The 57,671-nt window shown below is 66.9% G+C and carries 49 protein-coding genes and 1 pseudogene (1 of these 50 running past the window's edge); 34 read left to right on the top strand and 16 right to left on the bottom strand.

Annotated features, from left to right (window positions below):
* The 4 genes from A5780_RS20570 to A5780_RS20555 form a co-directional block, all read left to right on the top strand.
* Positions 1–206, top strand: partial view of an acyl-CoA dehydrogenase family protein gene (locus A5780_RS20570; RefSeq protein WP_064909300.1) — the end only. 1,099 nt of this gene lie to the left of the window's left edge; only the last 206 of its 1,305 coding nucleotides appear in the window; its start codon lies off the left edge, out of view; the stop codon is at positions 204–206.
* Positions 203–946: an SDR family NAD(P)-dependent oxidoreductase gene (locus A5780_RS20565; RefSeq protein WP_064909299.1), complete on the top strand. Its 744-nt coding sequence runs from the start codon at positions 203–205 to the stop codon at positions 944–946. Before A5780_RS20570 ends, A5780_RS20565 begins: the two co-directional genes overlap by 4 nt.
* Positions 947–994: 48 nt before the next feature.
* Positions 995–1,438, top strand: coding sequence for a nuclear transport factor 2 family protein (locus tag A5780_RS20560; RefSeq protein WP_064909298.1), 444 nt, complete (start codon positions 995–997; stop codon positions 1,436–1,438).
* Between the two features lie 173 nt (positions 1,439–1,611).
* Positions 1,612–2,508 carry an NAD-dependent epimerase/dehydratase family protein gene (locus tag A5780_RS20555; protein WP_064909297.1) on the top strand — a complete coding sequence of 299 codons (897 nt, stop codon included), beginning with the start codon at positions 1,612–1,614 and terminating at the stop codon, positions 2,506–2,508.
* A 12-nt stretch (positions 2,509–2,520) separates the two neighbouring features.
* On the opposite strand, the gene A5780_RS20550 is transcribed toward A5780_RS20555, so the two are convergent.
* The 3 genes from A5780_RS20550 to A5780_RS20540 all read right to left on the bottom strand — a co-directional run bounded on the left by A5780_RS20550 (position 2,521) and on the right by A5780_RS20540 (position 5,245).
* Positions 2,521–3,507 (bottom strand): NADPH:quinone oxidoreductase family protein, encoded by a 987-nt coding sequence (locus A5780_RS20550; RefSeq protein ID WP_064909296.1) that lies wholly within the window; start codon positions 3,505–3,507, stop codon positions 2,521–2,523.
* A 177-nt stretch (positions 3,508–3,684) separates the two neighbouring features.
* Positions 3,685–4,515, bottom strand: coding sequence for a mycofactocin-coupled SDR family oxidoreductase (locus A5780_RS20545; protein ID WP_064909295.1), 831 nt, complete (start codon positions 4,513–4,515; stop codon positions 3,685–3,687).
* Positions 4,516–4,633: 118 nt separating this feature from the next.
* A complete protein-coding gene (locus A5780_RS20540) occupies positions 4,634–5,245 on the bottom strand; it encodes a TetR/AcrR family transcriptional regulator (RefSeq protein ID WP_063009549.1) in 612 nt (203 codons plus the stop codon).
* A 202-nt stretch (positions 5,246–5,447) separates the two neighbouring features.
* Here A5780_RS20540 and A5780_RS20535 point away from each other — a divergent pair, with 202 nt between their 5' ends.
* From A5780_RS20535 to A5780_RS20525, 3 genes are all read left to right on the top strand, one after another.
* On the top strand, positions 5,448–6,911 hold the full coding sequence (locus A5780_RS20535) for an aldehyde dehydrogenase (RefSeq protein ID WP_064909294.1): 1,464 nt from the start codon (positions 5,448–5,450) through the stop codon (positions 6,909–6,911).
* 72 nt (positions 6,912–6,983) lie between these two features.
* Positions 6,984–9,470, top strand: a complete 2,487-nt coding sequence (locus A5780_RS20530; RefSeq protein ID WP_231983027.1) for a CaiB/BaiF CoA-transferase family protein — start codon at positions 6,984–6,986, stop codon at positions 9,468–9,470.
* A 118-nt stretch (positions 9,471–9,588) separates the two neighbouring features.
* Positions 9,589–11,121 carry an AMP-binding protein gene (locus A5780_RS20525; protein ID WP_064909292.1) on the top strand — a complete coding sequence of 511 codons (1,533 nt, stop codon included), beginning with the start codon at positions 9,589–9,591 and terminating at the stop codon, positions 11,119–11,121.
* A gap of 310 nt (positions 11,122–11,431) precedes the next feature.
* Here A5780_RS20525 and A5780_RS20515 read toward each other — a convergent pair whose 3' ends face one another.
* Both A5780_RS20515 and A5780_RS20510 read right to left on the bottom strand, forming a co-directional pair.
* Positions 11,432–12,319 carry a 3-keto-5-aminohexanoate cleavage protein gene (locus A5780_RS20515; protein ID WP_064909290.1) on the bottom strand — a complete coding sequence of 296 codons (888 nt, stop codon included), beginning with the start codon at positions 12,317–12,319 and terminating at the stop codon, positions 11,432–11,434.
* A 22-nt stretch (positions 12,320–12,341) separates the two neighbouring features.
* A complete protein-coding gene (locus tag A5780_RS20510) occupies positions 12,342–12,935 on the bottom strand; it encodes a TetR family transcriptional regulator (RefSeq protein WP_197521816.1) in 594 nt (197 codons plus the stop codon).
* 286 nt (positions 12,936–13,221) lie between these two features.
* Here A5780_RS20510 and A5780_RS20505 point away from each other — a divergent pair, with 286 nt between their 5' ends.
* Together A5780_RS20505 and A5780_RS20500 are read left to right on the top strand one after the other, a co-directional pair.
* On the top strand, positions 13,222–14,007 hold the full coding sequence (locus A5780_RS20505) for an enoyl-CoA hydratase/isomerase family protein (protein ID WP_104363342.1): 786 nt from the start codon (positions 13,222–13,224) through the stop codon (positions 14,005–14,007).
* A 42-nt stretch (positions 14,008–14,049) separates the two neighbouring features.
* Positions 14,050–15,237, top strand: a complete 1,188-nt coding sequence (locus A5780_RS20500; protein WP_064909288.1) for an acyl-CoA dehydrogenase family protein — start codon at positions 14,050–14,052, stop codon at positions 15,235–15,237.
* Positions 15,238–15,389: 152 nt separating this feature from the next.
* Here the strand turns inward: A5780_RS20500 and A5780_RS20495 are convergent, their stop codons facing one another.
* Together A5780_RS20495 and A5780_RS20490 are read right to left on the bottom strand one after the other, a co-directional pair.
* Positions 15,390–15,593, bottom strand: coding sequence for a hypothetical protein (locus tag A5780_RS20495; protein ID WP_064909287.1), 204 nt, complete (start codon positions 15,591–15,593; stop codon positions 15,390–15,392).
* A 35-nt stretch (positions 15,594–15,628) separates the two neighbouring features.
* Positions 15,629–16,783, bottom strand: coding sequence for an amidohydrolase family protein (locus A5780_RS20490; protein WP_063009532.1), 1,155 nt, complete (start codon positions 16,781–16,783; stop codon positions 15,629–15,631).
* 217 nt (positions 16,784–17,000) lie between these two features.
* Between A5780_RS20490 and A5780_RS20485 the strand changes: the two genes are divergently transcribed.
* Positions 17,001–17,648 carry a TetR/AcrR family transcriptional regulator gene (locus A5780_RS20485; protein WP_064909286.1) on the top strand — a complete coding sequence of 216 codons (648 nt, stop codon included), beginning with the start codon at positions 17,001–17,003 and terminating at the stop codon, positions 17,646–17,648.
* Between the two features lie 71 nt (positions 17,649–17,719).
* Here the strand turns inward: A5780_RS20485 and A5780_RS20480 are convergent, their stop codons facing one another.
* Entirely contained in the window at positions 17,720–18,790 is a 1,071-nt protein-coding gene (locus A5780_RS20480; RefSeq protein ID WP_064909285.1) for an acyl-CoA dehydrogenase family protein, read from the bottom strand.
* Between the two features lie 181 nt (positions 18,791–18,971).
* On the opposite strand from A5780_RS20480, the gene A5780_RS20475 reads away from it, so the two are divergent.
* The 5 genes from A5780_RS20475 (at position 18,972) to A5780_RS20455 (ending at position 27,411) form a co-directional block, all read left to right on the top strand.
* Positions 18,972–20,516 (top strand): class I adenylate-forming enzyme family protein, encoded by a 1,545-nt coding sequence (locus tag A5780_RS20475; protein WP_064909284.1) that lies wholly within the window; start codon positions 18,972–18,974, stop codon positions 20,514–20,516.
* Between the two features lie 6 nt (positions 20,517–20,522).
* Entirely contained in the window at positions 20,523–21,671 is a 1,149-nt protein-coding gene (locus tag A5780_RS20470; RefSeq protein WP_064909283.1) for an acyl-CoA dehydrogenase family protein, read from the top strand.
* Positions 21,672–21,684: 13 nt separating this feature from the next.
* The gene (locus A5780_RS20465; protein ID WP_063009523.1) at positions 21,685–22,830 is read left to right on the top strand and encodes a thiolase family protein; all 1,146 of its coding nucleotides are present in this window, start codon (positions 21,685–21,687) and stop codon (positions 22,828–22,830) included.
* The gene (locus tag A5780_RS20460) at positions 22,830–23,627 is read left to right on the top strand and encodes a crotonase/enoyl-CoA hydratase family protein (RefSeq protein WP_064909282.1); all 798 of its coding nucleotides are present in this window, start codon (positions 22,830–22,832) and stop codon (positions 23,625–23,627) included. The genes A5780_RS20465 and A5780_RS20460 overlap by 1 nt, the downstream gene beginning before the upstream one ends.
* 454 nt (positions 23,628–24,081) lie before the next feature.
* Positions 24,082–27,411 carry a serine/threonine-protein kinase gene (locus A5780_RS20455; protein ID WP_064909281.1) on the top strand — a complete coding sequence of 1,110 codons (3,330 nt, stop codon included), beginning with the start codon at positions 24,082–24,084 and terminating at the stop codon, positions 27,409–27,411.
* Positions 27,412–27,493: 82 nt separating this feature from the next.
* Here the strand turns inward: A5780_RS20455 and A5780_RS20450 are convergent, their stop codons facing one another.
* Positions 27,494–28,105 (bottom strand): TetR-like C-terminal domain-containing protein, encoded by a 612-nt coding sequence (locus A5780_RS20450; RefSeq protein WP_064909280.1) that lies wholly within the window; start codon positions 28,103–28,105, stop codon positions 27,494–27,496.
* Between the two features lie 64 nt (positions 28,106–28,169).
* Between A5780_RS20450 and A5780_RS20445 the strand changes: the two genes are divergently transcribed.
* The 4 genes from A5780_RS20445 (at position 28,170) to A5780_RS20430 (ending at position 32,750) form a co-directional block, all read left to right on the top strand.
* Entirely contained in the window at positions 28,170–28,706 is a 537-nt protein-coding gene (locus tag A5780_RS20445) for a glutathione peroxidase (RefSeq protein ID WP_064909279.1), read from the top strand.
* A 522-nt stretch (positions 28,707–29,228) separates the two neighbouring features.
* On the top strand, positions 29,229–29,897 hold the full coding sequence (locus A5780_RS20440; protein WP_231983026.1) for a hotdog domain-containing protein: 669 nt from the start codon (positions 29,229–29,231) through the stop codon (positions 29,895–29,897).
* Positions 29,898–30,151: 254 nt separating this feature from the next.
* Complete coding sequence (locus tag A5780_RS20435) at positions 30,152–31,264, top strand: Zn-dependent alcohol dehydrogenase (RefSeq protein ID WP_064909278.1); 1,113 nt, start codon at positions 30,152–30,154, stop codon at positions 31,262–31,264.
* A gap of 55 nt (positions 31,265–31,319) precedes the next feature.
* Positions 31,320–32,750 carry an aldehyde dehydrogenase gene (locus A5780_RS20430; RefSeq protein WP_064909277.1) on the top strand — a complete coding sequence of 477 codons (1,431 nt, stop codon included), beginning with the start codon at positions 31,320–31,322 and terminating at the stop codon, positions 32,748–32,750.
* Between the two features lie 132 nt (positions 32,751–32,882).
* On the opposite strand, the gene A5780_RS20425 is transcribed toward A5780_RS20430, so the two are convergent.
* Genes A5780_RS20425 through A5780_RS20415 form a run of 3 tightly spaced genes read right to left on the bottom strand, consistent with a single transcriptional unit; the run spans position 32,883 to position 37,651 of the window.
* Positions 32,883–33,608, bottom strand: coding sequence for an ABC transporter ATP-binding protein (locus A5780_RS20425; RefSeq protein WP_064909276.1), 726 nt, complete (start codon positions 33,606–33,608; stop codon positions 32,883–32,885).
* Complete coding sequence (locus tag A5780_RS20420; protein WP_064909275.1) at positions 33,605–36,364, bottom strand: branched-chain amino acid ABC transporter permease/ATP-binding protein; 2,760 nt, start codon at positions 36,362–36,364, stop codon at positions 33,605–33,607. The genes A5780_RS20425 and A5780_RS20420 overlap by 4 nt, the downstream gene beginning before the upstream one ends.
* A 42-nt stretch (positions 36,365–36,406) precedes the next feature.
* A complete protein-coding gene (locus A5780_RS20415) occupies positions 36,407–37,651 on the bottom strand; it encodes an ABC transporter substrate-binding protein (protein WP_082976600.1) in 1,245 nt (414 codons plus the stop codon).
* Between the two features lie 374 nt (positions 37,652–38,025).
* On the opposite strand from A5780_RS20415, the gene A5780_RS20410 reads away from it, so the two are divergent.
* The 13 genes and pseudogenes from A5780_RS20410 (at position 38,026) to A5780_RS20350 (ending at position 51,228) form a co-directional block, all read left to right on the top strand.
* Positions 38,026–38,820 carry an enoyl-CoA hydratase/isomerase family protein gene (locus A5780_RS20410; RefSeq protein WP_231983024.1) on the top strand — a complete coding sequence of 265 codons (795 nt, stop codon included), beginning with the start codon at positions 38,026–38,028 and terminating at the stop codon, positions 38,818–38,820.
* A gap of 9 nt (positions 38,821–38,829) precedes the next feature.
* Positions 38,830–39,816: a nitronate monooxygenase family protein gene (locus tag A5780_RS20405; RefSeq protein ID WP_064909274.1), complete on the top strand. Its 987-nt coding sequence runs from the start codon at positions 38,830–38,832 to the stop codon at positions 39,814–39,816.
* Between the two features lie 354 nt (positions 39,817–40,170).
* Positions 40,171–40,335: pseudogene (locus A5780_RS43170) on the top strand (alpha/beta fold hydrolase); the annotation flags it as partial.
* A 17-nt stretch (positions 40,336–40,352) separates the two neighbouring features.
* Entirely contained in the window at positions 40,353–41,132 is a 780-nt protein-coding gene (locus A5780_RS20395; protein WP_082976599.1) for an enoyl-CoA hydratase-related protein, read from the top strand.
* Entirely contained in the window at positions 41,125–41,958 is an 834-nt protein-coding gene (locus tag A5780_RS20390) for an acyl-CoA thioesterase II (protein ID WP_064909272.1), read from the top strand. Before A5780_RS20395 ends, A5780_RS20390 begins: the two co-directional genes overlap by 8 nt.
* Complete coding sequence (locus tag A5780_RS20385) at positions 41,955–42,626, top strand: PaaI family thioesterase (RefSeq protein ID WP_082976598.1); 672 nt, start codon at positions 41,955–41,957, stop codon at positions 42,624–42,626. Before A5780_RS20390 ends, A5780_RS20385 begins: the two co-directional genes overlap by 4 nt.
* The gene (locus tag A5780_RS20380; RefSeq protein ID WP_064909271.1) at positions 42,623–43,054 is read left to right on the top strand and encodes a thioesterase family protein; all 432 of its coding nucleotides are present in this window, start codon (positions 42,623–42,625) and stop codon (positions 43,052–43,054) included. Before A5780_RS20385 ends, A5780_RS20380 begins: the two co-directional genes overlap by 4 nt.
* Before the next feature lie 144 nt (positions 43,055–43,198).
* Positions 43,199–45,496 (top strand): acyl-CoA dehydrogenase family protein, encoded by a 2,298-nt coding sequence (locus tag A5780_RS20375; RefSeq protein ID WP_197521815.1) that lies wholly within the window; start codon positions 43,199–43,201, stop codon positions 45,494–45,496.
* Positions 45,497–45,509: 13 nt separating this feature from the next.
* The gene (locus A5780_RS20370; protein ID WP_064909269.1) at positions 45,510–46,025 is read left to right on the top strand and encodes a DoxX family protein; all 516 of its coding nucleotides are present in this window, start codon (positions 45,510–45,512) and stop codon (positions 46,023–46,025) included.
* A gap of 31 nt (positions 46,026–46,056) precedes the next feature.
* Complete coding sequence (locus A5780_RS20365; RefSeq protein WP_064909268.1) at positions 46,057–47,106, top strand: aldo/keto reductase; 1,050 nt, start codon at positions 46,057–46,059, stop codon at positions 47,104–47,106.
* Positions 47,103–48,722 carry an AMP-binding protein gene (locus tag A5780_RS20360; RefSeq protein ID WP_064909267.1) on the top strand — a complete coding sequence of 540 codons (1,620 nt, stop codon included), beginning with the start codon at positions 47,103–47,105 and terminating at the stop codon, positions 48,720–48,722. Before A5780_RS20365 ends, A5780_RS20360 begins: the two co-directional genes overlap by 4 nt.
* Positions 48,719–49,690 (top strand): nitronate monooxygenase family protein, encoded by a 972-nt coding sequence (locus A5780_RS20355; protein WP_064909266.1) that lies wholly within the window; start codon positions 48,719–48,721, stop codon positions 49,688–49,690. Before A5780_RS20360 ends, A5780_RS20355 begins: the two co-directional genes overlap by 4 nt.
* Before the next feature lie 47 nt (positions 49,691–49,737).
* Entirely contained in the window at positions 49,738–51,228 is a 1,491-nt protein-coding gene (locus A5780_RS20350; protein ID WP_231983029.1) for an acyl-CoA synthetase, read from the top strand.
* Positions 51,229–51,404: 176 nt separating this feature from the next.
* On the opposite strand, the gene A5780_RS20345 is transcribed toward A5780_RS20350, so the two are convergent.
* Complete coding sequence (locus A5780_RS20345) at positions 51,405–52,166, bottom strand: 3-hydroxyacyl-CoA dehydrogenase (RefSeq protein ID WP_064909264.1); 762 nt, start codon at positions 52,164–52,166, stop codon at positions 51,405–51,407.
* A 137-nt stretch (positions 52,167–52,303) separates the two neighbouring features.
* Here A5780_RS20345 and A5780_RS20340 point away from each other — a divergent pair, with 137 nt between their 5' ends.
* The gene (locus A5780_RS20340) at positions 52,304–53,362 is read left to right on the top strand and encodes an enoyl-CoA hydratase/isomerase family protein (RefSeq protein ID WP_231983023.1); all 1,059 of its coding nucleotides are present in this window, start codon (positions 52,304–52,306) and stop codon (positions 53,360–53,362) included.
* Positions 53,363–53,417: 55 nt separating this feature from the next.
* Here the strand turns inward: A5780_RS20340 and A5780_RS20335 are convergent, their stop codons facing one another.
* On the bottom strand, positions 53,418–54,818 hold the full coding sequence (locus tag A5780_RS20335) for an amidohydrolase family protein (RefSeq protein ID WP_064909263.1): 1,401 nt from the start codon (positions 54,816–54,818) through the stop codon (positions 53,418–53,420).
* On the bottom strand, positions 54,815–56,296 hold the full coding sequence (locus A5780_RS20330; RefSeq protein WP_156769582.1) for a CoA transferase: 1,482 nt from the start codon (positions 56,294–56,296) through the stop codon (positions 54,815–54,817). The genes A5780_RS20335 and A5780_RS20330 overlap by 4 nt, the downstream gene beginning before the upstream one ends.
* Positions 56,297–56,374: 78 nt before the next feature.
* On the opposite strand from A5780_RS20330, the gene A5780_RS41995 reads away from it, so the two are divergent.
* Positions 56,375–56,713 (top strand): DUF6283 family protein, encoded by a 339-nt coding sequence (locus tag A5780_RS41995; RefSeq protein ID WP_369829538.1) that lies wholly within the window; start codon positions 56,375–56,377, stop codon positions 56,711–56,713.
* A 354-nt stretch (positions 56,714–57,067) separates the two neighbouring features.
* On the opposite strand, the gene A5780_RS20325 is transcribed toward A5780_RS41995, so the two are convergent.
* Positions 57,068–57,671, bottom strand: a 604-nt coding sequence (locus A5780_RS20325; protein ID WP_156769581.1) for a hypothetical protein, incomplete at its 5' end; no start/stop codon positions are given.

The following is a 57,671-nucleotide window of genomic DNA, read 5'->3' as shown; positions in this document are numbered from 1 at the left end:
TGCCGCTCTACGAGTGGTGGACCAGCGTGCCCTCGCTGGCGTTGGCCGACGGTCCCACCGAGGTGCACAAGGCGACTGTGGCCAAACAGGTGCTCAAAGGCTACAGGCCGGCCGCGGGACTGTTTCCCTCCGAACACATTCCGACGCGACGCGAGGCCGCCCGCGCGCGGTACGCCGACATTCTGAAGGAGCACGGACTCGCATGACGGATCTGTTTTCACTCGCGGGTAAGGTCGCGCTCGTCACCGGGGGCAGCCGAGGACTGGGCAGACAGATGGTGCTGGCTTTCGCCGCGGCCGGCGCCGATGTCGTGATCACCAGCCGCAAGGCCGAGGCGTGCGAGGCGGTGGCGAAAGAGGTTGCGGCACTGGGACGCCGAGCGCTTGCGGTGAGCTGCCACGTCGGCAAGTGGGATCGGATCGATGCCCTGGTCGAGGCCGCCTACGCGGAGTTCGGAAAGGTCGACGTGCTGGTCAACAATGCCGGGATGTCGCCGCTGGCCCCGTCGTCCGCGCAGACCGGCGAGGAGCTGTTCGACAAGATCGTCGACGTCAACTTCAAGGGCCCGTTCCGGTTGTGTGCTCTGGTGGGGGAGCGGATGGCGGCGGGCGAGGGCGGCTCGATCATCAACGTGTCCTCGTCCGGTGCCCTCATGCCGCAGCCGGGATTCGGTCCGTACTCCGGCGCGAAGGCCGGACTGAACGCGCTGACACAGGTCTTCGCGCGCGAGTACGCACCGAAGGTCCGGGTCAACACCATCTCGGCGGGCCCGTTCCTCACCGATATCTCCAAGGCATGGTCCGGACAGGCGCGGCGGTTCACTCCCAGCGCTGTCGGACGTCCCGGTGATCCGGCCGAAATCGTCACCACCGCATTGTATTTGGCGAGTCCCGCGTCGAGCTACACCACGGCCTCGCTGATCCGGGTAGACGGTGGTCTGTATTGACATCGACGGAGAGGACACGACGCGACCGCCGGGAGCCGGGAGGACTGCATGGATCACGCTGAACTGGTCGCCCGGGAGCAGGTGCGCGACCTTGTCGCGACCTATGCGCACAGCGGGGACCGGATGCGGCTCGCGACGCTGGCCGGATGTTTCACCGAGGACGGAATACTCGAGGTCAAGGGCCGTCCGGCGGCGGTCGGCCGTGCCGCGATCATCGAGATGCTCACGCCGAATCCCGGATCCGAGTCGCCGGCGCCACGGTTCATTCGGCACCTCGTGACCAATCTCCGGTTCGCCTCGATCGCGCCGGGCCGGATCGAGGCGTCCTCGTACTTCGTGGTGCTGACCGCCGACGGACCCGATCACTGGGGCCGCTACCGCGACGTGGTGATCGAGACGGGGGAGGGATGGCTGTTCGCGCACCGATTGGTGGCCGTCGACGCGGCAGCGCCCGGCAGCTGGTTCGCAGGCCGTCAACCGGTGCGGCCCTGACCCTTTCGACGGGCCCGGAGGGGCAAGGGTGGCTGACGGCCTGGGCTCGGGACAGCCCGATCCGAAGTATGCCGTGATCCGCGAGACCGCGGATTGCGCCGACCCCGTTCAGGCGCGGCCATAACGGCAGCCGCGCAGACTACTTCCACTACAACGACATTGGAGATCGCGCGATGCGAGTTCTGATTCTCGGCGCAGGCGGTTACCTGGGTTCGGCGTTCGTGCGTTGCTTCGTCGGTGCGGGCCACGCGGTGACCGGACTGGTGCGTAACGCCGCCGCGGCCGAGCAGGTGAAAGCGTCGGGCGCCGAGCCGGTGTCCGGTGACCTCACGGACCTGCCGGGGACCCTGGCACTGCTCGACGACGCGGAGGTGATCCTTTTCGCGGCGCAACTACTTCTGGAGCCCGAATGGCAGACCGTCGAGGCGCTGCTCGACGCGCTCGCGGGCACCGGAAAGACGTTCGTCTTCACCTCGGGGACCGGGGTTTTGTCCCAACGTACGGACGGGGAATGGAGTGAGGACACCTTCGCTGAAGACGACGACTTCGTCGCGTCGAAGTACATCGGCAGACGCCGTGACACCGAGGACCTCGTCCGGGCGGCTGCCGGGCGTGGGGTCCGCGCGATGGTGGTGCGCCCGGCGGTGATCTGGGGTCACGGCAAGTGCCCGATGATCGAGGGGTTCTACCGGTCCGCCGCCCGGACCGGCCAGGTCTGCTATGTCGGCCGCGGCCTGAACCTGTATCCCAATGTGCATGTCGACGATGTGGCGCAGGTGTATCGCCTCGCCGTCAACAAAGGAACGGCCGGCGCGCTGTACTATGCGGTCTCGGGTGAGACCAATTTCCGCACCCTGGCCGAGGCGGTAGCGCGTGAGCTCGGAATACCCACGCGCAGTGTAGATCTCGCCGAAGCGGTGACGATCTGGGACACGTTCACCGCGCTCATCGCCTTCGGCGTATGCAGTCCTTCGCGCGCCCCCCGCTCGCGGATGGAACTCGGCTGGACGCCGCATCCGGATCATCTCGACATTCTCGACGAGGTGTCCCACCCGGCGTATCGGCGCTGAGCCGGTACTCGCTCATCGTGGCCGCATCGTGGGGTCGAGGACGATCTTCCCGCGGGCTCCGCGCTCCCGCATCAGGGTGAGCGCGCGCGGCGCATCCTCGAGTGCGAACACCTCGGAGACGTACGGCCGCATGCCCTCGGAGATCATGCGTGCGATCGCCGTCGTCCCCTCGGATACGGCGTCGGGCCGGTGTTCGGCGAGGGTTCTGATCTCGAAGCCGCGCAGGATCGCTCCTTTCAGCAGCACGAGATTCATCGGTATGCGCGGAATCTCGCCGTTCGCGAAGCCGACACACACGTAACGTCCGCCCCAGCCGGTGGCGCGGATCGACTGTTCGGCATAGGCGCCGCCGACGGGATCGATAACCACGTCGGCGCCGCGACCGCCGGTGGTCGCCTTGATGCGGTCCTTCAGGTTCTCGTACTCGTAGGCGATACCCGCGACCGCGCCGAGGCGGCGGCACAATTCGACCCGCTTGTGCGACGACGCTGCCGCGATCACCCGGCCCCCGAGCCGGGTCGCGATATCGACACACGCGGTGCCCACTCCGCCCGCGGCGCCCAGGACGACCACCCAGTCACCGGGCCGCATCTCGCCGATGGTGACCAGCGAGTGATACGCCGTCCGATACGTGACGCCGAACGCCGCGGCATGAATCATGCTCAACCCGTCCGGAATCGGCGACAGGGCACCTTCGGGTACCGCGATCTGCTCGGCGAAGGCGCCGGTGAACGCCACGCCCATGACCGGATCCCCGGGTGCGACGGCTCGTACTCCCGAGCCCACCGCCAGTGCGGTGCCCGCGAACTCGCTTCCTACGGTGAATGGTGTCGGAACACTGATTTGGTACCGGTCGGCGGCAACCAGTACATCGGGGTAATTGACGGCGGCGGCCGCTACTTGGACGACCACCTGTCCGGGACCCGCCTCGGGGGCCGGAATGTCTGTGACAGTAAGGGATTCGGGCCCACCGTAGGTCTCACACCGAACCGCGCGCACGTGTCGTCTCCTCGTCGTTCGGCTCTCCCCGGAAAGGGCGGCGTCATGCCAATTTCAGAATCATATTTCAGAATGGCGTTCTGGATTGGTATGCCGGCTGGTGGACCCGGCTTCGTGAGGATGTGAGCACCCCCTCCGGTGGACGGCGGCCGCTGTGACCGCCGTCCGAAGCTGGACTCAGCGGACGGAGAAGCCCGCGTCGACCGGCAGGGAGACGCCGGTGATCCACTTCGCCTGATCGGAGACCAGGAAGGCGATGGCGTCGGAGATATCGCTCGGCTGCAGGATCTCGATCGGCATCGCGTTCTGCATCTGCGAGATGGAGTTGTCGCCGCCCGCCGCCGCCTCCTGGGCGAGCCGGGCCATGGCCTCGTTCATCGTCATGCCGGATGCCACGCCGGTCGGATGCACGATGTTGACTCGAATCGAATGTTCGGCCAGCGATGCGGCGTACTGCTTGCAGATGCCGACCAGGCCCCATTTGGACGCGGTGTAGGCCAGCGCGGCGGTGTTCAGGCTCGCGGTGGGGCGCACGCCCGCCGTCGATCCGGTGAAGACGATCGAACCGCCTCGTCCGCCGGAAACGATATGCGGCACAGCGGCATCAACCACGTGGAAGCCGCCGCTCAGATTTGTCGACACCACGTCCTGCCACGCCTGCGCGTAATTGTCGGGCCCATCGCTGAGCCGGACGATGCCGGCATTGGACAGCACGATGTCGATCCGCCCGAAGGTTTCGTGACCGCGGTCGACCGCGGTGCGGGTCGCGGCGGCGTCGCGGACATCGGTCTCGATCGCGACGATGCGGCGGCCGAGCGCCTCGACTTGGGCGGCCGTTTCCTTCAGGTCCTCGGGGGTGGCGTTGGGGTAGTCCATCGTGTCGATATCAGCGCAGATATCGAGGGCGATGATGTCGGCGCCTTCGCTCGCCAGGCGCACCGCGTGTGAGCGGCCCTGTCCGCGTGCGGCTCCGGTGATCAGGGCGACTTTGCCTTCGAGTCCGGGCATGGGGGTCCTCCGTCGGTTCGACACGGGTTCGCCGCGCAGGAGGCCCCCGTGTACGGGGTATGGAACATGCGGTGCATGTGAACCTAAGGTAACCAACGAAGTTATCTATGTGCAATTACTATTTCGGTGGTCGCACCGAACGAGCGATGACATCGACGAGCGGTCCGACGTGCTCGGCGGGGTGGGCGCGGGCGTGGGCGCGACCCTCCTGGGTGCGCGAGAGTGTGTGCATCAGTACCGCGCCGAACAGGGATTCGATCAGCGGTTCGTGGGCGATGTCCGCGGCCATCTCGCCGCGCTCGACGGCGCGGGTGAAGGCTCCGTCGGCGAAGGCGCGCAACGAGTTCACGATGCGCTGCTGGAAGGGTTGCAGATCGGTGAACTCGGCGGTGACATCGATCGTGATCCGCAGGGTCGCCCAGCCGATGGGGTCCAGGAAATGTTCCAGCAGTGCGGTCGCGAGCACGGTCAGATCGCCGGTCAGCGAGCCGGTGTCCATATTGACCCGTAGAGTCAGCGCTACCGATTCGATGCTGTCGAGTAGGAGCTGTTCTTTGTTCGCCCAGCGCAGATAGAGGGCGGACTTTCCGACGCCCGCGCGTCGGGCCACGCCCTGCATGGTGAAGGCGCCCCAGCCCAGTTCGGCGTATTCGAGTAACGCCGCCGTCATGAGCTTCTCGTCCAGTTCGGGGTCGCGCGGACGTCCGAGTGGTGTGGCTTGCCGACCCATGGAGTGCCTCTCTTCGTGCGAGCTGTCCGTGCGTTCGCCTCGAATCAAACCAACCACAGTCGGACGGCTGAGCTGTCCGGTGGTAGTCATATGGTGCTACTTGCGGACTTTTGCTGTCCGTAATACTGTGTGGGCTGCGCAACATCGTTAACTAAGATGGCGTTGTCAAAATTCGATCGCAATGAAGCGCGGTGACTCATCCATGACCAGTCAGACAATCGACACGACCAGGCCCGCGGTGCACCTTCGGATCGGCGCCGAGCGGATCACCAGTGGATCGGGCGGAGCGCATCAGCACATCAACCCCGTCGACGGCAGGGTGGACGCGACGATTCCGCTGGCGGGCCGGGCCGAGGTCGACCTGGCGGCACGCACCGCGCACGAGGCCTTCGCCGACTGGCGCCGCACCCGGCCCTCGGAGCGTCGCCGGCTGCTGCTCCAGCTCGCCGACCTCATCGAAGCCAACGCCGACGAGTTCGCTCGCTTGGGTGCCATCGACAATGGCACGCCCATTCCGGTCGCGGCCGGTCTGGTCGCCTCCTCGATCGAGTGGACCCGCTACTACGCGGGCTGGGCGGACAAGCTCACTTCGGAGGTCACCGGATCGTTCGGCCCGGACGGCGAGTTCTCCTACTCCCTCGGGCAGCCCTATGGCGTGATCGGCGTGATCATCACCTGGAACGGACCGCTGATCTCGCTGGCGATGAAGATTCCGGCCGCGCTGGCGGCCGGGAATACCGTCGTGGTCAAGCCGTCCGAGCTGACCCCGTTCACCGCAGAACTCTTCGCCGACCTCGTCGATCAGGCCGGCATTCCGGCCGGCGTGGTCAATATCCTGCCCGGTGCGCCCGAGGCGGGGGCCGCGCTCGTGGAGCATCCGCTGGTCAAGAAGGTGACCTTCACCGGCGGTCCGGACACCGCACGCAAGATCCTGCACAGCTGTGCTGATCTGATGAAGCCGTCGGTGCTGGAACTCGGTGGCAAATCGGCCAATATCGTGTTCGCGGACGCCGATCTCGACCAGGCGTGCTCGCACGGCACGATGATGTCCATCGGCGCGCTCAGCGGTCAGGGCTGTGCGCTACCCACCCGAATGTTGGTGCAGGACAGCATCTATGAGGAGATGATCGGCCGGGTCAAGGCGTTCGCCGAATTCATCACCGTCGGCGATCCGCTGGCCGAGGGGACCGTATCGGGCCCGGTCGTCAACGAGGCGGCGCTGCACCGAATCCTCGGCATGATCGAGCGCGCTCGAGCAGACGGCGCACGGCTGGTCACCGGCGGTCGCCGGGTCGAAGGGGCGCTGGCCGACGGATTCTTCCTCGAGCCGACCGTCTTCGCCGACGTCGACCCGCAGTCCGAACTCGCACAGAAAGAGGTGTTCGGCCCGGTGCTGGCCATCACCCCGTTCGCGACCGAGCAGGAGGCGATCGAGATCGCCAACAACAGCGAATACGGCCTGTCCGGCTACATCCAGACCAACGATCTGCGCCGCGCGCACCGAGTCGCGGAGGAACTGATCACTGGAGAGGTGCTGATCAACGGCGCCATGAACCTGGGCGTGAACCGGGCGTTCGGCGGCATCGGGCTCAGCGGCCTGGGCAAGGAAGGCGGCCGGCAGGGCATCGAGGAGTTCCTGCGGTTCAAGAACATCGCCATCGCTTGATCTTTCGCCGCCCGGCCACGGGCCGGGCATGGCACCGCGGTGCCGAGCGGATTCGCACGAAAGGAACTCACCGTGACGACAGGACCGGACCAGAGAAGCTCGGGTCCCCTCGCGGACTTGGTGGTCATCGACCTCTCGACCACATTGCCGGGCGCGCAGGCGAGCCAGTTTCTGGCCGACTGCGGCGCGGACGTCATCATGGTCGACCCGCCCGGCGGCAGCGACCTGCGCGACCTCCCCGGCTGGCCAGGTCTGTTGCGCGGCAAACGCAGCGTCACGCTGGACGTTCGTGCCGGCGAGGATCTCGCCACGCTCAGGGCGCTGCTGAGCACCGCGGACGTCGTTATCACGACGATGCGGCCGGCCTCGGCCACCAGGATCGGGCTGACGCCGGAATCGTTGGCCGAGAAGTACCCGCGGCTGGTCTGGGCCTCGATCACCGGGTGGGGCAGTTCCGGCCCGTGGAAGGACTACAAGGGCTGGGAAGGTCTGGTGATGGCCAAGACCGGTGTCATGTTCGAGAAGCGTCAGCTGACCATCCGTCCGGGACCGGCCTTCGTCGCCGCTCCCTATGCCTCCTTCGGCGCATCGCAGGCCGCCGTCCACGGCATCCTGGCCGCGCTGATCGAGCGTATGTCGAGTGGCCGAGGGCAGGCCGTCGAATCCAACCTGGTGACCGGGATGGGCGCGATGGATCCGTACAACTGGTTCTACGAGATGGTCCTCGAGCGCTACCCCGACGCGTTCAGCCCGATGGATGTGGCCTACGATGATGCGGGACGCCCACAGGCGTACCTGATCTACGCGCTGCTGATCGCGGCCACCAAGGACGGTCGCTGGCTGCAGTTCGCGCAGACCGCGCCACGGTTGATGCAGGCATGGCTCGCCGAACTCGATCTGGTGAAGGAACTGGCCGATCCGAAATGGACCGGCTTCCCGATGTTGCCGACCCCCGGCCTCCGCACGGAGTTCTGGGAGATGATGCTCGACCGTGTCGGCGCGCGCACCTTCGAGGAATGGCAGCACGTCTTCGAAACCAATCACGACATCAGCGCCGAGGCCTTCCGCACGCCCGAGGAGGCCTTGGACCATCCGCAGGTCGTGGCGGAGGGACGAGTCATCACGGTCGACAACCCCGCGGTCGGGCCGGTGCGCCAGCCCTCCACTCTCATCCATACCGAAGGTAAGCCGTTGACCGTGCCGGGTCCGGCACCGCTGGCGGGCCAGCACGATGACGAGGTGCGGGCCGCCATCGCCGCACCCGCGGTGAATCGAGCTGTGGCAGTGTCGAATTCGTCCGAGGAGAGTGCCGCGCCGCAGGAATTGCCGTTGCACGGCGTGACGGTCCTCGAATTCGGCACCATGTTCGCCGGACCCTACGGTGCGACCCTGCTCGCCGACCTCGGCGCCAGGGTGATCAAGGTCGAACCGATCGGCGGCGACAATATCCGCAATCTGGTGGCCTTCCCCGAGGCTGGTGGGGCAAAGGTGTTGCAGGGTAAGGAAAGTGTCGCGGTAGATCTCACGACGCCCGACGGACTGGAGCTCGTCTACCAGCTGGTCCGGCGCAGTGACATTGTGCTGCAATGCTTCCGGGGCGCGGCCGCCGAGCGGGCACAGATCGACGAGACGACACTCAAGGCGATCAACCCGGACATTGTGTATCTGAGCACCCCCGGCTATGGCGTCGAGGGTCCGTACGCGGCCCGGCCCGCTTACGCGCCCTCGATCGGCGCGGCCACCGGACTGTCGGCATTGGACGGTCGCGACGCTGTGAACCCGCCCCGCGACCGAGACGCTCTGCGAGCCGGAGCGCGCACGCTGCATGCGGCCGGTGCGGTGCCGGCCGTGCAATCCGACGGCATCGCCGCATTGGGCGTCGCCTCGGCGATGTTGGTGGGCCTGTATGCCAAACGCAATGGCGTAGAACTGTCGAACATGGTGACCACCATGCTCGGCACCGTGCACCAAGCGCTGATCTCGTACAACACCAGCTATGCGGGGCGGCCGGAGATCGACGTTCCCGACGCGCAGTTCTACGGGCTGGGCGCGCTCTACCGGATGTACCAGGCCGCCGACGGCTGGGTCTTCCTGGCCGCGCCGCTGTCGAGCGAATGGGAGGCGCTGGTCAAGGCGCTGTCGCCCTATGCCGATCTGGCCTCGGATTCCCGCTTTTCCACCGTGCAGGATCGCCACACCAACGACGCCGCCCTCGCGGACGTGCTCGCGGACGTGTTCGCGGGCAAGGAAAAACAGCAGTGGGAGGACGAACTCACCGCCCTCGACGTCGGGTGTGTCGCGATCCTCGAGCGCAACTCCGAGTCGGCACTGCAGTCCGATCCGTTCTTCGAGGCCGGATACAGTGTCGAAGCGATCAGCCCGATCTTCGACGAACACCGTCGGCTGGCCCCGCTCACCCGTTTCTCGCGTTCGCGGACCAAGGCCGATGCGGGTTGCACCGTCGGCCAGCACACCCGGCCGGTGCTGCGTGAGATCGGGATCGGGGAGGAGCGGATCGACGAGTTGGTCGAGCTCGGAATCATCGCCTGCGACAACTGAATCGGTGAGGGCACACGGGCGCTCGCCGGCGCCCGCGGCTCACCACTGTGCCGGCTCCCGCGCGAATCACCCGCCCGGTGCCGGTCGGCTACCGAAGTACGACGAGGAGAGACTCCGATTGTCCGCCGCATCGACGCTCGCATCCAAGGTCACCGATCCGGCGTCGGTGCTGCCGGCCCAATTGCGTTCTCGCGCTGCATCGGAACCGAATCGGCCGTTTCTGCAGGAGGTGTCCGGCGCCCGTGCCACCTACGGCGAGACGTGGGAAGGGGTGCGCAACTGGGCCGAGTATCTGCGTGATCTCGGTGTGCGGCCCGGCGCCCGGGTGGCGACTCTGCTGCCGCCATCGATCGACGCGGCGATGATCTGGCTGGCGCTCGGTTGCCTGCGCGCGGTGGAGGTCCCGGTCAATCCCGAACTGAAGGGCGCCTTCCTCGAACATGTCCTCGACGACGCCGCGCCGATCCTGTGCCTGGCCCGGCCGGAATTCGTCGACCACCTCCGAAATGCCCGGCCGGCCTTGGTGGTTCGCGCGGTCGAGCGTGGTGCGTGGCAGACGCTGAGCACCGCCACCATGTCATTCGATGCACTGCCGATGCCGGCCGATATCGCGTGCGTGATCTACACCTCCGGTAGTACGGGACCCGCCAAGGGCGTGATGCTCGATTGGGCCCAGTTCGCCACCATGGCCGATCGAATCCCTCTGGGCCCGGACGACGTGACCTACAACTGCCATCCGATGTTCCATGTCACCGGGCGCAGCCCCCTGGTGTCGATGTGCGCGACCGGCGGCCGGGTCGTCTTCCGGGAACGGTTCTCGGCCAAGGCCGCCATGGACGACATCCGCGAATTCGGGTGCACCACAGCCACTCTGATCGCCTCACTCCTGCTCGCGCGGCCACCGCGCGCGGACGACGCCGGCAACCCGCTGCGGTCGGTGTTCGCGGGCCACAACGTCGCGCTCGCCGCGGAATTCGCGCAACGATTCGGCGTGAAATGCTATGACCTCTACGGCTCCACCGAGGTCGGTTTCCCCTTGGTGCTGAGCGAGCCACCCGATCTCGCGCACACGTGGTGCGGGCGGGTACGCGAGGGCTATCGGGCTCGAGTCGTCGACGAAAACGGACGAGCCGTAGCCGACGGCAAGCCCGGAGAGCTCTGGATTCGCCCCGACAACCGGCTCATGATCATGGTGGGTTATCTGAACCAACCGGAGGCGACCGAGCGCGCACTGGCGGGCGGCTGGTACCACACGGGCGACATCGTCATCAAGCACGTCGACGGCACCTTCGAATTTCTGCACCGGGCCGGTGACACCATTCGCCGGCTGGGCGAAAACATCTCGGCCACCGCCATCGAGGCGGTGATAGACGAGCATCCGGAAGTTGTCGCCAGCGCGGTACTCGGTGTACCTGATTCCGTTGCGGGACACGAGGTTCTGGTCGCCGCCGAGGTCGTGGAAAGTTCCGCTCTGAACGAACCGGCACTCTACGAGTGGATGACGAGCCGCCTACCCAAACACGCGCTGCCGAAATACCTCACCCTGACCGATGCTCTACGGCGCACGCCGACGAACAAGATTCTCAAGGCCGGCCTGCTCGACAGCATCGAGTTGAACTCCATATGGAGCCCGCCGGGACGACGAAGCTGACAGATCACACAGCCTGAATTTCATGGAAGGAGTGACCCGACACCGCTTCACCGTGCCGGAACGAACCCGCCGCGCATGCAGGTAGGGGCCTGCTGATGGGAGGCGGTCAGGTTGAACCGAATCCATTCGGAGACATCTTGGTTCGGCGCCGATACACGTTCCCGCGCCTGCCGAGCACCTGGTAGTACTCCCAGGTGTTTTTCGGCATCGGGTGCGGTGCAGGCGGCGATGCTCGGATCGCGGGCATCGGTCACGAACACGTGACGGGCCGACATCGATGCCCGTTTTCCGGCCGGGACTTCTGTGGACCTCAGGAAGACAGCACGTCCAGCGCGTTCTGGTACGTGGCGATCGGCCGGCCGACCTCGTCGGCGAGCGCGATGGCTTGCTTGATCATGTCCGTGTTGGTGTGGCCGACGGTGCGCAGCGGGTCTTCGAGGCCTATCCGCAGGTTCCCGCCGCGTTCGACCGCGTAGCGCGCGAGGTCCGTCTCGAGCAGCTCACCACCCATCAATGATACGGTCCAGGGCAGGTTTGCGCCCTCGAGCAGGCCGAGGTAGATGTCGAGTGCTTCCTTGGTCGGCGGCAAACCGAAGGTCGGGCCGGATTCCTTCGCGCCCCAGGCGGACCCACCGGCGAAGTAGAATTTCACAACTGTTCCGGGAACGAAACGCCCTGCCGCACCGAGGGATCGGACCCAATGGATGGCGCCGGGGTTGAAGATCCCCAGCGAACAGGGAACTCCGAATTCGTGTGAGAGTTCGGTCATCGCCGTGGCCTGGGCGAAGGTGGTGCCGCTGACGATCGAGCCGGTCATCAGGCCCGAATCGTCCGCCCGGCCGTGCTCGGTCACGCCGGGGTCGAAGGCGAACATCGTCATCCGGCCGGATTCCGCGAGCGGACGCAGATGCAGCATCTGTTCCTCGACCTTGTGTCCCGGCATATAAGCGGGGTACACCAGCGCCCCGGGATACTCGGCGAGGATCCCGCGGTTGACGTCGATGATCTGGGCGATCGCGTCGTCGATGGGCAACGAGAAGTCATGATGGCAATGCACGATGCCCGCGCCGGCGGACAGGCAGTTCCGGGCCTCTTCGACGATGCTGCTGGTGCTCAGTTCCTCGCCTCCGGCATTGGCGACGACGGGGGACATGGCGACCTCGATGACGAGGGGGCGCCCGGTGACATCGGTGGACATGATTCCTTCCTTCCCCGGACATTCAGTCCGGCGGTGCGGTGCGGCCTCCGAGAAGGTGGCCGCACCAGTGGTTGTGCTGACGGATCGCGACCATCGGATCGAGATCCGGTTGCTCCGACCATGCCTCCCACGACAGCCGGAAGGCGGCGACCACCGCGGCGCCGGCCATCCTGGCCGTCGCGGACCGTGCGCCGACACCGAGTGTGGCTGCGAGTGCCGACGCCCAGCGTTCCTCGCTGTGCAGCGTCTCCTGAAGCAGAACGGCATGCAGCGATTCGGAACCGGCAAGCACCACGTGCAGCCGGGCTGCCTCGCGGGGGTATTTGACCGGCCAGGACTGGGCCCACGCGTCTTCCACTGCCTGCTGGAGAGGGAGTCCGGGCTCGGCCGACGTGAAGATGTCGATAACGCGTTCCAGACCGCCGCGCAGGAACGGTCGTACCGCGTCCTCCTTGCGCGGGAAGTAGCGGTGGAACGTCCGCTCCGAGACGCCCGCGTTCGCCGCGAGTTCCGCCACTGAGAACGCGCTCGAACCCGACTCGATGAAGAGTTCGACGGTCGCCCGCGACGCGTCGGCCAAGCCGAGACCCTGTCGCCTCCCGTGCTGCACATCCATCGACGCCATTTCAACCCCGAATCTGCGTGAACTTGCGTGGCGTTGTCCGGGACCGAAGTCCGGAGTCGTTGTGTCTTACTATGCCACAATTGGCAGATTGTGACAATGCTGCCGCATGATCATCCGGCCGGTGATCGTCCGACCGGGGTCTCGCAGCGGTGGCGGGGGGCGAACTTTGCGACCCCGGTGGCCTCCTGGCCTCTACTCTTCGGATGCGCAACCCGACTACTGACATATGAAGGATAACTTAGTAAGCTTTGTCGATATCGGCGCGACTGCAGGAGGAATGGTGGATCTGAACGGTTTGACCACGGTCATCGCGGAGCTGAAGGAGCACGTGCTGACCATCACGCTCAACCGGCCGGATCGGTTGAACTCGTTCACCGACGCGATGCGCGCGGAGTTCAAGGCACTGTGGCGGTTCGCCGCCAACGAGGACGACGTGCACGCGATCGTGCTGCAGGCCAACGGTGATCGCGCATTCTGCACCGGTGTCGATGTGAAGGAAGGGACCTTCCTCGCCGACAACCCCTTCAGCCGGGAGGATCCCGGTGTCGATCTCTCACCCAAGCAGAATGGGTGCTGGAAGCCGCTGATCTGCGCGGTGCACGGCATGGTCGCCGGGGGAGCCCTGTATTGGCTCAACGAAGCCGACATCATCATTGCCGCCGACGATGCCGAGTTCTTCGACCCGCACGTCTCCTATGGCATGGTGGCGGCCCTCGAGCCGATCGGTCTCGCCCATCGAATCCCGATCGGGGAGGTGCTGCGCATGGTCCTGCTCGGACTCGACGAACGAATGTCGGCCCAGCGTGCGCTCGAGATCGGTTTCGTCACCGAGGTGCTGCCCCGGGGGCAGCTGCGCGATCGGGCGCAGGACCTCGCCGCGCGGATCGCCGCCAAGCCGCCGGCGGCGGTGCAGGGCAGCGTCCGGGCGATCTGGGAGTCTCGCGACACCGGCCGCTCGCACGCCCTCGCCACCGCCATGTCGTACACGATTATCGGCAATCCGATCGGGCAGGAGCAGGTCGTGCGTTCCGAGGTGCCTACCCGGAAGTACGAGGTTCGCTGACCACGGGGTCGCCCAGGCGCGTCCGCAGAAGGAGTAGCTGAGATGGACTATGGAATGAGCCCGGAGCTGGAACGGTTCCGGCTGGAGGTGCGGGAATTCGTCGAGGCCAACGCGCCCGCGATCCCGCCGAAGGCCGGTGTGCGCAGTGCCGAGAATCGGGCCGAGCACGCGCTGATCACCGAGTGGATCGGCAAGCTCTACGCTGCGGGGTACATGGGCGAGGACTGGCCGGAACAATATGGGGGACAAGGTAGTTCGTACTCGGCCGAGCGTGATGTGGTGGTGGGCGAGGAAATCGCCCGCGCGCAGGCTCCGCATTTCGCGGGTGCGGGCACGCTGGTCTCGTATGCTTTGATCGACTTCGGGACCGAGGAACAGCGTCAGCGCTATCTGCCCGGCATTCGCTCCGGCGCCGACACCTGGTGCCAGCTGTTCAGCGAACCCAGCTCCGGCAGTGACCTGGCGTCGTTGCGCACCAAGGCCGTTCGCACCGAGGGCGGTGGCTTCCGGGTCACCGGTCAGAAGGTGTGGACCACCAACGGCCACTGGGCCGACTACGGCTATCTGCTGGCCCGCACAGATCCGGGCGCGCCCAAGCACCAGGGCATCAGCGCCTTCATCGTCGATATGAGCCTGCCCGGCGTCGATGTGCGGCCGCTGCGCGAAATGACCGGGACATCGGACTTCAACGAGGTGTTCCTCGACAACGTCGAACTGCCTGCCGACGCCCTGATCGGTGAGCTCAATGCCGGTTGGGCCATTGCCAATTCGAGCCTTGGACACGAACGCAGTGGCGTCGCGACCAGCGTGGTGCGGTTGCGTGGGAATGTGGACGCGCTGGAAGATCTCGCGAAGCGAATCAACCGGGATGGGCGACCTGGCATTCAAGATGGGGCGGTCCAGGAGACACTCGGCAAATTCCGAGCCGAGGTCGAGGCGCTGTCGGCACTGGTCTACGCCAACATCAGCCGATGGTCGCGCGGCACCGAGCGGGTGCAGGATGCGCCCATGGCCAAGCTGATGTTCAGCGAACTGGGCGTGGACATTTCACGGTTCGCACTGGAACTGTGCGGCGAGGCGGGCATCCTGGTCGAAGGTGACCCGGCCGCCGTCGACCGCGGCCGCTGGCAGGACGAGTTCCTCTACGCCCGTGCGTACACGATCGCGGGCGGCAGTTCGGAAATCATGCGCAACATCATCGCCGAGCGCGGACTGAAATTGCCGCGCTGAGGCCGGATAGACACCGCTGTCGAGTGAAACCAGCCCCGGAGCGCATGCGCTCCGGGGCTGGTTTCCTGTGATTCGCGCCAGTTGGGGCTCGGCGAACGAGGCATCCGCACCGGCCGGTGGGGCGCGATGCGGATGTCTCGTATTCGATCGTGCTACTGGGTATCCGCGGTGTGGGCGCGGGCCAGGGCCAAACCCTCGTCGCGACTGGGGGCCTCGACGTCCCAGCGGCCACATGTGCAGTGGCACAGATACCTGCCGTCGGCGGGGAGGATGGACTGTGCGTCGCAGTAGCCCGAGGCGGCGGCCATGTCGGCGAAGAACTCCGTCGGCAGGTCGTAGAGAACGCTGTCTTCCATGAGGTGTTCTCGATTCTTTCGGAGGCGGCGGGCCGTCAGGCAGTCGCCGCGGCCGGCGCTACGGTGCCCGGGGCGGGCGGCAGCGGGGCGTCGGGGAACAGTTCCTGGAACGCGCCGAAGGTGATGCGGTCCCGCGTCTTCTGGTCGACGTTGTCGAACAGGTGGTGCAGGGTCTTCTGCGTGTGCCCGTAGGTGCCTTCCATGTGCGGGTAGTCGCTGCCCCACATGACGTTGTTGTAGCCCATCGCGGTCATCGCGTGGACGGCCGATTCGTCGTGCTGGAACGACGCGTACACCTGCGAGTAGATGATCTCCTTCGGCGAGCGGTTGAGCTTCGGGCGCACCACCTGCGAGTGCTGGCGATAGCCCTCCTCCATCCGGTCGGCGATGAACGGCACCCAGGTGGCACCGCCTTCGGAGACAAGGACTTTCAGGTTCGGATGCCGGTCGAGCGCACCGGAGGCGACCAGTTTCATCACCGCGCGCTGGCCGCCGAAGGTGGTCTCGGTGTAGTTCAGCACCGCGCCGCCGGGGCCCCGGTACATGACGCCGGCCGCGCCGCCGCTGGCCATATCGATCGGTTCGGTGCCGATGTGGAACGAGATGACCATGCCGATGTCCTCGGCGAGCGCCCAGAACGGCTCCCACGCGTCGTGGTTGTAGTCCTTCTGCTGAGGGTGGGGCGCCACGGTCAGGAATACGGCCTTGAATCCCATCTCGCCGCAGCGCTTCAACTCGGCACACGCGTCCTCGATGGACAGCGTCGAGACCTGCGCGGTGGGGAGCAGGCGCGGCGAGTAGTCCATGATGACCTCTTTGGCCCAGTCGTTGGAGGCCCGGGTCGCCTCCCGCAACACCTCGGGGGTGCGGAACGACGATGCCCACATGCCCAGCGACGGGAAAACCAGCTCCGACCAGATGCCCTCCTCGTCCAGGTCGGGCAGCCGCTTGGTCACGTCGCCGGAGCCGGGCGCACGGTGGCTCGCGGCGAAGAACTCCTCCTGCGAGATGGTGGGGAGCCGGCGGCGGAAGGCCTGGCCGTCGACGAATACCGTCTCCCACTTGCCATCCGGATCCTTCTCCGATCGGGGGACGAGCTCGGCGAGCCGCTTCGGCAGCCGGGTGCGCCACAGGTCCTCGGGCTCGAGGAAGTGCGAGTCCGCCGAGTTCGCCCACAGCTTGATTGTCATGTGATGCCTCCTGATCGCTCACCGTGAGGGTGAGACGGATTGTGCTGCCGATGCCGGGCGGGGTGGTCCCCGCGGGCCGGCCGCTGTGCTCCGGTGCCGGGAACGGCCAGACGAGCAGAATTAGTTTCTAGAATGACATTTTAAAATGTAAGGTGATTATCACCACCGAGGGTGGGAGAAGTCAAGGCGCAGATCTCGGGCTACGGAGGATCGATCGATGACGGAGACGAAGGGCCGCACCCGCGGCTGGACGAGTTCACCGGAAACCAAGGATCGGGTTCTCGACGCCGCCGCGGAGATCTTCGGCGAGCGCGGATTCACCGCCGTGACGATGGCGGATATCGTCGACAAGTCGGGAGTCAGCGTCGGCAGCATCTATCACCACTTCGGTGGCAAGGCTGAGGTGTTCCTGGCGATCTGGGCCGATCTGATCGAGCGGATCGACGGGCGGGTGCGCGAGGCGGTCGACAAAGCCCGCGCGGACGGCATCGACGATCCGATGCGACTGTACGGGGTGAGCACCCGAGCGTATCTGGAGCTGTTGTGGGAGAACCAATCTCGCGCGCGAGTCGTGGCCATGGGTGATACGCCGCCGGGCTTCGACGCGATCCGCCGGGGGCAGGCCCGCCGGGGCAGCGATCACGACATCGCGCTGCTGCGGCTGGGGTCGACGCGACGGGAGAAACTACTTCGCGATTTTCTGCTGGCGATGCGTGCGGAGTCGGCGCGCGTCGTGCTCAAGTGCCGCACCCGTGCCGAACTGAACGAGGCGATAGACACCGCGCTCGATTACATCGGGTGCCTGGATCCGGCGAAGTTCGGACTGGGTCCGGCGCGGGACCGGGCCCGGCCCGGGAGCTCATGAGTCGCCGCCGGAAAGCTGTCTGCCCGCATCGAATGACGCTGCGGGAGAGCTGAACCGGGCCCAGTGCGAGCTCAGGCGCCGACGAGTCGCCTGCGGTGCCAGCTGACCGAACCGTTCAGCAACTCGTCCACTTTGATCCGGCGGGTCAGCAGGTGCAGGTCGTGTTCCCAGGTGAAGCCGATCCCACCGTGCACCTGCAGTGCGAGAGAGGCGACGGTACTGGTCGCCTCGCCGGCGTAGGCTGCGGCAGCGGACACCGCGGTGGCGCGGCGAGCGGCGTCGGCCCCGTCGAGGGCGGCGGCGGCGGCCCACAGTGACGCCCGCGCCGCCTCGGTCCGCAGTGCCATATCGGCGCAGTGATGTTTGACGGCCTGGAACGAGCCGATCGGCTGGCCGAACTGGGTGCGCTGACCGGCGTACTCAACGGTCTGTTCCACCAGACGTTCGGCGGCGCCCAGCGCATCCATCTTCCGGTAGAAGGCGAGCGCGTCCGCCAGCGCGGGCACGGTGCCGGCCGGCACGGTTGTCCAGCGCTGTCCCGGAACTGTCACGTCGAGCTCGATGACTGACCAGGATCTGGTGAGGTCGAGCGTTTCCAGGGTGCGTACACCGGCGCCTGCGCTGTTCGCCGGCAGGTGGACGAGAACCTCCCTGCCGTCGGAAGTCGGTGCGGCAACCAGGAATCCGGTGGCATCGAGCAGTGCTGTCGCCGGCGCTGTGGTGCCGGTGATCCGCAGTTCCGTGCCGCTGATCTCCACGGTGAGCGGGGCTCCGTCGACCGAGGCCAGGGCCAGGGGGACCGACTCCTTCCCATCGGCATTCGCGGTGGCGAGAGTATGCAGCGGATGGTCGAGCGTGTCGAGTGCGGCGGTGGCCAGCGCCAGTTCGGCGAGCGGCACGGCGCTGGCGGCCCGTCCGTGCTCTTCGACCAGGACTGCCAGGTCGACGTGGGTCCCACCCGTCTCGGCGGTGAGCAGGCCGACCAGTCCCGACTCCACGACGTGTCGCGCGGCGAGATCGGGAACTCGCGCCGGACCGTCATCGATGCTCGGCCGCCGCGCGGCGATGGGGTCGTTCTTGACCAGCCACGCGCGCTCGCCGGCGGCCAGGTCTTCCTGTTCGGCGCTCAGTGCGAAATCCACGGCGTTCCTCCCTTGAAAGCCTACTGAATGTTGACCTAGTTAACCATGTCAGCTATCTTCTGAATAGAGCATACGACAGCCGGATTTCCGGCTCGCGTGATCATGGCGATCGATACGGCCGGGCCGCCGGAGCACGGTGTCCCGACTCGGTGGCCCGCTACCGCAAGAGTGGGAGGAAACAATGACGAGCATCAGAGGCGCGTTGGCGCGGCTATGGGAGGCCGACGACGACGCCCCCATGATCCAGCAGGGTGACACCTGGTTCACCTGGGGAGAGGTGCGGGTACTTGCGGAGACCCTGGACGCCGAACTGGCCGCGGCCGGATGCAACGGCGGTAGCCGGATCGGTGTGGTGCTCGACAATCGGATGGAGTCGATCGCGGCGCTCATCGCCATCCTCGGCAAAGGGCGCACGGTCATCACGCTCAACCCCATGCAGCCGGTGGCGCGCCTGAGTGCCGATATGCGCGAGGCGCATCCGCGCGCCGTGCTGGCGTCGGAGTCCATGTGGAATGAGTCGCTGTTCCGGGCCGCAGCCGAAGAAGGCGCCATGATCGGATTCTCCGTCGACGGCCCGCGGGTCGCCGCCACCACCGGGGCGAGCGCCGCCACGCCGCCGGAGACAGACGGTGTGACCGGCGATGCGGTAGGCGTGGAGATGTTCACCTCCGGCACCACCGGCCCACCCAAGCGGATCCCGCTGACCTGGCGTCAGCTCGAAGCCGCACTTACCGCCGTGCACGGACATACCGGGGCGGCCGGACCGCCCGACCGCAAGCTGCTCACCGGTCGCGTCGCGCTGGTGACGCTCCCGATCGTGCACATCGGCGGTTTGTGGGGAGTGCTGCAGAACCTTGCCGAGGCTCGGCCCTTCGTCATGCTCCCACGCTTCACCGTGGAGGGTTGGTGCGCGGCGGTCAAGGAACACCAGCCGAAGGTAGCCGGCTTACCGCCGGCCGCGATGCGTGCGGTGATCAACGCCGACGTTCCGGTCGAGGACCTGGCCAGCCTGCGTGCCATCACGGCGGGTACGACGTTCGTCAATCCGGATCTGGCCGACGAATTCACCGCGAAATACGGCATCCCGGTGCTGATCATGTACGGCGCCACCGAGTTCTCCGGCGCGATCGCCGGATGGACCAAACCCATGCACGCCCAGTGGTGGACCAAGAAGCGTGGCAGCGTCGGGCGGGAAATGCCGGGTGTGAAACTGCGGGCTGTCGCCGAGGACGGCACGGTCCTGCCTCTCGGTGAGTCGGGACGCCTCGAGGTCAGCTCCAGCCAGACCGGCAACGGCAAACACGAGTGGGTCCGCACCTCGGATCTGGGCCATCTCGACGAGGACGGCTTCGTCTACATCGATGGCCGCGCGGACGACGCGATCATCCGCGGCGGGTTCAAGGTTCACCCCGAGACCGTGGCCGACGCGCTGCGTGCGCACGAGGCGATCGCCGACGCCACGGTCTACGGCCGCGATGACGAGCGGCTCGGAAAGGTGCCCGTGGCGGTCGTCGAACTACGCGACGGCGCTGCCGAGGTCGCCGAGGACGAATTGAAAACCTTCTGCCGTGACCGGCTCACCGCCTACGAAATCCCGGTGCGGATCTACACGGTAGCCGAGTTGCCGAGAAGTGTGTCGTTGAAGGTGGATCGGCGTCGCCTGCTCGAAATGATTTCGGAGATAGACGAATCCGCGGCGGCTCCCGCGGTCGCCTCGGGAAGGTAGACAACGATGCAACGAGAAATCTTCGACAGCGAACACGACCAATACCGCGAAACCGTTCGAGAGTTCTTGGCTCGCTACGCGACTCCGCATCAGGAGCAGTGGGAAAAAGACGGGATCATCGACAAGCAGCTCTATGTCGAGGCCGCCAAATTCGGGTTGATCGGCTTCTCGGTCCCCGAGGAATTCGGCGGCGGCGGGATGTCGGGCGACTTTCGCTACAACGCCATCGTCGCAGAGGAAGTGGCCCGGGCATCCTCCGGTGGTCCGGCATTCACCCTGCAAAACGACGTGCTCGCCCCCTACATGCTCGAACTGACCAATGATGAGCAGAAGGCGCGATGGCTACCGGCGTTCGCGAGCGGGGAACTCGTCGTGGCGGTGGCGATGACCGAACCTGGCGCGGGCAGCGACCTGCAGGGTATTCGGACCTCGGCGCACAAGGACGGCGACGACTGGGTGCTGACCGGAGCGAAGACCTTCATCTCCTCCGGTATCCACGCCGACCTCGTCATCGTGGTCGCCCGCACCGACTCGGACGCGAAGGCGAGCGCTGCGTTCACGCTGCTGGGTGTCGAGCGTGGGATGGCCGGATTCACCCGCGGCCGCAATCTCGAGAAACTGGGCATGCACTCCCAGGACACCGCGGAACTGAACTTCGATCAGGTGCGGGTCCCGTCCGCGAACGTGATCGGCGAGGTCGGCAAGGGCTTCCTGCACCTGATGCGCAACCTGCCGATGGAACGGCTGTCCATCGCCGTGACAGCCGTCGCCTCCTGCCGTTCGCTGCTGGATACGACCCTTGAATATGTCAAGTCCCGCAAAGCTTTCGGAACGCCGATCGGCTCGTTCCAGGCCAACAAGTTCGAGCTGGCGACCCTCGAGACAGAGGTCGATCTCGCGCAGGTCTATGTCGATCGGTGTATCACCGCGCTGAACGCGGGCACTCTCGACGGCGCCGACGCAGCCAAGGCCAAATGGTGGACCACCGAACTGCAGCAACGACTCATCTACACCTGCCAGCAGATGCACGGCGGCTACGGCTACATGATGGAATACCCGATCGCCAAGGCCTATGCCGATGCCCGGATCCAGACGATCTACGGCGGCTCGACTCAGATCATGAAGGAAATCATCGGGCGCTCGCTCGGACTGTAGAAAGGAAAACCCTATGGGTGCAGTAATTGTCGAGGCCGTCCGGACCCCGGTCGGCAAGCGCAACGGTGGTCTTTCCGGAATTCATCCCGTCGACCTGTCAGCCCTGGTACTGCAGGAACTGGTGAAGCGCGCGGGTATCGAACCCGAGCTGGTCGAGGACGTCATCTGGGGCTGCGTCGGGCAGGTCGGCGAGCAGACCCACGACATCGCGCGCAATGCGGTGCTCGCCGCGGGCTGGCCGGAGTCGGTTCCGGGTGTGACCGTCGACCGTCAGTGCGGATCGTCGCAACAGTCGCTGAACTTCGCCGTGGCCGGCGTGCTCGCCGGTCATTACGAAGCCGTGGTCGCCGGTGGTGTCGAGTCGATGTCGCGGGTGCCGATGGGTGCGGCGGTAGCCGGTGGTGGCAGTCCGCTCAGCCCCAAGTTCACCGAGCGCTACAACGCCTCGCCCAACCAGGGTGTCGGCGCCGAGATCATGGCCGAGAAGTGGGCGCTGTCGCGCACCGAGGTGGACGCGTTCTCGGCCCGCTCGCACGAACGTGCCGCGGCCGCGCAGGACGCCGGTCTGTTCGACGCGCAGATCGTGCCGGTCACCCTGCCCGACGGGACCGTCGTCTCGAAGGATGAGGGCATTCGCCGGGGAACCACCGTCGAGAAGCTGGCCGGCCTGAAGCCGGTCTTCAAGTCCGACGGTGTCATTCACGCGGGCAACGCCTCACAGATCTCCGACGGCGCCGCAGCCCTGCTGATCGTCAGCGACGAATTCGCGAGCAAGCACGGACTGACCCCGATCGCCCGCGTGCACACCGCGGTCGTCGCGGGCGCCGATCCGGTGATGATGCTCGGGGCCCCGATCCCCGCCACGGAAAAGGCGCTGGAACGCTCCGGCCTGTCGGTCGACGATATCGGTGTCTTCGAGGTCAACGAGGCGTTCGCGCCGGTGCCGATGGCGTGGCAGAAGGAGATCGGCGCGCCGGACGAGAAACTGAACCCCAACGGTGGCGCCATCGCCCTGGGCCACCCGCTCGGCGGTTCGGGTGCCCGCATCCTGACCGACATGATCTTCCATATGCGCCGCAACGACATTCGCTACGGCCTGCAGACCATGTGCGAGGGCGGCGGCCAGGCCAACGCGACGATTCTCGAGCTGGTGAAGTGATGACGGCGGCAACCGAGACCGGCGCCCTGGTCGAGCGCAAGGGCAACGTCCTGCTGATCACCATCAATCGACCCGAGGCGCGAAACGCGGTCAACGCCGCGGTGAGCGAGGCCGTCGGCGGCGCGCTGGTCGAGGCGGAACACGATCCGGAGATCCGGGTGGTCGTGATCACCGGCGCGGGCGACAAATCCTTCTGCGCGGGAGCGGATCTCAAGGCCATCTCGCGAGGCGAAGGTCTGTTCGCGCCCGGCAACGAGCACTGGGGCTTCGCCGGCTTCGTCCGGCACGTCATCAGTAAACCGACCATCGCCGCGGTCAACGGAACCGCACTCGGCGGTGGCACCGAACTGGCTCTCGCCGCCGACCTCATCGTCGCGGCGGAGGGCGCCAGCTTCGGACTCCCGGAGGTCAAGCGCGGTCTGATCGCGGGTGCGGGTGGCGTGTTCCGGCTGCCGGCGCAGATCCCCCAGCGACTGGCCATGGAGATGATCCTCACCGGCGACCCGATCCCGGCGGCCACCGCTCGCGAGTACGGCCTGATCAATCAGGTCGTCCCCGACGGCACCGTGGTCGAGGCCGCGCTCGCGCTGGCCGAACGGATCGCGGTCAACGCTCCGCTGTCGGTGCAGGCCAGCAAACGGATCGCGCTCGGCATCCGGGCCAATGACCGGCCCGCCGAGAACGACCGGTGGAGTCATTCCGAGGTCGAATGGCAGAGCTTGATGAGCAGCGAGGACGCGAAGGAAGGTCCGCTGGCCTTCGCTGAGAAGCGCGCCCCGGTGTGGAAGGCGCGGTAACCGCCGCGAGACTACGGTAGTTGTCGAAGGCACTGTGCGCCAATGTGATTCGATCATCAGCGCCGAGCGGGGAGTCCGTCCCTACGGTAGTGGGGCGGACTCCCCGCGTATGCGGACTTCGGTACGTCATCAGCCCGCAAGCAGGTGATGGCACCAGGCCACGGGTCAGTCTGTTACCGGGGATGCGGCCGGGCGTTGATCCGCGAGAGTGACGATCCCGTAGTGGTCGAGCGGGCGGCGGAGGAGCCGCTGTCGTCCGCGCGGCATCCGGTGACCGGTCGGGCCGAGGGTGGGCGGCGGATGGCGGAATTGTCCTGGCTACCTCTGAGACAACTTCGGGTCTATCGTTTGTGGGGTGGTCGCTGAGCCCGCGTGGGTCCGGCCATGATCCGACGGACTACCACCGTCCCGATAGCTGAGGACCGAAGTGGACAACGTCACGACACAACGGGATATGTCCAGCGGGATTGTCGGAGAATTGCTCGCGGCAGGTTTCGGCGACCCCGTCGAGGTCGGGCGCGGCGGTTCCGGGGTGGTCTATCGGTGCCGGGAGTACGCACTGGACCGGTATGTCGCGGTCAAACTGTTGCTGTCGGAGGTGCGGGGTGACGAGCGCGAGCTGTTCGTGCGCGAACAGCGGGCGCTGGGCCGGTTGTCCGTGCACCCGCACATCGTGCAGGCGCTGCATGTCGACCTGACACCGACCGGCCGCCCCTACATCGTGATGCCGTATTTCGCGCGCGGGTCTCTGGATCAGCGCATGCGCCAGACCGGCCCGCTGCGCTGGCCCGAGGTGGTCTCGATCGGGGTGAAGATGGCCGGCGCGCTGGCCGCCGCCCATGCCGCGGGCATGGTGCACCGCGACGTGAAACCGGGCAACATCCTGCTGACCGACTACGGCGAACCCCAGCTGTCGGATTTCGGCATTGTCCACGTCGGCGAGGTGACGACCGGTTCGACGCCGCTGGTGCACGGGACGCCCGCGTTCACTGCCCCTGAGATCCTGCGCGGCGCGACCGCGACCGAAGCGGCCGACATCTACGGTCTGGGCGCCACGATGTTCTGCCTGCTGACCGGGCACGCGCCGTTCGAGCGGCGCAGCGAAGAACCACTCGAGGTGCAGTTGACGCGGATCGCCGAGGCAGCGTTGCCCGACCTGCGCGAGTACGGTGTTCCCGACGCGGTGTGCGTGGTGGTGGAGTCGGCGATGACCCGCGAGCCCGCGGATCGCCCCGCATCGGTCCTCGAACTCGGCGAACGGCTACGTGATGTGCAGCGCGAGACCGGACAGCCGGTCGACGCCGTGGTGGTTCCCCCCTCCGCCGAAGACGTCGCCGCGGGGACAGGCTCGGGCTCGCCGATACTGCCCGCCGTCTCCGCGGGCTCGGTCACCACACCGCCACCACCCTCCGCGGCCACGAAATTCCGGCCGCCGACCGCCGCCCGCACCGCGATCGAACGCACGCGCCTGCGCGAAATTCTCGACGCCGGTGGCAGACGGCGGGTGATCCTGATTCACGGCCCGGCGGGGTTCGGCAAGACTACCCTCGCCGCGCAATGGGCCACCGCCCTCGAGGCCGACGGCGTCCCGGTGGCGTGGCTGACGACCGATCACGACGACGACAACGTGGTGTGGTTCCTGGCCCACCTGGTCCAGGCGATCCGCCGGGTGCGCCCGGAGCTGGCTCGCGAGCTGGGCGCGCTGCTGGAGGAGCGATCCTCCGACGCCACCCGCGCGGTGCTCTCGGCCCTGATCGACGAGATCCACGACAGCGATCAGGCGATGGTGCTCGTGGTCGACGACTGGCAACTGGTGCGGGGTGAAAACACCTTGGCAGCAATGAATTACCTGCTGGAGCACGGTTGCCATCACCTGCGGGTCGTGCTGGTCACCCGGGGCCGGGAAGGGCTGGCGCTGACCAAGCTGCTCGTCCAGGACGAACTGATCGAAATCGGCACCACCGCATTGCGTTTCGACGCCGACGAGGCCACCGCGTTTCTGGTCGGCCGCAACGATCTGCGGCTGGCGGCCGAGGACGTGGCCAAAGTACGCAGGTCGACCGAGGGCTGGGCCGCGGGGCTGCAACTGGCGCAACTGTCGCTGGCCGGCCGCGACGACCCGGCCGCGTTCATCGACAACCTCACCGGTCGACACCACATGATCGGCGAATATCTCACCGAGAACGTGCTGGGCTCGCTGGATCAGCCGCTGCTGGAGTTCCTCATGTCCACCTCGATAACCGGGACTACCTGTGCTGATCTGGCGGCCGCCCTGTCCGGGCGGTCCGACAGTCAGGAACTGCTCGAGCTGGTCGCCGACCGGAACCTGTTCCTGCAGCGGATGGACGAGGACGACCGGTGGTTCCGGTATCACGGTCTGTTCGCCGGTCATCTGGTGCGCAGGCTCGAGCATCAGGACCCGGATCGGTTGCGGCAGTTGCACTCTCGCGCGTCGAACTGGTTCGCCGAACACGACATGCTGGTCGAGGCCGTCGATCACGCCCTGTTTGCCGCCGACCCGCACCGTGCCGTCGAGCTGGTCGGGGCGCGCGCGATCGAACTCATCGAATCCTTCCGCACGTCCACGTTCCTGGGCCTGATGGCGAAACTGCCGACCCCGCTGACCGAATCGCGACCCCGGCTCCAGTTGTGCCTGGCCTGGGCGGCGCTCGGTCTCGAGCGGCACACCCAGTTCCATACCGCGCTGGACAGAGCCCTCGCCGCCCTCGAGACGAGCGATGTCGACGGGCGGGCCGCGAGGGTGCTGCGTGCCGAAGCTGCCCTTCTGGTGGGTTTGGAGGACTACGCCCTCGACCGGCTCGAGATCGTGCCCGACACGGTCACCGAGCATATCGATGATCTGGCGGCTCCGGTGATATCGGTGTCCGCGGCCGACCTGCTTGCCGCCGACGCGCTGAACCGGTTCGAGTATCCCGCGGGCCGCCGCTGGCACCGTTCGGCCCTGCGGCACGGTGCGAGCAGCGGCGCGCTGGCCGTTCAGCACAGTCACTGCATCGCTGGGCTGGCCGCGTGGGAGCAGTTCGACATCGCCGGGGCCGAGCGGCATTTCGCGGTCACGCCGACGGTGCCGCGCGGCGCGGATCTCGGGACCCGCATCGCGCTCATGTCCGGCGCCCTGCTGGGAGATCTGCGGTATCGGCAGGGCCGTCTGGTCGAGGCTGAGCGACTGCTGCGGGCCGGCGCCACACTCGAACGGCTCGGCGGTATGCCGGATGTCCTGCTCGCCAGCTACGGAACCGGTGCGCGGCTGGCCATCGCGCTGGGCGAACTCACCGATGCCGAGCGGCTGCTGAGCATCGGCGCGCAGATCGCCGAGGACAAATCGCTGCCCCGCCTGGCCGCGCGCATCGTCAACGAACGCGTGCGAGCGAATCTTCCGATCCCGGACGACATCCGCTCATGGCTCGCCGCCCTGCCGCCGTACCGCGCACAGGACACCAGAATCCGCGCAATGACCGCCGAACTGGCCCAGGACTCGCTCATTCGTCTCCTGCTGGCCGAACGATCGCCCGCCACGATCGGCGAAGCGTGCGACCGCTCCGAGATCCTCGTACGCGAAATCGGCCGGCAGGCTCGTCCGGTGGCGCTGGTGCAGGCGCAGCTGTTGGCCGCCTGCTGCCAGTGGGCCGCCGGACATCACGAAAAGGCGAAAAGCCTTGCCGCACCGGTGATCGCGCGGTGCATCGCCCAGGGAGTGCCGAGGCTCGTGGACGATGCCGGGCCGGGGATTCACGACATCGTCGGCGATCTGGTGGTCGGCTGAGGGCACGTCGGAGACCGGCGAGGCCCGGCCGATGGCACGGCGTGCGAACGGGCCGGGACCGGTCGCGGGGTGATCCCGCCGATCACGGGCGAGGCCGTGATGGCCGAGTGTCGCGCGGGCTCAGGCCGCTGAGCAGAAGCCGGATCAACTCCTCGCGGCGGTCGGCGGGCAGGACGTCGGAAGGGTGGGTGGTGGCCCGGAACATGATGGTGCCGGTGATGATATCGGCCACGGTGGCGCGGTCGATGTCGGCGCGGATCTCGCCGCGGGTGACGGCGTCGTGCAGCGCGTCCTCGATGGCCGCGAGACAGCGATCGATCGAGTCGCGTGTGAAGGCGGCATACATCTCCGGGTGATCGGCCATCTCCGCCGCGCAGCGGCGCAGGATGCTCAGCCGCGGCTCGACGAAGACACCGGCGATCCGGTCGAGCAGCACGGCCAGATCCTCGGCGATCGATCCCGTGTGCGGTGGAACCAGTCCGGCGGCGAGGGTCGACATTCCCGCCAGGATGAGATCCTCGCGCCGGGGCCAGCGCGTGTAGATGCTTCGTTTGGCGGCGCGGGCGCGGGCGGCCACCGAGGTGATGCTGAACTCGGCGATGCCCTTCTCCGCCAGCTCCTCCACGGCGGCATCGAGTACGCGCTGGTCCACGGTCTCGTCCCGAGGGCGTCCGCGCGGCCGGGTCGATGTCATCCCGGCAGCATATATGGATCTGGTACCGTTGCATAATTCGTGATACTGAAATACGCTGGCCGCTATGGCATTTCATGAATTTTCCGTCGCCACTGCCGACGGTGGAAGCCGCTCGCTCGAGGAGTACGCGGGCCGCGTCGTCCTCGTGGTCAACGTGGCCAGCAAGTGTGGCTTCACGCCCCAGTACGAAGGCCTGGAAGCCCTCTACAAGAAGAACCGGGACCGTGGGCTGGAGATCCTCGGCTTCCCGTGCAACCAGTTCGGGGATCAGGAACCGGGCGCCGACGCCGAGATCCAGGAGTTCTGCTCCACCAACTACGGCGTCACCTTCCCGGTGTTCGGCAAGATCGAGGTCAACGGGCCCGGCGCGGATCCGCTGTACACCTACCTACGTGCCGAGGCGCCGGGGGATTTCGGTCCCTCCGCCGGGCGGTTGTACGACCACGTCAAGGCCACGCGGCCCGAGGCGATCGGAACCGACGAGGTGAAGTGGAATTTCACGAAATTCCTCGTCGGCCGTGACGGCACGGTGATTCGTCGCTTCGAGTCGACCGTGACGCCCGAGCAGATCGAATTTGAGATCGCCGACCTGCTGGACTGAGACCCTCGACGGACCGATCGCCACACACCCGGTCCGAGGCTACCGGCGCAGCCGCATCCGGCAGGGTCCAGGGCGCGCGACTGCCGAATTCTCGCGAAGCACCGAGCGGGGCAGTCGGCCGGACCCGGACACCGACCGGTCGGCGCAGTCGAATCATGTTGCCACGGCGCGGCTTTGCTCGAAGCAGGTTGATGCCGCTGGCACCCGCCTGCATCAGCGCGGCGACGGCGTACTTGGAGTCATAGAAGGGGCATCAAGGCGTATGGCGGCCGACGACGTATAAACCTTCGATAACTTCACTGGTTTCGAGGTGGTCGAGACCTGAGGGCGCTACGACTTGTGGCCGGGGACGACGCCGTACTGTCGTGTGCAGTGTCCCAACATTTGCCGCCGATGGTCCACGGTCGGTAGTCGCCCGGTGGTTCGTTGCCGTGCCGGAGTGACAGCGGTCCTGATCGAGCGGCAGGTCGCAGATCATCGGGAGATGTCGGCGTAATGCCCACGTATCGAAAGGGAAAGTTGATGTCGCACAAGGACAACGGTGGAACCGGTAATGCCGAATCGAGCAGCCGCGAGCCCTACGACACGAGCCCGCTGTCGGGCGAATCCGCCTGGAAGGTGGCGGTGGCGGCCGAGGGCGCGCAGCAGTTCGCCGCGATGATCGAATCGCTACGGGCCTTGCAGGACCGAGTCGCCGGGTCGAACCCTCCGGCCTCGGAGATGGTCGAGGTCACCAAGCGCATCGACGAGCTCGAGCGGCTGCTGTCCGCCTACCAGGTCCCGCATGCGGAGTCGGTGGCCGGTCATCTCGAGGTGCCCGGCCGGGGACAGTCGCTGGCGCCCGCGTTCGTGGTCGACCACGGCGACGCCGATCAGGTCAGCGGACACGTAACCTTCAGCCGCTTCTACCTCGGCGGCGGGGGAGCGGTGCACGGCGGGGCGATCCCGCTGGTATTCGACGAGGTGCTGGGGCGCCTCGCGAACGCCGCCGGCCGTCCCCGCTCGCGCACCGCATATCTGCATGTGAACTACCGGGCGATCACTCCGCTCGATCGCGAACTGACTCTGACCGCTCGCTTCGACCGTGAAGAGGGCCGCAAGCGTTTCCTGACCGCCGAACTGCGCGACGGCGACGCAGTGCTCGCCGACGCGGAGGGATTGTTCGTCGCACTGCGGCCGGGACAACCCTGAGCGGAGGAGTGTCGACTGACGCGTGAAGGCGTTTCAGTACGGGATAACGCCCGGGTCGACGCGAAGACGAGAACACTGGACCCGCGTCTGGATGGCTAACCAGGTGAGTCCCGTCTTCGCCAGTTGTCTATCTAAGTGAGATAACTTATCCTCGGTGGGATGGCGACTACCGCGTTGCCGATACAGCCGGGGCGGCCCTGGTGGCTCTGTTCGCAGCCACGCCGGCCCCGTTCCGCCGAGCACAGGATCCATGCATGAAAACGACAGCAGCAGTACTCGAAAGTCCCGGAAAGGCTTGGGAGATCCAGCAGTTGGACCTTCTCGCACCCGGGCCGGGCGAGGTTCTCATCGCTAATCGGTTCGCGGGGCTGTGTCATTCCGATGCGCATCTGAAGCACCTCGGTGCGATGGGGACGTACCCGCTGGTCGGCGGACACGAAGGCTCCGGTGTCGTGGAAGCGATAGGAGCAGGTGTGGACCGCGTCCAGGTGGGTGACCATGTCGTCTTCTCGTTCATTCCCTCGTGCGGAATGTGTCGTTACTGTGCGACGGGGCGGTCCTACCTGTGTGACAGTGGTGCGAACGCCGGAACGGGTTTGATGGCCGACGGCACGCACCGGTTCGAACGCGACGGGCAGGGCGTGGGTGGATTCTGTGCACTCGGTACCTTTTCCGAGCGCATGGTGGTGTCCCAGCGTTCACTGGTGAAGATTCCCAAGGATGTGCCTCTGGACGTGGCGGCGCTGTTGTCCTGCGGGGTTCCGACCGGGTGGGGTGCCGCGGTCAACGCGGCCGAGGTGGCGCCCGGCGACATCGTGGTCGTTTTCGGTGCCGGCGGAATCGGGATCAACGCGGTCCAGGGCGCGCGCCACGCCGGGGCGAGTCACATCATCGTCGTGGACCCCGTGCTCGCGAAGCGGGAGTTCGCATCCGAACTCGGAGCCACCCGTGCCACTGGCGACCCGGCAGAGGCGGCGTCGTGGGCGCAGGAACTCTCGGCGGGTACTGGCGCCGACGCGGTCATTGTGACCACGGGTGTGCTCGACGCGGCGACGACCGGGCAGGCGATCGCCTGCACCGGCAAGGGTGGCCGGGTCGCGGTAGTGGGTCTCAGTGACGATCCCATGGATATCGCCATCGCCCTCCCGGCAGGCGCGGTGACGTACAACGTGTTGCGTATCCAGGGCGTGCTGTTCGGGCAGTGCAATCCGCAGTCCGATATTCCGCTGTTCCTGCGTCTGTGGGCGGAAGGCCGACTCGAACTCGGGCGTTTGATCACCCGGCGCTACCGGCTCGAGGAGATCAACGAGGGTTACGCCGACCAAAAGGCCGGCCGGCTCATCCGTGGCCTCATCGAGTTTTCGTGACAGCCGGGCTTCAACTGCCGTCTCCCGAACGCCCACTGCTGGAAAGGAATCACCGATGAAGCGCGAACACTTCCTGATCAACGGCAAGTGGAGGGCGCCGTCGGGTGCCGATGTCCTTCCGACGATATCGGCGGCCACCGAACAACAGATCGGGCAGTCACCCGTCGCGACGACTGCCGACATCGATGTTGCTGTGCAAGCTGCACGCGATGCGCTGCCCGCCTGGCGCGACCTCTCACCGGTCGAGCGCGCGGGCCTCATGGAACGGCTGAGCGAGAATCTGCAGAAACGGACGGCTGAGATCGGTCCGATCGTTGCGCAGGAGGTCGGAACTCCGCTCGCATTCGCCGGTGCGGCAAATGTACTCGGCCCGGTATCGCAGTTGCGTTACTACGCGTCGAAGGCGCGCGATCTGGTAATCGACGAAGAACGGCCCGCGTTCGCGGGGCGCACCGTTGTGCACAAGGAGCCGGTCGGTGTGGTCGGCGTGATCGTTCCGTGGAACTACCCGATCGGGCTGATCCATTTCAAGCTGGCTCCTGCGCTCGCGGCAGGATGCACGGTGGTGGTCAAGCCGTCGCCGGAAACGGCGCTGAGTTCGTACCTGTTTGCCGACGCCGTATACGAAAGCGGTTTTCCGCCAGGGGTGATCAATGTCGTGCCCGGTGATCGCGTCGTGGGCGAGCACCTCGTCCGTCACGACGGTGTCGACAAGATTGCTTTCACCGGTTCGACTGCGGCCGGACGCCGCATCGGAGAATTGTGCGGTGCTGCCCTCAAACCGGTGACGCTGGAACTCGGTGGTAAGTCCGCTGCGGTCCTGCTCGAGGACGCGCCTCTGGAGGCGTTCATCGCGAGCATGGGCGTTGTCTGCATGGCGAACAACGGCCAGACCTGTGTGAACAACACCCGGATTCTGGCGCCGGCGTCGCGGTACGACGACGTCGTGGACGCGGTCACGAACGCGATGTCCGGCTATCGGGTCGGTGATCCGCTCGAGGCCGCGACCGAGGTCGGTCCAGTCGTCAACTCCGTCGCCCGGGACAGGATCGAAGGCTATATCGCGGAGGGTCTTCGAGCTGGTGCCCGCATCACTACCGGTGGTGGCCGCCCCGCCGGACGCGAGAAGGGATGGTTCGTATCGCCGACCGTGTTCGCCGATGTCGATCCCGGCATGAGTATCGCCCGCGAGGAAATCTTCGGCCCGGTCCTCACCGTGCTGCCTTACGAAGGTGGCGATGAAGGTGCCGCGCATGCGGCGAACGACTCCATCTACGGGCTGGGCGGCACGGTGTGGAGTGCGGATGTCGAGCGCGGCAGAGCCGTTGCCCGGCGGATCGACACCGGAACAGTCGGGGTCAACACCTACACCCTCGATGTGAACTCGCCCTTCGGAGGGCACAAGGCCAGTGGTCTCGGCTATGAGCTCGGTGACGAAGGCTTGGCCGCGTACTTCAAGCTGACCTCGATCTACTTGCCGGACTGAAATCGGTTCGGTATCCGGTGTGAACGCTCGGCGGCGACCGCCCCAAGACCGTCGCCATGGCGAAGAGCCCGTCCTTGCCAAAGTCGCAAGGGCGGGCACTTCGCGTTCCGGCGGCACGAATCCGATGGCGGGTCAGGCTCTGACCTCGGATTCCACCGTGCCCAGGTAGGCCCGCTCGATCCGTTCCGGATCGGCCGCGAGTTCGGCGGCACTGCCACGTAGTACGTCGCGTCCGTGCGCGAGAACGATTGCGGTGTCGGCGATGTCGAGGGCGAGCCGTACGTGTTGTTCGACGAGGATCACCGCGGTGTCGCTCTCGTCGGCGACCCGCCGGATCACCGGCAGTAGCGATTCCACGATCACAGGGGCCAGACCCATGCTCAGTTCGTCGATCAGCAGTACCTTCGGCCGCTGCATCAGGGCACGCCCGATCGCGAGCATCTGTTGTTCACCGCCGGACAGCATGCCCGCGGCGACCTTCAGCCGCTCGCCGAGTCTCGGGAAGTACTCGATGATCTCGCCGACGGCCGGGCCCGAGCGGCGGCGGGCGAGCTCGAGATTCTCCTTCACGGTCAGTCCGGTGAACAGTGCCCGGTCGTCCGGAACGAGTACCAGTCCGGCCCGTACGGACGCGCGCGCGTGCCCCGGTTTGATGTCGGCGCCCGCGATGGAGACCGTGCCGCCGAGACCGGGCAGCAAACCGGCCAGCGTCATCAGCAGGGTGGTCTTGCCCGCACCGTTGGGCCCGAGCAGGCACAACACCTCACCCGCGGCGAGCAAGAGGTCGAACCCCCGCACACACGGGCGCCCCTTGGCATATCCGGCGTCGACTCCGGCGCATTCGAGAACCGTGGTCATGCGGAGACCTCCGTGGTGGCGTGGGTGGTGCCGAGGTAGGCGCGCACCACATCGGGATTCGACTGGATTTCCTGGGGCGTACCCTCGGCGATGACCCGGCCGAGATCGAGTACCACGATCCGGTCGCAGATCTCGAGGACGAGTTCCATATCGTGGTCGACCATCAGCACGGTCACGCCCGCATCCCGCACAGCCTTCAAACGCGCACCGAGCCATTGGCTTTCGGTGCTGTCCAGACCTGCGGCCGGTTCGTCCAGCAGCACGATCCGGGGGCGCCCGGCCAGGGTGCGGGCTACCGAGACCAGCTGGCGCCGGCCCTGCGACAGCTCGCTGACCGAACGGTCGGCGACGGTGTCGAGGTGGAGCATATCGAACAGGGCATCGATGTCCGGCGGTGCGGAGCCGGCGCCCCGGGCGCGGTCGACGGCGGCCACCGTGCCGACAGTGACGTTCTCGCGCACCGTAAGATCGTCGTACAACTCGATGCCCTGGAAGGTCCGGCCCAGGCCGAGCCTGCTGCGTTTGTGCGGTTCGAGCCCGTCGACCCGATGGTCGCCGAGTGTGACCGTTCCGGAGCACGAGGCGAAGCCGCTGAGCGCATCGATGCAGGTGGTTTTACCGGCGCCGTTGGGCCCGATCAGCCCCACGATTTCACCGGACCGCACCTCGAATCCGACGTCGTCGAGGGCCACTACACCGCCGTACCGGACGCCGATGCCCGCGGCGGACAGCAGAATCTCATCGGAGACCTCGCGCAGCCGCGGCGCCGCTTCGGGCGCGGGAGTCACGGCCGGGCGGTCGGGTTCAGCCGGACGGATTCTGCTGAACCACCGGCGAATTCGTGCCGAATGCTGATGCAGGTGGCCGGCGAGGCCCTCGGGGTACTGGATGATCGTCAGCACCAGCAGGATTCCGGAGATGATCGAGTAGTAGTCGCCGAGGTGCAGGACCCGGTCCATGAAGATGAACAAGATGCCGCCCGAGCCGATGATTCCTGCGAGAATGCCGCCCGAGACACAGGTGATACCCGCGATGTAGACGATCGCGAACAGTCCGATACCGGCGAGGACGGAAAACGATTCGGCGGTGGCGACGGTCTGCTGGTAGCCCATCAACGATCCGCCGAGTCCGGCGATGAACGCGCTGATCGCGAAGGCCTTGATCTTGGTGCGGGACACGTCGATTCCCGAGGCCGCCGCCGAGCGCTCGTTGGCCCGCACGGCCAGCATCGAGGCGCCGAGGCGGCTGGTTCGCAGTTTCGCGACTCCCACCGCGACCAGGACCAGCACTACGAGGCAGACGATTCCGAAGGCGATCCGCGGATATGCCTGTCCCGCACCGATACCGAGATCGATGCCGAACAGGGTCGGATTCGTGATATGCGCGCCGTTCAGTCCGCCGTTGAGGTTGCTGTTGCGGAACCAGAAGGCGTCGAGAAACACCGCCAACGCGAGCGTGACCACGGTGACGGGCAATCCGCGGATCCGCAGCGCGGGCAGTCCTACGATGACGCCGATCACGGTGGCCGCGAGTGCCGCGAGGATGGGGGCGATGGGGAAGGGAATCCCGAGGTCGCTGGTCAGGCGGCTGAGGGTGAACGCGCCGATGCCCGCGAGTGTGAGCTGGGCGAGCGAGATCTGGCCCGCGAACCCGGTGACGACGACCTGTGACAGGGCGACGACCGCCAGGATCAGGGTGGTGATGACGGCGGCGCGGTAGCTGCCCGTGGTCGTCAGCATGGCGACAAGTGCGACGGCGACGGACAAGACGGCCGGAACGAGCAGGCTTTTCGGTCGCGGTGCGCGGCCCAGGGTCTGGACGATGATCGCGCCCCGCGAAGGCAGCGGCCGGCCTCGGAACACGAGGAAGATGAGGATCAGCACCAGCGGAACAAGCTCTGCCATACCGGATTTCGGAAACCAGTCGATGGTGCTCTGCAGATGCGTCGTCTCCGACTGCAACATGCCGATGCAGAGACCGGCGACCACCGTCAGGCCCAGCGCGGTGAAATTGCCGACCAGCGCGGCCGCGAGCGCGGGCACGATGAACAGCGTGTAGGAGACCGGGATGAGCGGCACGATCGGTGCGATCAGGATTCCGCTGAGCCCGGCCACCATCGTGCTCAACGCCCAGTTGCCGTAAGCGATGCGTTCGGGGGACAGGCCGGTAATTAATGCACCCTTCTCGGTTTCGGCCGCAGCGCGGGTGGCCAGGCCGAATCGCGTCCATCGGGACGACAGCGTGAGAACCACCGCGAGCGCCGAGATCACCCCGGCGAACCACAGCCGGTCCGCTGGAATACGGGCATCGCCGATCGACAGCGCCCCGGACGGCAGAATCGCCTTCACCGAGACCGGGGTTGTGCCGACTCGCACCGCGAGCAGGGCCTGCACGAACAGCATCACCCCGATCGAGGCCACGGCCTTCGCGACCGGTGGCGCGGTGCGCAACGGCCGGAAGACGATGGCGTAGATCGCGATTCCGAGCGCGGCCGCGATGACGAGTGAGATCGCCATCGCCGGCCACAAGCCGAGGCGCGCTCCGAGATGAACCGATTTCGCCATCCCGGGAATCGGGTTGAGCAGTTCGCCCTTGCGCAACATCCCGTACGTGTAGGCCACGTACAGGGCGATCGCGCCGGTGCCGAAGTTCACGACGCCCGAACTGCGGAATGTCATCACCAGGGCCAGGCCCAGCGCCGCGTACACGGCGCCGTTGCCCAGCCCCAGCGCCAGGAAGACGAGATGGTCGGTCACGGAAAGCTCCTCGGATACCACATATTTCGCTGCAGCCTGGACTTACTTGGTGACCTGAGGGTCGGTGGGCTTGCCGTCGCTGACGGTGACCGTCACCAGCTGTGTGCTGCAGATCGAGGGCAGCTGCGCCAGGGCGCTGGCATTGCAGGTGAAGGTGATGCCGTGTCCGGCGGGCAGGACAACGTTCTGGGCAGATTTGATCGCGCTGGAGACCGCCGCAGCGTTCGGATCGGCGGTTACGCCCTGTGCCGCGCGGACCAGGCCGAGCATGCCCTGGTAGCCGGTGTAGGTGTAGCCGCCGAGGTCGGTGTTCGGGGAGTACTTCTTCATCACGCTGCGGTAGAGCACCGCCTCGGGATCATTGGAGACCAGGTCCGCGGTCGTGAAGACGTGCGCGCCGTTCATCGCGTCGCCGACTGCTTCGACGGTGGCGGGGTCCAGGCACGGCTGGATGAGCATCTTGTCCTGGGTGGCGCCCAGGGTGCCGAGGGCCTTGACCACGGAGGTGCACATCGTCGCGTCGCCGACCACGGCGATGGCGCCGACATTGCCGGAGATCCCGGAGCTCACCTGCGGGGTCGCGTCCGGCGTGCCGAGCGGGATGGGCACGACCTGCAGGTCGATGCCCGCGGCGCCGAAGGCGGCCCCGCCTATGGTCTTCGCGGTAGCGGGGGCGGCGCCGGAATCGGTGACGAAGGCGGTGACCTTCTTGTAGCCCTTACCCGCCGCGTAGACCGCCATCGACTTCAGGGTGCCGGGGAACCCGCCGGTCAGGGCGAAGGCGCCGGGGGTTGTCATCTCCGCGCCGCTGGCCCCGGCCGGGGTGAGATAGGGGATCCCGGCTCCGGTGATGACCGGTACCATCGCGTCACCGTAGGCGGTGGTGGTGACGACGACGGCGGAGACCTTGCTTTCGACCATCTGGTTGGCGCAGTCACGGTTGGACGCCGGATCCTCCTTCGCCGCGCAGGTGACGAGTTGGATGGGGTGCCCGGCGATACCGCCGAGGTTCGCGTTCGCGTACTTCACGACCGCCTCGGCAGCTTCGCGGTTCGACGGCTGCGACACCGCGGGCCCGCCCTCGGGATTGATCAGGCCGATCTTGATCGGGCTGCCCGTCGCTGGTTTGTCGGGGAAGGCGCTGCTGGGAGCCTCGGCCGAGGAACTCGAGGAGCTATCGCTGCTGCCGCAGGCAGTGGCGAGTGCGATCGCGGGAACCAGCGCGATCAGGCCGAGCCGACCGACTCGGGTCTTGATGGATCGCCAGTTGTCACGCTTGTCGGTCATGGTGCTTCCTTCTCTCAGGGCGCCTGAGCTGCGGTGCTCGGCGGTGATGTGGATCACAAACCCGGGGTCAGGTAAACGTAGGTGCGAAAATCAGATGTGTCAATAAGCAATCTAAGTTCACTTGGTGCGCATTGAAGGTCGCGGACGGCGGCAAGTGTGGCGGGTGTTGCGCAGCCCCTGCCGGGAGCGGTTGTGAGGGTGAAAAATACGGGCTGAGCACCGTAAATCTACTGAGCATTGCTAATGATTTCGGTGCGTTGAGGGCGTTCGCTGGACGTTGCGGCGCGATCTTGCGGCGCGTTAGATAGTGAACTATGTTATCTAGGTAAGTTCCCGGTGATGCCGCCGGAAGGCTCGGCAGAAAGGTGGGCAGGGTGCAGACGGTCAATGTCGAACGCCACGACGGGGTGGTGGCGGTCGTGATGTCGCGGCCGGAGAAGAAGAACGCCGGCAGTCCGGCCATGTGGCGCGAGCTGGCCGAGACGTTCACCGAGATCGAACGCACGCCGGGCGACCGGGTCATGGTCCTGACCGGCGCTGGCGGCGACTTCTGTTCCGGCGCCGATCTGGACGGCATCTCCGGCGACGCACTGGACTACATGAAGCGCGCGAGCCATGCGGCCGCGGCGCTGTCGGCGCTCACCATCCCGACCATTGCCAAGGTCGATGGGGTCGCGGTCGGGGCGGGCTGGAACCTCGCGCTCGGATGCGACCTCGTCGTGGCCGCCGACCGGGCCAGGTTCTCCCAGATCTTCATCCGCCGCGCCCTCTCGCTCGACTTTGGCGCCAGCTGGCTGCTGCCCCGGCTCGTCGGCCTGCAGAAGGCCAAGGAACTCGCCTTCTTCGGTGAGATCCTCTCGGCCGCAGAAGCTTACGAGCTCGGTCTGGTGACCCGAATCGTGGCCCCCGACGAGCTCGACAGCACGGTCGAGTCCATGGCCCGGCAACTGGTACACGCACCCGCCCAGGCCCTGTCGCTGACCAAACAGCTGCTCGACGCGGCCGCGGACGGCGGCAGTATCGAGGCCGCGCTGCAGCGCGAGAACCATGCGCAGGCCAACAACATCGTCGGGGCGGACGCGGCGGAGGCGCGGGCGGCGTTCCTGGAGAAGCGTGCGGCCCTCTTCTATCGACCCGATTCGCAGCCCGCCCACGCCGCGCACGTCTAGGAGTCCCTCATGTTGACCACACGATTCACCGAAGAGTTCGGCGTCGAGCATCCGATCGTCCAGGGCGGAATGATGTGGGTCGGGCGCGCCGAACTCGCCGCCGCGGTCTCCGAGGCCGGTGGCCTGGGCATCATCACCGGGCTCACCCAGCCCACCCCGGAGGATCTCGCCAAGGAGATCGCCCGCGTCCGGGAGATGACCGACAAGCCGTTCGGCGTCAACCTCACTCTGACGCTGTCGATCAATCCGCCGCCGTACGAGGAGTATCGCCACGCGATCATCGACTCCGGAGTGAAGATCGTGGAGACGGCCGGCTCGAACCCACAGGTGCACGTCGAGCACTTCAAACAGCACGGCATCAAGGTGATTCACAAGTGCACCAGCGTTCGGCACGCCCTCAAGGCGCAGAGCCTCGGCGTGGACGCATTGAGTATCGACGGTTTCGAATGCGCCGGGCATCCCGGCGAGGACGATGTTCCGGGGCTGGTGCTCATTCCCGCGGCGGCGGACAAGTTGAGCGTCCCGATCCTGGCCTCCGGCGGTTTCGCCGACGGTCGCGGCCTGGCCGCGGCACTGGCGCTGGGTGCCGACGGCATCAATATGGGCACCCGTTTCATGTGCACCGTGGAGAGTCCGATTCATCAGCGGGTCAAGGAACAGATCGTCGCCGCGACCGAACTCGACACCCAGCTCATCTTCCGGCAGCTGCGCAACACCATGCGCGCGGCGAAGAATTCGGTCAGCGAAGAAGTCGTCGAGATTCTGGGCAAGGGTGGGCGATTCAAAGATGTGCAGGAGCTGGTGGCGGGTACTCGCGGCCGTAAGGTCTACGAGAACGGCGATCCCGAGGCCGGTATCTGGACCGTCGGCATGGTGCAGGGCCTGATCAACGACATCCCGACCGCCGGTGAGCTGGTCACCCGGATTGCGGCCGAGGCCGAGAGCGTCCTGCGTCGCAACACGGCCCTGATCTCGGACCCGGTCGCGGTCTCCTGACCCCCGTCGTACGAGGAGCATGATGAGTATCGCGACCACCGGTTCGGCCCGGCCCGTGGAGTTCCGCGGGGCCGGTGGCCTGCGGTTGGCGGGGGATTGCTGGGGTGACGACGGCGATCGGGTGGTGCTCCTGCTGCACGGCACCGGGCAGACCAGGCACTCGTGGAAGAGGACCGGTATTCACCTGGCGGCCAAGGGGTTTCGCCAGCCTCGAAGAGGCTGCGGACGCGATCGCGTCCGGACGGCCGCTGGCGATGGCATTGGGACCCGCAGTTCCTGCACAAGCTGGATCGGCGCCCGCACACGTGGGTGGGCGAAATCGAATCGGCGGTTGCGAGGCTGGGTGTGCCGATACTCGTAGTACGCGGCGCGTTGTCCGATGTGGTCAGTCGCGAGGCGGTCGAGAAGTTCGTAGCGGTGGTGCCAACCGCGCGATTCGTCGAACTGAGCGGCGCGGGCCATGCCGCCGCCGGCGACGACAACGACGCGTTCACCGATGCTGTAGTCGAATTCGTTTGAGAGACAAGGGAGTCCCGATGGGTGAGAAGAACGAGGGTGTCGAGTTCGAACCGGTCCTGGTGACCAGGCAGGGCCACGTCGCGATCCTGACGTTGAATCGCCCGGACCGGCGCAACGCCATCAACCGGGCGATGCGCAAGTCGATCAAACGGGAATTGTGGAAGGCTGACGCCGATGATGATGTCCGAGTGGTGGTGATCACCGGCGCGGAGAGCGCGTTCTCCGCAGGCGTCGATCTGCCCGAGGCGCTGACCGGACCGCCTCCGCGCACCGAGGGGACCACTCCCACCCAGGTGTTGCGGGCGATCGGCAAACCGGTGATCGCGGCGGTCAACGGCCCCTGCTACACGGGTGGTTTCGAGTTCGCAGTGAACTGTTCGTTCATCATCGCTTCCGAGCAGGCCGTCTTCGCGGATACGCATGCCTCGATCGGGCTGCTCAACGGCTGGGGCGGCAGTGCGATGCTGCCCCGCATCGTCGGGTTGCCGGCCGCGATTCAGATCATCCTCAGTGGCGATCCGATCGACTCCGCGACGGCCCTGCGTATCGGCCTGGCGAACGAGGTTGTGCCACACGAGAAGTTGATGGAACGTACCCTCGAGATCGCGGAATCGATCGCGGCGAGCCATCCGGTGGCGGTGCAGCGCATGCTACGTCTGCTCAAGGAGGGCGCCGGCGCTTCGGTCGCGCATGCGCTCGGCTTGGAGGCCGAGGCATCGGCCTCGTGGCGTCCCGACGGCAAGGATATCGGTGACCGCTTCGGCAAGCGCTCGATGAAATCGAAGGCCGATGACTGAGGTGGACGTGGCGCGCAATGCCGACGAATTGCGCACGGTTCCGCTCACCGACGTATTGCGCCTGGATCGTATCGACCGTGATCTGTTCCGTTCGGCGCACCGCTTCGATGTCGAGCGCCCGCTGTACGGGGGTCAGGTGATGGCGCAGGCGCTGCTGGCCTCCGGTGCGACAGTCGAACCCGAGCGGGTGCCGCACTCGCTGCACGGTTACTTCCTGCGCCGAGGCGATGGCGCTCGATCGGTCCTGTACCGGGTGGACAACGATCGCGACGGCCGCTCGTATTCGGCGCGCCGAGTGGTCGCATTGCAGGACGGCGAGGTCATTTTCAGCATGTCGGCGTCGTTCCGGACGGTCGCCGAGGGGCAGGAGCGGACCCGCTCGGGAGTGACGCCGGTGGCGGCGCCCGAGGAGTGCCGGGTCCTCACGCTCGATCCGGAACTCGCGCTGCAGGTGCGGGTGCAGGACTGGTCGAGCCCAGACCCGTTCTTCCCGGTCAGGTTCTGGGCCCGCCCTAATGGTGAACTGCCGCAGCATGATCCGCTCGTTCATGCGGCAGCGATCGCCTACCTGTCGGATTTCTCCGCGGGACTGCAGCGCACGGTCGGCAGCGAAGTCCTCGGACCGAGCCTCGATCACGCCCTGTGGTTCCACCGGCCACCGCGCTGGGACGACTGGCTGTTTATCGACTATCGCAACGGTGTGTCGGCGGGCCTGCGCGGCTGGTATCAGGGCGGCGTCATCGACAACGGCGAAGTTGTGGCGAGCTTGGCTCAGGAAATGGCGTACCACGATACCGCGCCTCGGCTCGACGGCCCGGCGCGATGATCGACTGGATCGCACCCGCCCGGCGAAAGTTGCTGTCCCGCTTCACTCCTGGTGATCCGTCCCTGACTGCGTTGCCGATCGACGATCCGCTCAACGATTCCGCGATCGCGGTGCGGCGCATCATCGGCGCGTTGGCGCGCACTGCCCCCGACGACGCCGCGCTGCCCGCGGCCGCGGCCGAACTGGAACGCATCGCCGAGGCGCTGGAGAGCCGTACCCGCCCCGTTCGAGCGCAGCTCTCGCAAATGTGGCAGGGGGAGGGAATAGCGCGACACGATCCGGCGACCGGCCCGGAGAACCCGATCGCGCCGCCGTTGACCATGCGGGACGCCGGTAACGGCTGGGCGGAAGGCGTTGTCACCCTGGGGCTTCCGTACCAGGGGCCGCCCGCACTCGTGCACGGCGGCGTGTCCGCGCTGCTGCTCGACGGTGCGCTCGCGGTGGCGAACGAGCTGTGGGGTTCGGGCGGTATGACCGCACAGCTCGAGATCAGCTACCGCAGGCCGACTCCGCTGTACGTTCCGCTGACCGTGCGGGCCCGGCGGCTCCGCCGGGACGGCCGCAAGGTGTACACCACGGGCGAGATCGTCGCCGACGGACAGGTGACGGTATCGGCGCAGGGGCTGTTCATCGTGACCGACCGGGCCGGTGCGGGAGGTGCCGAATGATCGCCGCTCTCCCGCTCGAGGCGTATCCGTGCCGGCGTGAGATCAGTCTGATATTCGCCGACATCGACACCATCGGTCACGTCAACAATGTCGCCATCGCGCGATTCTTCGAAGAGGGCCGCGTCGCGGTGGGCCGGATGATCGCCGAGCTGCTGGGCGAGCGAGTGCCGCTGCGCATGGTCCTCGCGCACGTCGAGATCGATTACCTCGCGGAAGTGATGTATCCGGGTGAGGTTCAGCTCGGCGCCGGCGTGCACCGGGTCGGACGGACCTCGATCGAGTTCCGGGCCGGGTTGTTCCAGCACGGCAGACCGGTGGCGGTGTCACGTTCGGTCGACGTCAACACCGTCGAGGGCCGGCCGGGGGCTGTCCCGCTGAGCGGGCAGTATCGGACCGTGGCGCAGAAGCTGCTCCTGCCCGGCGCCTGATTCCCGAACGTCGAAGCGGACCGGCCTGGATATTCGGTCGGTCTACAGGCCTTTCGCTGGACAAGCGAGAGCGGTAATCTATAACTAAGTTAACCTAGTGCTGATTGAAGTCCAGCGCGTAGTGAAAGAGGCCGAGGAGGCGTGGTGGAAGGATCGACAGGCGCGGCGAAGGTGCCGGCCGCGACGGGCGACTGGCGTGCGTGTTTGACCGCGCTGCTCGACGACTATGTGCGGCGTCCGCGGCCGGAAACGTCGAGAGAGCGCGCCGCGGCCGCCCGCGCCTGGCAGTCGGAGATGGTCGACGCGGGCGTTGCCGCGCCGGGGTGGCCGAAGTCGGTCGGCGGGCTCGAGCTGGGGCTCGAAGACCAGCTCGACTACTACCGGATGACCAGTTCCGCCGGTGTGCCCAAGCATCCGAACCCGATCGCCTTCATCGTCGCGCCCACCCTCATCGTCTACGGCAGCGACGCGCAGAAGAAGCGTTTCCTCGAACCGCTGCTGCGGGCCGACGAGACCTGGTGCCAGGGCTTCTCCGAACCAGGCGCCGGCAGTGATCTGGCCTCGCTGTCCACCAAGGCCGTGCGCCACGGCGACACCTACCGCGTAACCGGCCAGAAGATCTGGACCACCCAGGCCACCGAGGCCGACTGGATGTTCACGCTGGTGCGCACCGGGCCCGCCGGGCGCGGCACCGACGGCATCAGCTATCTGTTGATTCCGATGAACTCACCCGGTATCGATGTCCGCCCACTGCGCGACGCCTCCGGCGGCTACCACTTCGCCGAGGTCTTCTTCGACGATGTCGTGGTGCCCGCGGAGAATCTCGTCGGCGAGGAGGGTAAGGGGTGGTCGGTGATGCGCACCTCGCTCGGTCACGAGCGCGCCACCGCATTCCTCGCCGACGAATTCCGCTACCGCGGCTTGGTGGACAAGGTGTTCTCGCTCGCCATCAGCCAGGGTTATGCCGACGACGCCTTGATTCGCCAGGAACTCGCTTTCGTCGAGACCGGTGTGCGAGCCATCGCGGCGAACAGTGCACGCGCCCTCGATGCCGTTCTGCGCCAAGCGGATCCGGGTGGAGTCGCCTCGGTGAACCGGCTGGTGAAATCGGAATTCGAACAGCAACTGCATCGACTGGCGCTGCGGCTCACCGGATCGGGTGCGGCCCTCGGTGGCCGGTCGCCCGGCGCGGTCGCCGGCGGCAGTTGGACATACGGCTACTTTATGACCCGGGCCTCGACCATCGGCGCCGGCACCGCCGAAATTCAGCGCAACGCCATCGCCGAGCAGGTGCTCGGCCTGCCGTCGCATCGCGGTGAGGGCACGCGCCCCGCGACGGTGGTGCCGGGCCGTCCACTGTCACCGCCCGACGAAGACGAGGCCGCGCTGCGCGAGGTGCTCGGCAAGGCGCTCGCCGCGCACACCGGAACCGACCAGCTGCTAACTTGGGCTACCAAGACCGCCGACTACGACATCGGGCTCTGGGACGAGCTGATCAGGTTCGGCCTGCCCGGACTCGCGCTGCCCGAGGCCCTCGGCGGCGGGGGCGCGAGCCTGCGCCTGCTGGCCGCCGCCGTCGAGGAAGCTGGCTACGCGGTGGCCCCGGTACCGCTGGTCCCGACGCTCATCGCGCTCGAGGTTCTGCGGCAGGCCGGCGCCACCGACGCCGTGCGCGCGATCTGCGACGGCGCCACCGCCGCATTCGTCGTCCCGGTCGACGACCACGGCTGGGCGGTCGAGGGCGGGCTGCCAGTATTGGACGGAGCCCGGCTGTCGGGGTCGGTCGAGCGGGTGTCCGGTGCGCCGGTCGCTGATCGGCTGGTGCTGGTCGCCCGCGATAGCAGTACCGGCGAGTTGGTGCTCGGTACGGTGAAACCCATCGAGGTCGAGATAGAACCGCAGGAATCGGTGGACGTTACCGGCACCATCGGCGTGGTGGTATTGGACGGGGTCGAGCCGGAGGTCATCGCCCGCGGCGCTGACGTGACCCGGATCCTCGACGCCGCGCGGCCGGTGGCCCAGCTGGTTCTGGCGGCCGACTCGGTCGGTGTGGCGAACCGGGCCCTGGCGCTCGCCGTCGACTGGGCCGGACAGCGCGAACAGTTCGGCCACCTGATCGGCTCCTATCAAGCCATCTCACATCGCTGCGCCGACATGCTGGTGCGGGCCGAGGGTGCGCGCGCCCAGGTATTGTCCGCCGCGGACGTCGAGTCCAACGACGCCGAAACGCGACTGTCCGTGGATGTCGCCACCGCGGCCGCACTCGACGCCGCGGTCTGGGCGGCCGAGAACTGCATCCAGATCCACGGCGGCATCGGTTTCACCTGGGAACACCCGGCGCATCTGCTGCTGCGCCGAGCCACCGGCAACCAGGTGGCGCTGGGACGCCCGGAGAATCTGCGCGACCGTGCCGCCGGCGCGGTGCTGGCCCGACTGTCGTGAACAAGGAGGTTTCGTGACTGCGATCGATGCGGGCCTGGCCCTGCTGCGGGTGTGCCTGGGACTGACCATGGCCGCCCACGGATACGCAAAGCTGGTGCGCGGCGGCCGAATTCCCGGCACCGCACGATGGTTCGACAGCATCGGTATGCGGCCAGGCAAGGTGCAGGCGTGGTTGGCCGCGGGCACCGAGCTGGGTGCCGGAGTTCTGCTCGCCCTGGGCCTGCTCACGCCGTTCGCGGCGGCGGCATTCGTGTCGCTGATGGCGGTGGCTGCTTGGACAGTGCACCGCGGGCACGGCTTCTTCATCACAGGTAACGGGTGGGAGTACAACCTGATCCTCGCGGTCGGCGCAGTCTCGGTCGCGATCGGCGGAGCGGGCAGGTTCAGTCTGGACTGGGCGATTCTCGGGCACAACGTCTTCGACGGATGGGCCGGATTCGCGCTGTCGGTGGTGCTCGGCCTCGCCGCCGCGGCCGCACTACTGGGTGCGTGCTATCGCCCGGTGCCGGAGCCGGAGGCTGCGCGGTGACCCAGACACCCGTGCGGAAGGGACGATGACCATGGAGTTCGAACGTCTCGGACGCAGCGGAGTCACCGTGTCCAGATTGTGTCTGGGCGCGATGTCGTTCGGAGCAATGGGCAACGCCGACCACGACGACTGCGGCGCGATCATCGACCGGGCCCTCGATGCGGGCGTCAACTTCATCGATACCGCCGACGTGTACTCGCGCGGCGAGTCCGAGCAGATCGTCGGGAAGGCGATCGCCGCTCGCCGCGACGAGGTGGTGGTGGCGACCAAATTCTTCAACTCGATGAGCCGCGATCCCAATCACCGCGGGGCGTCACGGCGATGGATCGTACGGGCCTGTGAGGACAGTCTGCGCCGTCTCGGCACCGACTATATCGACCTGTACCAGGTGCATCGGCTCGACGAGGCCACCGATCTGGACGAAACCCTCGGCGCGCTCTCCGATCTCGTCCGCGCCGGCAAGGTCCGGACGGTCGGCACCTCGACATTTCCGGCGGAGGCGATCGTGCAGGCGCAGTGGGTGGCCGCCGATCGCGGCCATATCGCGCCGCACTGTGAGCAGCCGCCGTATTCGATCTTCGTGCGCGGCGCCGAGCGCGATGTCTTTCCGATCTGTCAACGCTACGGCATGGGCGCGATCGTCTGGAGCCCACTCAACGGGGGCTGGCTCACCGGAAAGTACCGCGGGGACAGCACATCCGACGAGGGGGCACGGTTCAACCGCCTCGGTCGCGGGGCTTGGCGGATGGATTCCGAAGGGGCGCAACGCAAACTCGCGCTGCTGGGGCGGCTCGACGAGATCGCTGCCGAGGCGGGCACGGATCTGATCACCCTGGCGCTCGGCTTCACCCTCGCACATCCGGCGGTGACCTCGACCATTATCGGCCCGCGCACGATGGAGCAGCTGAAAAGCCAACTGAAGGTGCTGGACACCGCGCTCTCGGACGAGGTGCTCGATCTGGTCGACGAGGTGGTCGCCCCCGGCGTGACCCTCGCCCGCGCCGACCTCGCCTACGAACCACGGGCGTTGCGGCACAAGCATTTACGACGCGCTGCTCGCCGGATCGGAACCATCGCATGACCACCGGCGAGATCACCACCTATGACCCCGAGGCGTTGCGCGCCAAGTGGTATCGCGACGGTTGGTACACCGATCGAACCCTGCTCGACGCGTTCGAGGCCGGTGCCGAGTCTCACGCCGGTTCGGCGCTCGTGTTCGCCGGGGCGGACACGGTGCTCGAAACCACGGTCGGCGACCTCCATCGCGAGGCACAGCGTGTCGCGGCCGCCCTCCAGGGCATGGGGATCGGCCCCGGCGACGCGGTGGTCGTGCAGCTGCCCAGCCGGTTCGAATGTTCGGTGGCCTACGAGGCGGTGCTGCTGACCGGTGCGACGCTGGTACCGGTCGTGCATATCTACGGCACCGCCGAGCTGTCGTTCATTCTCGCGGAATCCGGGGCGAAAGTCCTGATCATGCCGGAGCGAGTGCGTTCGACCCGGTACACCGACCGGATCACCGACCTGTCGGCGGTGCCCACGCTGGAACGGATCGTGGTCGTCGGCCCTGGCGAATGCGAGGGTGCGACGACGTGGGCGCAGTTGGACCGCGACGGGATGTATCGCGCCCCGCAGGTGCGTTCGGACGACGTATGCCTGCTGGTGTACACATCCGGGACCACGTCGGCGCCGAAAGGTGTGCAGCACAGCCATAATTCGATACTGGCCGAGCAACGCACCATGCCGCGCCTGCAGAATTCGAGTCCGGGAGCGGTGCATCTGGTGTCGTTCCCGCCGGGCCACATCGCGGGACTCGGCGCCGTGCTGCGCCCGATCTTGCACGGCACTGACACCGTCTACCTGGAGAACTGGGATCCGCACGCTGCGGTGGAGTTGATCGGCCGTTACGGGGTCACCTCCACGGTCGGCACCCCTTTCCATCTGACCGGGATCCTCAACATCGCCGACCGGGGTGACAAGCTGGCCACTCTGACCGAATTGATGCTCGGCGCGGCCACTGTCCCGGACGAACTCGGCAGGCGGGCCGCGGCGGCGGGCATCACGACCTATCGGTGCTACGGCTCGACCGAACACCCGACCATCGCAGTCTGCGGTGTCGACGATCCGCCGGACGCGCGGATCAACACCGACGGAGTCCCGCTGCCCGGCGTGCAGGTTCGGGTCCTGGACCCCGCCGGTCGCGACGTGGCGGCCGGAGTCGACGGTGAGATCGTCACCCGCGGCCCCGACCAGTTCGTCGGCTACCGCGACCGCGCACTCGACCGTGGCGCATTCACCGACGACGGCTGGATGCGCACCGGAGATCTCGGCCACCTCGACGCCGACGGCCGGCTCTCGATCACCGACCGGATCAAGGACGTCATCATCCGGGCCGGAGAGACGATCTCCTCCGGTCAGATCGAGGACGTGCTGCGCACGCACCCGGCTGTCGCCGAGGGCGTGGTGGTCGCCGCGCCGGACGCGCGGTACGGCGAGGTCGCGGCCGCGATCGTCGTCCTCGCATCGGGCACCGAACTCGATATCGACGAGCTGCGGCGGCATTTCGCCGTTTCGGGCCTGGCGAAGCAGAAGACTCCCGAGAAGCTCATGATCGTCGACGAACTGCCGCGTACCGCGGTGGGCAAGATCCGCAAGGCAGACCTGCGCAGGAAATACTTCACCGAGGTGGACCACACATGATCGCCTGGAACTCGCTGCGAATCCCGGTGATGGCGGCGCCGATGTTCATCGTCTCCAACCTCGACCTGGTCATCGCCTCCTGTCGCGCCGGCATCATCGGCGCGTTCCCCTCCGCCAATCCGCGCCGCCCGGAAACCTTGGACACGTGGCTGCGCGCGATCCGCGAGGCCGAGAAGACGACGCTCGACTCCGGCAGGGAGTTCGCGCCGTTCTGCGTGAACATGCTCGCCTCCGCGGCCCTGGACAAGCGGGCCCGCGACGAGGCATTGGCCACCGTGCGCAAGCATCGGGCGCCGCTGATCCTGACCAATATGGGCGACCCGCGTGAGGTCGTCGACGCCGCGCACGAATGGGGCGGCATGGTCTTCCACGATGTGACCACCATCCGGCACGCCGAAAAGGCGATCGAGGCGGGAGTCGACGGGCTGATGCTGGTCTGCGCGGGCGCGGGGGGACATGCGGGAACGCTGTCGCCGTTCTCGTTCCTGCCGAAGGTGCGTAGCATCTTCGACGGCCGAATCATGCTGGCCGGCGGCATCGCCGACGGCAACGGCATCGCCGCCGCCCTCGCACTAGGCGCCGACATCGTGGTCATGGGGACTCGTTTCATCGCCACCGCCGAATCGGGCACCGTCGAGGACCACAAGCAGATGCTGGTGACCTCCGAGAGCGAGGACGTTCTGTTCACCGATGCGATCGCAGGGCTGCCCGCCAGCTTCCTGGAGCCCTCGATCGTCAAGGCCGGACTCGATCCCCGGAATTTGCCACGCCCGACCGGCAAGCACCGGCCCAACCTGCCCGAGGGTGTCAAACCGTGGAAGTCGGTGTGGAGCGCCGGTCACTCGACCGGGCTGATCAACGACGTGCCGACCGTGGCGGCGGTCGTGGACCGGCTCGCGGTGGAGCTCAGTGCCGCGCGCGTTCCCGGCGATTGGCGAAAGAGGCTGTCGGACAAGGGGACGCGGTGAATCTCACAGAACTGGCCGCTCGATACGGGGACAAGCCCGCGATCGTCATGGGCGTAGGCGGCGAGACGCTGAGCTATCGCGAACTCGAGCAGCGGTCGAACCGGATCGCGCACCTGTTCCGGTCCCGTGGGCTGCGCCCCGGGGACCATATCGCGATCCTCATGCGCAATCAGCTCGAGGTGTTCCCGGTGGCGTGGGCGGCCCAGCGATCCGGCCTGCTCTACACACCGGTCAACTGGCATCTCAGCGCCGAGGAGGCGGCCTACATCGTCGCGAATTGCGGTGCGCGGATGCTGATCCACTCGGCATCGCTGACCGATCTCGCCGAGGCCGCGCACGCCGCCGCACCCGAACTCCGCTCACGGCTTGTGGTAGATGGCAGCGCCGCGGGAGCCGAACGACTCGAGGAGGCGGTCGGGGATCTGCCGACCACGCCCGTCGATGACGAGTTCGAGGGCTACTACATGCTGTACTCGTCCGGAACGACGGGACGACCCAAGGGAATCCTCCCGACACTGACCGGTCAGCCCTTCGGTGCCGGCCTCGGGATCGACCACTTGATGGGCGCCGCGTTCGGTTTCGGACCGGACTCGGTCTATCTCAGCCCAGGCCCGCTTTACCACGCCGCGCCGCTGGGCTGGACCTTCGGCACCGTGCGCAACGGCGGCACCGCGGTGGTGATGGAGAAATTCGACGCCGAACGCACGCTGGCACTCATCGACGAATTCCGGGTGACGCATGCGCAGTTCATCCCGACCATGTTCGTGCGAATGCTCAAGCTGCCCACCGGCATTCGTGATCGCTACGACGTTTCGAGTATCCGCTTGGTCGTGCACGCCGCCGCCCCGTGTCCGGTGGAGGTCAAACAGCGCATGATCGACTGGTTCGGACCCAAGCTGACCGAATTCTATTCCGGCAGTGAAGGAACCGGATTCTTCATGATCAACACGCCGGAGTGGCTCACGCACCGGGGATCGGTCGGCAAGGCAGTGCAGGGTGTCGTGCACATCTGCGACGACGACGGCAACGAACTCCCGCCCGGCGAGGTCGGCACCGTCTGGTTCAGCGACATCCGGCCGTTCGAATACCTCGGCGACGCCGCCAAAACCGCCGAGGCGTTCAACGACAAGGGCTGGAACACCCTCGGCGATCTCGGTCATGTCGACGCGGACGGCTACCTCTACCTGTCGGCCCGTCGCTCCGATCTGATCCTGTCCGGTGGAGTGAACATCTACCCGCAGGAGATCGAGGACGCCCTCATCCTGCATCCCGCGGTGTTCGACGTGGCGGTCATCGGGCTACCGGACGAGGAGATGGGCCAGCGCGTGCACGCCGTCGTCCAGCCGGCAGCCGGTGTGACGCCGGGACCGGATCTCGAGCGAGAACTGATCGACTACTGCCGCGACCGGCTCGCACACTACAAAGCGCCCCGGTCGATCGCCTTCGGCGAGGTGCCACGGCTGCCGAGCGGAAAGATCCTGCGCCGTCAACTGATGTCCGAATACATCGACGCGCACACAGCATCGACGCAGAACTGAATTCGGCTGCCTCCCGAGCGGAATCACGTGTTTGCGCTGCCGTCCCTCCGCAACTCTACGGTGGGCTTTGGCGTGCCGGGCGTCACTGGTCACGTTGTCTGCCGGGGCGGTCGGTCCACTCAGCGTATGTGCGGCGGTCCGGTCTGTTCATGGATCGAACCGCCGCACGATCAACCTCAGCGCGGGGCCATGCGGATGGCGCCGTCGAGGCGGATGGTTTCGCCGTTGAGCATCGGGTTGGACACGATGTGCGCGGCGAGGGCACCGTACTCGGACGGATCACCGAGACGCGCCGGGTGCGGTACCTGGGCGCCCAGTGACTGCTGCGCCTCGTCGGGCAGGGTGCCGAGCAGCGGCGTCTTGAACAGCCCCGGCGCGATGGTGTTCACGCGAATCAGCAGCGAGGCGAGATCGCGGGCGATGGGCAGGGTCATCCCCACGATACCGCCCTTGGAAGCGGAATAGGCGGCCTGGCCGATCTGGCCCTCGAAGGCGGCAACCGAAGCGGTATTGACGATGACGCCACGCTCGCCATCGACCGGTTCGGTCTTGGCGATGCGTTCGGCAGCCAGTCGGATCACGTTGAAAGTGCCGATCAGGTTGACGGTGACGACCTTGGTGAAGCCGTCGAGCGGGAAGGGGCCCTTCTTGCTGACGGTCTTGGCGGCGTTGCCGATGCCGGCGCAGTTGACCGCGACCCGCAGCGGCCCCAGCGACTCGGCGACATCGAGCGCCTGCGATACCGCGTTCTCGTCGGTGACATCGGCGGCGACGAAACGCACCCGCTCGCCGAGTTCCTTGGCGACGGCCTCGCCGTTGGAGGAGGGGAGGTCGATGATGACGACGTAGGCGCCGTCTGCCAGCAGCGCCTTGGTTGTGGCCAAGCCGAGGCCGGAGGCCCCGCCGGTGACGACGGCGACGCTGTCGTTGATCTGCATCCGAATGTCCTTTCGCGACGCGGGAGATTCCGACACTCCCGGTACATAGTTCACTATGTAATCTATCTGAAAGAAATAACGGGCGGTAGCCGCGACTCCCGATCGAAGGTCGGATCCGTGGGTGCCAGGATCGAGGGGTGGTGTACGAACGGTTGTCGCTCGCCCCGGGCGAGTGGGAGTTGCGGCTCGGTCCGCTCGGTGAACCCGAGGGGCCGCTGGTGGCGGTGTCGTTGGACGAGTGGCGAGCGGAGTCGCCGGCCAGGATCCGGCAGGCGGCCGAAGCGGTAGCGGGGAGCCTTCGGATCGTTGTGGGCGTTCTCGAGGCCGAGCCGACGGCTCGGTTGGAGCCGCTGCTGCGTGCCATGACGCTGACGCTGTCGTCGTCGGCCGGGGGGCGGGAGCTGATCGGGTGTGCGGATCTGCGGTCCGGCGTGGACCGGATTTCGGACGCGGTGGGCCGGAACCCGCGTGCGAGTGTGGCTTTGGCGAGGTTGGTGCGTCAGACGTCGGTGCTGGATGTCGAGGCGGGGCTCGCTGCGGAGGCCGCGGTGTATTCGATGTTGCTGGGTGGCAGTGAATTCGCGCGTTGGCGTGCCGAAAGGCCGGTGCGCCCGGTGGTGGCCCCGGAGCGGCCGGTGGTGCGGGCCGAGCGCCGCGGCGACCGGCTCGAGGTCGTGCTCGACAATCCGGGACGTCGCAATGCGGTGAGTATGCGGATGCGTGAGTCGCTGCTCGAGGCGTTCCAGCTGGCGGAGCTCGATCCTTCGATCGCGCGGATCGAATTGCGCGGCGCCGGACCGGCTTTCTGCAGTGGTGGTGATCTCGACGAGTTCGGTGTCGCTACCGATCTGGTCGCCGCGTATCTGGTGCGTCTGGAGCGGGCGCCGTGGCGGATCATCGATCGGCTGCGTGATCGGGTGACGGCCCGGGTGCACGGTGCGTGTATCGGGGCCGGCATCGAGATGGCGGCCTTCGCGGGGCGACTGACCACTGCTCCCGACGGATATTTCCAGCTGCCCGAGATCGGGATGGGATTGGTGCCGGGCGCCGGTGGCACGGTGAGTGTCGTGCGGCGCATCGGACGATGGCGAGCGGCCTGGATGATGCTCACCGGGGAACGGATCGACGCCGAGACCGCCGTGCGCTGGGGGCTGGTCGACGAGGTCGGCCCCGTCGAACCCGGGTTTTCCGTATAGAAGGTGTCCCGCCCGAGGGTGAGGCGCCGACCCGATCACCGACTGGATCGAGTCGTCAGCCCCGCCGGAAAATGATCTCTCCCGCTTGCACGACGACGCGGACCGTCGAGGAGGCTGGGTGGGTCAGCGCGACGCCCAGCGGTTCGGACAGCAGGCACAGATCTGCCGGGCAGCCGGTGTGCAACCGCCGCGGCGGCCCGCCCGGGTTGTCGGGCGCGGAGAGAAATCCGTCCAGGGCCACTCGAGCCGAAACACGTTCTGCCGCCGCCACTCTCGCGCCCGAGCCGGTGGTCCTGCGGACGGCGGCGCGGATAGTGTGCCACGGATCGGCCGCGCCGAAGGGGGCATCACTGGAGGGGGCGACTCGGACTCCCGCGGCTACCAGCGACGCATACGGGTACAGCAGGTGATGGTCACGTTCGTCGACGGTGGCGAGGTATTCATCGCCACGGTCCGCGATGAAGCACGGCTGGGTCACCACAGCCAGGTCCATGCGAGCCAGGTCGCGTCGCGTCTCGGGCGGGACGATCGCGGCGTGTTCGATGCGGTCGCCCGGCATCGTCCCGGTCGATTGCAGCGCGGCCAGTGTCAACAGCAAGGATTCGCGGGTCACACAATGGACGGCGACGGCCCGTCCCTGTTCTCGCGCGGACCCGATAGCGGCGATGAGCTCGGGCAGGGTGGGCAGGTCGTGGTCGTGTAGCAGGAATTTGCGTGGTCCGGCGGTCAGGCCTGAGATGGGGTGTGTGATCGCCGCGGCGCCGAGGACGTGGACTCGCAGCTTAAGCCTGCCGTCGCGGACGGCGGCGCCGAGAGTGAGCTGGCCGGTGCCGTCCTCATCGGGGGTGGCATCGGTGACTCCGGTGATGCCGTAGGAGGCAAGCCGCGTGCCGAGTGCCGCGAGGTCGGGTTCGGAGGTTCCGAGTGCCTCGCGCAGTTGTGCGTCGAAGCGCCAAAGCCGTCCCGTGGCAACACCTTCGGCGTCGCGCTCCACGTTTGGGCTGGTGTCGACGGTGCTGCCGAGTGCGGCGATACCGGCCGAATTGAGTGTCCACAGCGCTCCGCCGCGGTGCTGGATTCGGACAGGCCGGTCGGCGATCATCCGATCGAGGATGGCGCGATCGAGAATTCCCGCCACGGATTCGTGATAGTTGACACCGCGAATCCAGTGACCCGCCGGCAGCCGATCGCTCACCTCGCGCAGCGCGTGCCGAAGTTGTTCGGCCGAGCGCACCTGGGGCGGGCCGCAGTCGAGGGAGTCGGCTGCCGCCGCCGCGGCCAGCAGGTGAATGTGATGATCGTGCAGGCCCGGAATCAGGGCGCCACCATGTGCCGCGATCACGTCCTCGTCCGCCCGCGGAACCAGACCGGGTGCCAGTTCGCGGACCACACCGTCGGCTATCCGGGCATCGAGCAGCCGCCCCGCTACGTCGGCGCCTTGGATCAGCACGCTCATCCGCTCAACCATCGCGACAACGTCTCCTGTGTATCGGCGCCCAACGCTGCGGCCGCGGTCGGTGCGTGGCGGGCGCGAGGTGCGGCGACCGGAAATTCTGCGTCCGCGGTCCGCACGTGCCAGAGGTCGTCCGGGCCGTGGACCACTTCGTGGGGCTCGACGCGATCGCGGAGGGTGGCAGCGAGGACATCGCGCATCGACAGGTCGACCAGAAACGCCCGGTCCGACGACAATACGGCGGCCGCGGCAACCGCGGCGTGCACTCCGGCCACCGGATCCGCCAACGCATCGCCGCAGGGCAGCACCTCGCAGCCGTCGAAGACGACCGCTCCGGCCGCAGCGGCCACATCGTCACCGAAACCGACCCGATCCGACCACGGTCCCGTCCGCCCGTAAGCGGTGATACTCAGCCAATTCGTGCCGGCCGCGACCGCGGACTCGGCATCGATACCGAGCTGGCGTAGCGCTCGTGGCCGGGAGGCCTCCAGCACCAGATCGGCGACGTCGATGAGACGCTGTAGTGTTTCGACACCTTCGGCGGTGGTCAAATCGACTGCCACGCAAGCATGTTCTGCATGCATCAGGTCGAAGAAGTCGCGGGAACCGGAACGAGCCCCGTCCGGTCGGCGCGTGCTTTCCACTTTCACGATGTGGGCTCCGGTGCGGCCCAGCAGGTGTGCGCACAGGGGCCCCGCCCACAGCGAGGTCAAATCGACGACGACCGGCTCGGCGCGGCGAGGTTGCCGAACGCCGCCTGGCCGCACGACGATTCCGCGCCCATTGCGATGTCGGAACTGTGCGTCCTGAGGCTTTCCGGGGGTGTCGAGGACCGCCGCGGCGGCGATTCCCAGCAGTTGGGCGCGCGCCGCCGCATCCTCGGCGGAACACGTTCGCGCCCATTCGGCGACCGCCTGCCATGGGTCACCGCCGACCTCACCTTCGACCAGGGCGGGCAGCAAGGTGAAGTCGTCCTGTCGTGGCAACGAGATACCCAGGTACCCGTGCGTAGTCGGAAACATTCGAAAGGCTCCACCCACCGACCATGGCGCATTGCGACCACGTCCGAACAAGGCTGCACGTTCACCGAGAACTTCGACCCCGGGCCACGGCGCCGCGCTCGACTCGTCAGGGGGGCGCAATGCCGCCAACAGAGCCAATGCGGCCCCGGTCGCGGCGGCCGGCGCGCCGGGGGAGACCAGTGGCGGGCCGCCGGCCCGGCCGGTGAGCGCCATCGCGCCGGAGTCCGCCCAGGCCCGCACCGCCGAACGAGCATCGACGAGTACTGTGCGCCGCTGTCCACGGTCGTTTTCAGGGCGGGCGCCGAGGTCCTGGAGCAGTCGCCGGGCATGCTCCGCGGCCACTCCCTCGCTCCGCGCCTCGATGGCGACGCCGGACAAGGGCATGACATCGGCCGACTCGGCCGTCACTGCCTCGCAGCGGCGTACGGGTCGGGTCTGCTCGATATCTGATTCGCTCATCTGTCGATTCGGTCGGCGTTGGTAGGGCCCGTGCCAGCCTACGTAAATGCTGTGGAAGAGTGCTGAAACCGCGGCGACTTGACAAATACAGACGTATCACGGGCCGGGGAGATATCTGATCAACCGTTGGCTCTGTTTCAGTGCCACCAAACCGACGCTGACAGCGAGGTGCGTCGCCTATGTGCTGGCTGGGCGGGGTGTCACAGTGAGAACCTTCTCGCGCTTCGTCTGGCGCTGATTCAGAGACGAATCAGTCCAGCCGTGTTCGAGGCCACCGTATGTTACCGCTCGCCCACACCGCTGTTCGAATCCGGCACCGAGGCCGCTGAACACGAACAACGTGACATAGGCGTTCCCGGTGCCGCTGAGGTCCGCACGATGGCGAAGATCATCCGACGACGACCCGATCTGCTCTGACCGCGGAGCAACACGGGAGAGTCAGAGATCGTGGACGAGGCGATGGAGAGCGCCTGGCTTGACCGGCCTTTCGGAGGTTGCCTGATCGCCAGTGATTCTGCGACGTCCTGTCGACGTTCTGTAGGTCCGTACAAATCGGCGATGCCGAGTGAAGCTAATCATGTCTGTCGTATCGAAAATCCTGTTGAACTGCGGATTTGCTGTTCACCGAAACCGGGGAGGAGGGGCTGAACGAGGAACTGCCCAGCCTATTTGCGTATCGACCGCATCTGGAAGTCCTGGTGAGCTACCGCGAGCTCCACTACCCAGGCTCGGGCCGTTCGATTCCGGGGTTGGTGGAAGTCGTGGTCTTTGTCAGCGGATTCGGAGTGGAGCCAGTGCCCATGTGCCGAAGGCGTGGCTGATGGTGAGGACGATCTGGTCGGGTGCGGCGCCGTCTTCGAGATAGGTTTGGAGGTTGAGCAGATTATCCGCAGAGTGGACGTGGGCGAAGTCTGCGACGTTGTCGACGTAGCAGAGGTTGTGGTCGAGGCCGGCGGACAGGGTCATGAACCGTAGTGCTTCGGTGTTGATGTTGTTGGTGATCACTTGCCGGATCTGGGCGCGGTCGATGTTCGCGCGTTGTAGCGCGTTGTCGACGAGGCCGATGAGGGTGCGGCGGGTGAGGGCGGCGATGGCGTCGGGGTTGGTGGCGGCGCGGATGAGCTGGTTGGTGGCGGTGGCGGTGGTGAGGATTTCGATGCGAGCGGGTTCGGTGGTGACGAGGCAGGATGCGGCGCCGTCGCTGACGACGGAGTTGACTTGGCGGAGCAGGCGTTGCTCGGGTGTGGTGCAGGCATCGGCGGTCACCAGCAGGACGGTGCGGGCTTCGCGGGTGGTGACGAGTGTGCGGGCGAGGTGCAGGGCGGTGCCGAAGTTGGCGCATTCGGCGGCCGAGACCCCGATCGGTGTGGCGTGG

Source organism: Nocardia sp. 852002-20019_SCH5090214 (assembly GCF_001665865.1).
GTDB classification, from domain to species: Bacteria; Actinomycetota; Actinomycetes; order Mycobacteriales; family Mycobacteriaceae; genus Nocardia; species Nocardia nova.
This window is presented reverse-complemented; position numbering and strand designations above follow the sequence as displayed.

Excerpts from the sequence above, each read along its gene's own strand:
- A5780_RS20565 (WP_064909299.1), top strand. The coding sequence starts at position 203 with ATGACGGATCTGTTTTCACTCGCGGGTAAGGTCGCGCTCGTCACCGGG.
- A5780_RS20560 (WP_064909298.1), top strand. The coding sequence starts at position 995 with ATGGATCACGCTGAACTGGTCGCCCGGGAGCAGGTGCGCGACCTTGTC.
- A5780_RS20555 (WP_064909297.1), top strand. The coding sequence starts at position 1,612 with ATGCGAGTTCTGATTCTCGGCGCAGGCGGTTACCTGGGTTCGGCGTTC.
- A5780_RS20545 (WP_064909295.1), bottom strand. The coding sequence starts at position 4,515 with ATGCCCGGACTCGAAGGCAAAGTCGCCCTGATCACCGGAGCCGCACGC.
- A5780_RS20540 (WP_063009549.1), bottom strand. The coding sequence starts at position 5,245 with ATGGGTCGGCAAGCCACACCACTCGGACGTCCGCGCGACCCCGAACTG.
- A5780_RS20535 (WP_064909294.1), top strand. The coding sequence starts at position 5,448 with ATGACCAGTCAGACAATCGACACGACCAGGCCCGCGGTGCACCTTCGG.
- A5780_RS20515 (WP_064909290.1), bottom strand. The coding sequence starts at position 12,319 with ATGTCCACCGATGTCACCGGGCGCCCCCTCGTCATCGAGGTCGCCATG.
- A5780_RS20510 (WP_197521816.1), bottom strand. The coding sequence starts at position 12,935 with ATGGATGTGCAGCACGGGAGGCGACAGGGTCTCGGCTTGGCCGACGCG.
- A5780_RS20505 (WP_104363342.1), top strand. The coding sequence starts at position 13,222 with ATGGTGGATCTGAACGGTTTGACCACGGTCATCGCGGAGCTGAAGGAG.
- A5780_RS20500 (WP_064909288.1), top strand. The coding sequence starts at position 14,050 with ATGGACTATGGAATGAGCCCGGAGCTGGAACGGTTCCGGCTGGAGGTG.
- A5780_RS20495 (WP_064909287.1), bottom strand. The coding sequence starts at position 15,593 with ATGGAAGACAGCGTTCTCTACGACCTGCCGACGGAGTTCTTCGCCGAC.
- A5780_RS20490 (WP_063009532.1), bottom strand. The coding sequence starts at position 16,783 with ATGACAATCAAGCTGTGGGCGAACTCGGCGGACTCGCACTTCCTCGAG.
- A5780_RS20485 (WP_064909286.1), top strand. The coding sequence starts at position 17,001 with ATGACGGAGACGAAGGGCCGCACCCGCGGCTGGACGAGTTCACCGGAA.
- A5780_RS20475 (WP_064909284.1), top strand. The coding sequence starts at position 18,972 with ATGACGAGCATCAGAGGCGCGTTGGCGCGGCTATGGGAGGCCGACGAC.
- A5780_RS20470 (WP_064909283.1), top strand. The coding sequence starts at position 20,523 with ATGCAACGAGAAATCTTCGACAGCGAACACGACCAATACCGCGAAACC.
- A5780_RS20465 (WP_063009523.1), top strand. The coding sequence starts at position 21,685 with ATGGGTGCAGTAATTGTCGAGGCCGTCCGGACCCCGGTCGGCAAGCGC.
- A5780_RS20460 (WP_064909282.1), top strand. The coding sequence starts at position 22,830 with ATGACGGCGGCAACCGAGACCGGCGCCCTGGTCGAGCGCAAGGGCAAC.
- A5780_RS20455 (WP_064909281.1), top strand. The coding sequence starts at position 24,082 with ATGTCCAGCGGGATTGTCGGAGAATTGCTCGCGGCAGGTTTCGGCGAC.
- A5780_RS20450 (WP_064909280.1), bottom strand. The coding sequence starts at position 28,105 with ATGACATCGACCCGGCCGCGCGGACGCCCTCGGGACGAGACCGTGGAC.
- A5780_RS20445 (WP_064909279.1), top strand. The coding sequence starts at position 28,170 with ATGGCATTTCATGAATTTTCCGTCGCCACTGCCGACGGTGGAAGCCGC.
- A5780_RS20440 (WP_231983026.1), top strand. The coding sequence starts at position 29,229 with ATGTCGCACAAGGACAACGGTGGAACCGGTAATGCCGAATCGAGCAGC.
- A5780_RS20435 (WP_064909278.1), top strand. The coding sequence starts at position 30,152 with ATGAAAACGACAGCAGCAGTACTCGAAAGTCCCGGAAAGGCTTGGGAG.
- A5780_RS20430 (WP_064909277.1), top strand. The coding sequence starts at position 31,320 with ATGAAGCGCGAACACTTCCTGATCAACGGCAAGTGGAGGGCGCCGTCG.
- A5780_RS20425 (WP_064909276.1), bottom strand. The coding sequence starts at position 33,608 with ATGACCACGGTTCTCGAATGCGCCGGAGTCGACGCCGGATATGCCAAG.
- A5780_RS20415 (WP_082976600.1), bottom strand. The coding sequence starts at position 37,651 with ATGACCGACAAGCGTGACAACTGGCGATCCATCAAGACCCGAGTCGGT.
- A5780_RS20405 (WP_064909274.1), top strand. The coding sequence starts at position 38,830 with ATGTTGACCACACGATTCACCGAAGAGTTCGGCGTCGAGCATCCGATC.
- A5780_RS20395 (WP_082976599.1), top strand. The coding sequence starts at position 40,353 with ATGGGTGAGAAGAACGAGGGTGTCGAGTTCGAACCGGTCCTGGTGACC.
- A5780_RS20390 (WP_064909272.1), top strand. The coding sequence starts at position 41,125 with ATGACTGAGGTGGACGTGGCGCGCAATGCCGACGAATTGCGCACGGTT.
- A5780_RS20385 (WP_082976598.1), top strand. The coding sequence starts at position 41,955 with ATGATCGACTGGATCGCACCCGCCCGGCGAAAGTTGCTGTCCCGCTTC.
- A5780_RS20380 (WP_064909271.1), top strand. The coding sequence starts at position 42,623 with ATGATCGCCGCTCTCCCGCTCGAGGCGTATCCGTGCCGGCGTGAGATC.
- A5780_RS20365 (WP_064909268.1), top strand. The coding sequence starts at position 46,057 with ATGGAGTTCGAACGTCTCGGACGCAGCGGAGTCACCGTGTCCAGATTG.
- A5780_RS20360 (WP_064909267.1), top strand. The coding sequence starts at position 47,103 with ATGACCACCGGCGAGATCACCACCTATGACCCCGAGGCGTTGCGCGCC.
- A5780_RS20355 (WP_064909266.1), top strand. The coding sequence starts at position 48,719 with ATGATCGCCTGGAACTCGCTGCGAATCCCGGTGATGGCGGCGCCGATG.
- A5780_RS20350 (WP_231983029.1), top strand. The coding sequence starts at position 49,738 with ATGGGCGTAGGCGGCGAGACGCTGAGCTATCGCGAACTCGAGCAGCGG.
- A5780_RS20345 (WP_064909264.1), bottom strand. The coding sequence starts at position 52,166 with ATGCAGATCAACGACAGCGTCGCCGTCGTCACCGGCGGGGCCTCCGGC.
- A5780_RS20335 (WP_064909263.1), bottom strand. The coding sequence starts at position 54,818 with ATGAGCGTGCTGATCCAAGGCGCCGACGTAGCGGGGCGGCTGCTCGAT.
- A5780_RS20330 (WP_156769582.1), bottom strand. The coding sequence starts at position 56,296 with ATGAGCGAATCAGATATCGAGCAGACCCGACCCGTACGCCGCTGCGAG.